The organism is Streptomyces sp. NPDC048644, from assembly GCF_043199105.1.
Classification (GTDB): domain Bacteria; phylum Actinomycetota; class Actinomycetes; order Streptomycetales; family Streptomycetaceae; genus Streptomyces.
The window spans coordinates 173,015-230,136 of sequence record NZ_JBICVO010000012.1 but is presented as its reverse complement, the minus strand read 5'-3'; the positions used below and the strand labels follow the sequence as shown (position 1 = coordinate 230,136).

48 protein-coding genes and 3 pseudogenes (1 of these 51 cut by a window edge) are annotated in these 57,122 nt (G+C 72.9%); 35 read left to right on the top strand and 16 right to left on the bottom strand.

What is annotated here, in order from left to right; translation table 11 throughout:
- Nucleotides 1–213: the 3' portion of a hypothetical protein gene (locus tag ACGFNI_RS25975; protein ID WP_393687045.1), read on the top strand. 183 nt of this gene lie to the left of the window's left edge; 213 of the gene's 396 nt are visible here — the last part of the coding sequence; its start codon lies beyond the left edge, outside the window; the stop codon is at nt 211–213.
- On the opposite strand, the gene ACGFNI_RS25970 is transcribed toward ACGFNI_RS25975, so the two are convergent.
- The 3 genes from ACGFNI_RS25970 to ACGFNI_RS25960 all read right to left on the bottom strand — a co-directional run bounded on the left by ACGFNI_RS25970 (nt 161) and on the right by ACGFNI_RS25960 (nt 6,726).
- Nucleotides 161–937, bottom strand: coding sequence for an SDR family NAD(P)-dependent oxidoreductase (locus tag ACGFNI_RS25970; protein WP_393687044.1), 777 nt, complete (start codon nt 935–937; stop codon nt 161–163). The two genes, ACGFNI_RS25975 and ACGFNI_RS25970, sit on opposite strands and share 53 nt — an antisense overlap.
- Nucleotides 938–969: 32 nt before the next feature.
- Nucleotides 970–1,800, bottom strand: a complete 831-nt coding sequence (locus ACGFNI_RS25965) for an Fpg/Nei family DNA glycosylase (protein WP_393687043.1) — start codon at nt 1,798–1,800, stop codon at nt 970–972.
- Nucleotides 1,801–1,908: 108 nt separating this feature from the next.
- Nucleotides 1,909–6,726: an ATP-dependent helicase gene (locus ACGFNI_RS25960; protein WP_393687042.1), complete on the bottom strand. Its 4,818-nt coding sequence runs from the start codon at nt 6,724–6,726 to the stop codon at nt 1,909–1,911.
- Nucleotides 6,727–6,845: 119 nt separating this feature from the next.
- Between ACGFNI_RS25960 and ACGFNI_RS25955 the strand changes: the two genes are divergently transcribed.
- The 4 genes and pseudogenes from ACGFNI_RS25955 to ACGFNI_RS25940 form a co-directional block, all read left to right on the top strand.
- A complete protein-coding gene (locus ACGFNI_RS25955; protein ID WP_393687041.1) occupies nt 6,846–6,989 on the top strand; it encodes a hypothetical protein in 144 nt (47 codons plus the stop codon).
- Between the two features lie 62 nt (nt 6,990–7,051).
- Nucleotides 7,052–7,285: pseudogene (locus ACGFNI_RS25950) on the top strand (AraC family ligand binding domain-containing protein); the annotation flags it as partial.
- Nucleotides 7,286–7,457: 172 nt separating this feature from the next.
- Nucleotides 7,458–8,091, top strand: a pseudogene (locus ACGFNI_RS25945) (AzlC family ABC transporter permease).
- A pseudogene (locus ACGFNI_RS25940) lies at nt 8,088–8,240 on the top strand (AzlD domain-containing protein); the annotation flags it as partial. The pseudogenes ACGFNI_RS25945 and ACGFNI_RS25940, both read left to right, overlap by 4 nt.
- Nucleotides 8,241–8,346: 106 nt before the next feature.
- Here the strand turns inward: ACGFNI_RS25940 and ACGFNI_RS25935 are convergent.
- A complete protein-coding gene (locus ACGFNI_RS25935) occupies nt 8,347–9,270 on the bottom strand; it encodes a hypothetical protein (RefSeq protein WP_393687040.1) in 924 nt (307 codons plus the stop codon).
- A 592-nt stretch (nt 9,271–9,862) separates the two neighbouring features.
- Here ACGFNI_RS25935 and ACGFNI_RS25930 point away from each other — a divergent pair.
- On the top strand, nt 9,863–10,141 hold the full coding sequence (locus tag ACGFNI_RS25930; RefSeq protein ID WP_393687039.1) for a response regulator transcription factor: 279 nt from the start codon (nt 9,863–9,865) through the stop codon (nt 10,139–10,141).
- Between the two features lie 476 nt (nt 10,142–10,617).
- Here the strand turns inward: ACGFNI_RS25930 and ACGFNI_RS25925 are convergent, their stop codons facing one another.
- The gene (locus ACGFNI_RS25925) at nt 10,618–10,848 is read right to left on the bottom strand and encodes a response regulator transcription factor (protein ID WP_393687038.1); all 231 of its coding nucleotides are present in this window, start codon (nt 10,846–10,848) and stop codon (nt 10,618–10,620) included.
- Nucleotides 10,849–11,055: 207 nt separating this feature from the next.
- On the opposite strand from ACGFNI_RS25925, the gene ACGFNI_RS25920 reads away from it, so the two are divergent.
- From ACGFNI_RS25920 to recX, 9 genes are all read left to right on the top strand, one after another.
- Entirely contained in the window at nt 11,056–11,619 is a 564-nt protein-coding gene (locus tag ACGFNI_RS25920) for a CGNR zinc finger domain-containing protein (protein WP_393687037.1), read from the top strand.
- 150 nt (nt 11,620–11,769) lie between these two features.
- Complete coding sequence (locus tag ACGFNI_RS25915; protein ID WP_393687036.1) at nt 11,770–12,096, top strand: hypothetical protein; 327 nt, start codon at nt 11,770–11,772, stop codon at nt 12,094–12,096.
- A 28-nt stretch (nt 12,097–12,124) separates the two neighbouring features.
- Nucleotides 12,125–13,561: a class II 3-deoxy-7-phosphoheptulonate synthase gene (locus ACGFNI_RS25910; RefSeq protein ID WP_393687035.1), complete on the top strand. Its 1,437-nt coding sequence runs from the start codon at nt 12,125–12,127 to the stop codon at nt 13,559–13,561.
- The gene (locus tag ACGFNI_RS25905) at nt 13,498–13,986 is read left to right on the top strand and encodes a MaoC/PaaZ C-terminal domain-containing protein (protein WP_393687034.1); all 489 of its coding nucleotides are present in this window, start codon (nt 13,498–13,500) and stop codon (nt 13,984–13,986) included. The genes ACGFNI_RS25910 and ACGFNI_RS25905 overlap by 64 nt, the downstream gene beginning before the upstream one ends.
- Nucleotides 13,983–14,933 carry a hypothetical protein gene (locus ACGFNI_RS25900; protein ID WP_393687033.1) on the top strand — a complete coding sequence of 317 codons (951 nt, stop codon included), beginning with the start codon at nt 13,983–13,985 and terminating at the stop codon, nt 14,931–14,933. Before ACGFNI_RS25905 ends, ACGFNI_RS25900 begins: the two co-directional genes overlap by 4 nt.
- 244 nt (nt 14,934–15,177) lie before the next feature.
- Nucleotides 15,178–15,372 carry a DUF3046 domain-containing protein gene (locus ACGFNI_RS25895; protein ID WP_393687032.1) on the top strand — a complete coding sequence of 65 codons (195 nt, stop codon included), beginning with the start codon at nt 15,178–15,180 and terminating at the stop codon, nt 15,370–15,372.
- A 144-nt stretch (nt 15,373–15,516) separates the two neighbouring features.
- Nucleotides 15,517–16,743, top strand: coding sequence for an AI-2E family transporter (locus ACGFNI_RS25890; RefSeq protein ID WP_393687068.1), 1,227 nt, complete (start codon nt 15,517–15,519; stop codon nt 16,741–16,743).
- 208 nt (nt 16,744–16,951) lie between these two features.
- A complete protein-coding gene (recA, locus tag ACGFNI_RS25885) occupies nt 16,952–18,070 on the top strand; it encodes a recombinase RecA (protein WP_393687031.1) in 1,119 nt (372 codons plus the stop codon).
- Nucleotides 18,071–18,076: 6 nt separating this feature from the next.
- On the top strand, nt 18,077–18,718 hold the full coding sequence (gene recX / locus ACGFNI_RS25880; protein WP_393687030.1) for a recombination regulator RecX: 642 nt from the start codon (nt 18,077–18,079) through the stop codon (nt 18,716–18,718).
- Between the two features lie 96 nt (nt 18,719–18,814).
- Here recX and ACGFNI_RS25875 read toward each other — a convergent pair whose 3' ends face one another.
- The 7 genes from ACGFNI_RS25875 to ACGFNI_RS25845 form a co-directional block, all read right to left on the bottom strand.
- Nucleotides 18,815–19,195, bottom strand: coding sequence for a rhodanese-like domain-containing protein (locus ACGFNI_RS25875; protein ID WP_393687029.1), 381 nt, complete (start codon nt 19,193–19,195; stop codon nt 18,815–18,817).
- Complete coding sequence (locus ACGFNI_RS25870) at nt 19,192–19,734, bottom strand: cysteine dioxygenase (protein ID WP_393687028.1); 543 nt, start codon at nt 19,732–19,734, stop codon at nt 19,192–19,194. Before ACGFNI_RS25870 ends, ACGFNI_RS25875 begins: the two co-directional genes overlap by 4 nt.
- Before the next feature lie 157 nt (nt 19,735–19,891).
- Nucleotides 19,892–21,748 carry an FAD-dependent monooxygenase gene (locus ACGFNI_RS25865; protein WP_393687027.1) on the bottom strand — a complete coding sequence of 619 codons (1,857 nt, stop codon included), beginning with the start codon at nt 21,746–21,748 and terminating at the stop codon, nt 19,892–19,894.
- A 204-nt stretch (nt 21,749–21,952) separates the two neighbouring features.
- A complete protein-coding gene (locus ACGFNI_RS25860; RefSeq protein WP_393687026.1) occupies nt 21,953–22,879 on the bottom strand; it encodes an amino acid ABC transporter permease in 927 nt (308 codons plus the stop codon).
- A gap of 73 nt (nt 22,880–22,952) precedes the next feature.
- A complete protein-coding gene (locus ACGFNI_RS25855; protein WP_393687025.1) occupies nt 22,953–23,600 on the bottom strand; it encodes an amino acid ABC transporter permease in 648 nt (215 codons plus the stop codon).
- 138 nt (nt 23,601–23,738) lie between these two features.
- Complete coding sequence (locus tag ACGFNI_RS25850) at nt 23,739–24,656, bottom strand: glutamate ABC transporter substrate-binding protein (RefSeq protein WP_393687024.1); 918 nt, start codon at nt 24,654–24,656, stop codon at nt 23,739–23,741.
- A 54-nt stretch (nt 24,657–24,710) separates the two neighbouring features.
- A complete protein-coding gene (locus tag ACGFNI_RS25845; protein ID WP_393687023.1) occupies nt 24,711–25,496 on the bottom strand; it encodes an amino acid ABC transporter ATP-binding protein in 786 nt (261 codons plus the stop codon).
- Nucleotides 25,497–25,787: 291 nt separating this feature from the next.
- On the opposite strand from ACGFNI_RS25845, the gene ACGFNI_RS25840 reads away from it, so the two are divergent.
- From ACGFNI_RS25840 to ACGFNI_RS25825, 4 genes are all read left to right on the top strand, one after another.
- Entirely contained in the window at nt 25,788–26,534 is a 747-nt protein-coding gene (locus tag ACGFNI_RS25840; RefSeq protein ID WP_393687022.1) for a response regulator transcription factor, read from the top strand.
- Nucleotides 26,535–26,549: 15 nt separating this feature from the next.
- The gene (locus tag ACGFNI_RS25835) at nt 26,550–27,965 is read left to right on the top strand and encodes a sensor histidine kinase (RefSeq protein ID WP_393687021.1); all 1,416 of its coding nucleotides are present in this window, start codon (nt 26,550–26,552) and stop codon (nt 27,963–27,965) included.
- 223 nt (nt 27,966–28,188) lie between these two features.
- Nucleotides 28,189–28,392, top strand: coding sequence for a cold-shock protein (locus ACGFNI_RS25830; protein WP_393687020.1), 204 nt, complete (start codon nt 28,189–28,191; stop codon nt 28,390–28,392).
- A gap of 73 nt (nt 28,393–28,465) precedes the next feature.
- The gene (locus tag ACGFNI_RS25825) at nt 28,466–29,947 is read left to right on the top strand and encodes a DEAD/DEAH box helicase (protein WP_393687067.1); all 1,482 of its coding nucleotides are present in this window, start codon (nt 28,466–28,468) and stop codon (nt 29,945–29,947) included.
- A 60-nt stretch (nt 29,948–30,007) separates the two neighbouring features.
- Here ACGFNI_RS25825 and ACGFNI_RS25820 read toward each other — a convergent pair whose 3' ends face one another.
- Nucleotides 30,008–31,006, bottom strand: coding sequence for a TAXI family TRAP transporter solute-binding subunit (locus tag ACGFNI_RS25820; RefSeq protein WP_393687019.1), 999 nt, complete (start codon nt 31,004–31,006; stop codon nt 30,008–30,010).
- A gap of 299 nt (nt 31,007–31,305) precedes the next feature.
- Between ACGFNI_RS25820 and ACGFNI_RS25815 the strand changes: the two genes are divergently transcribed.
- The 4 genes from ACGFNI_RS25815 to ACGFNI_RS25800 all read left to right on the top strand — a co-directional run bounded on the left by ACGFNI_RS25815 (nt 31,306) and on the right by ACGFNI_RS25800 (nt 35,647).
- The gene (locus ACGFNI_RS25815; RefSeq protein WP_393687018.1) at nt 31,306–31,764 is read left to right on the top strand and encodes an RrF2 family transcriptional regulator; all 459 of its coding nucleotides are present in this window, start codon (nt 31,306–31,308) and stop codon (nt 31,762–31,764) included.
- A gap of 132 nt (nt 31,765–31,896) precedes the next feature.
- Nucleotides 31,897–33,237 (top strand): acyl-CoA dehydrogenase family protein, encoded by a 1,341-nt coding sequence (locus ACGFNI_RS25810; RefSeq protein ID WP_393687017.1) that lies wholly within the window; start codon nt 31,897–31,899, stop codon nt 33,235–33,237.
- 100 nt (nt 33,238–33,337) lie between these two features.
- Complete coding sequence (gene miaB, locus ACGFNI_RS25805) at nt 33,338–34,855, top strand: tRNA (N6-isopentenyl adenosine(37)-C2)-methylthiotransferase MiaB (RefSeq protein ID WP_393687016.1); 1,518 nt, start codon at nt 33,338–33,340, stop codon at nt 34,853–34,855.
- 78 nt (nt 34,856–34,933) lie between these two features.
- Nucleotides 34,934–35,647 carry a class III extradiol dioxygenase subunit B-like domain-containing protein gene (locus ACGFNI_RS25800; RefSeq protein WP_393687015.1) on the top strand — a complete coding sequence of 238 codons (714 nt, stop codon included), beginning with the start codon at nt 34,934–34,936 and terminating at the stop codon, nt 35,645–35,647.
- Between the two features lie 269 nt (nt 35,648–35,916).
- Here the strand turns inward: ACGFNI_RS25800 and ACGFNI_RS25795 are convergent, their stop codons facing one another.
- On the bottom strand, nt 35,917–36,321 hold the full coding sequence (locus tag ACGFNI_RS25795) for a hypothetical protein (RefSeq protein ID WP_393687014.1): 405 nt from the start codon (nt 36,319–36,321) through the stop codon (nt 35,917–35,919).
- A 260-nt stretch (nt 36,322–36,581) separates the two neighbouring features.
- On the opposite strand from ACGFNI_RS25795, the gene miaA reads away from it, so the two are divergent.
- The 6 genes from miaA to hflX all read left to right on the top strand — a co-directional run bounded on the left by miaA (nt 36,582) and on the right by hflX (nt 45,127).
- Entirely contained in the window at nt 36,582–37,520 is a 939-nt protein-coding gene (gene miaA / locus ACGFNI_RS25790) for a tRNA (adenosine(37)-N6)-dimethylallyltransferase MiaA (protein WP_393687013.1), read from the top strand.
- A 107-nt stretch (nt 37,521–37,627) separates the two neighbouring features.
- Nucleotides 37,628–38,197, top strand: a complete 570-nt coding sequence (locus ACGFNI_RS25785; protein WP_393687066.1) for a hypothetical protein — start codon at nt 37,628–37,630, stop codon at nt 38,195–38,197.
- Between the two features lie 54 nt (nt 38,198–38,251).
- Nucleotides 38,252–39,127, top strand: a complete 876-nt coding sequence (dapF, locus tag ACGFNI_RS25780) for a diaminopimelate epimerase (protein ID WP_393687012.1) — start codon at nt 38,252–38,254, stop codon at nt 39,125–39,127.
- Between the two features lie 185 nt (nt 39,128–39,312).
- On the top strand, nt 39,313–41,664 hold the full coding sequence (locus ACGFNI_RS25775; RefSeq protein WP_393687011.1) for a RelA/SpoT family protein: 2,352 nt from the start codon (nt 39,313–39,315) through the stop codon (nt 41,662–41,664).
- A 186-nt stretch (nt 41,665–41,850) separates the two neighbouring features.
- Nucleotides 41,851–43,353, top strand: a complete 1,503-nt coding sequence (locus ACGFNI_RS25770) for a M1 family metallopeptidase (RefSeq protein WP_393687010.1) — start codon at nt 41,851–41,853, stop codon at nt 43,351–43,353.
- Nucleotides 43,354–43,636: 283 nt separating this feature from the next.
- Entirely contained in the window at nt 43,637–45,127 is a 1,491-nt protein-coding gene (hflX, locus tag ACGFNI_RS25765; protein WP_393687009.1) for a GTPase HflX, read from the top strand.
- A gap of 104 nt (nt 45,128–45,231) precedes the next feature.
- Here the strand turns inward: hflX and ACGFNI_RS25760 are convergent, their stop codons facing one another.
- A complete protein-coding gene (locus ACGFNI_RS25760) occupies nt 45,232–46,422 on the bottom strand; it encodes a trypsin-like serine peptidase (RefSeq protein ID WP_393687008.1) in 1,191 nt (396 codons plus the stop codon).
- Nucleotides 46,423–46,698: 276 nt separating this feature from the next.
- On the opposite strand from ACGFNI_RS25760, the gene ACGFNI_RS25755 reads away from it, so the two are divergent.
- From ACGFNI_RS25755 to ACGFNI_RS25735, 5 genes are all read left to right on the top strand, one after another.
- Complete coding sequence (locus ACGFNI_RS25755) at nt 46,699–48,081, top strand: diaminobutyrate--2-oxoglutarate transaminase family protein (RefSeq protein WP_393687007.1); 1,383 nt, start codon at nt 46,699–46,701, stop codon at nt 48,079–48,081.
- Entirely contained in the window at nt 48,078–50,015 is a 1,938-nt protein-coding gene (locus ACGFNI_RS25750) for an IucA/IucC family protein (protein WP_393687006.1), read from the top strand. Before ACGFNI_RS25755 ends, ACGFNI_RS25750 begins: the two co-directional genes overlap by 4 nt.
- 204 nt (nt 50,016–50,219) lie before the next feature.
- Nucleotides 50,220–50,921, top strand: coding sequence for a GNAT family N-acetyltransferase (locus ACGFNI_RS25745; RefSeq protein ID WP_393687005.1), 702 nt, complete (start codon nt 50,220–50,222; stop codon nt 50,919–50,921).
- A 267-nt stretch (nt 50,922–51,188) separates the two neighbouring features.
- Nucleotides 51,189–52,997: an IucA/IucC family protein gene (locus ACGFNI_RS25740; RefSeq protein ID WP_393687004.1), complete on the top strand. Its 1,809-nt coding sequence runs from the start codon at nt 51,189–51,191 to the stop codon at nt 52,995–52,997.
- A gap of 41 nt (nt 52,998–53,038) precedes the next feature.
- Nucleotides 53,039–55,009 (top strand): ATP-dependent DNA helicase, encoded by a 1,971-nt coding sequence (locus ACGFNI_RS25735; protein WP_393687003.1) that lies wholly within the window; start codon nt 53,039–53,041, stop codon nt 55,007–55,009.
- A gap of 107 nt (nt 55,010–55,116) precedes the next feature.
- On the opposite strand, the gene lexA is transcribed toward ACGFNI_RS25735, so the two are convergent.
- Complete coding sequence (gene lexA, locus ACGFNI_RS25730) at nt 55,117–55,917, bottom strand: transcriptional repressor LexA (protein ID WP_227044253.1); 801 nt, start codon at nt 55,915–55,917, stop codon at nt 55,117–55,119.
- Nucleotides 55,918–56,466: 549 nt separating this feature from the next.
- On the opposite strand from lexA, the gene nrdR reads away from it, so the two are divergent.
- Entirely contained in the window at nt 56,467–57,003 is a 537-nt protein-coding gene (gene nrdR / locus ACGFNI_RS25725; RefSeq protein WP_393687002.1) for a transcriptional regulator NrdR, read from the top strand.
- The last annotated feature ends 119 nt before the right edge of the window (nt 57,004–57,122 follow it).

Here is a 57,122-nt window from a genome sequence, read left to right as displayed (position 1 = left end):
GAGGGCGCGGTGGCGGCGGGCGGCTGGGGGCTGAGCCTGCTGCCGGTGCACTGCGTGCCGTGGACGGGGCGGCGGTCCCGGGCAGGGCCCCGCGCGCCCGGAGCGGGGCCGCCGGAACGGAGCGGCGGCGGGACATGGGAGGGCGCGGTGCGAACGGCTCTCACCAGGGCATGGCGACGCCACCGTTCGGGCGGAGGATCTGGCCGGTGGTGAAGGCGGCGGCGTCCGACGCCAGATGCAGCACGGCCTGCGCGACGTCCGCCGCCTCGCCCACCCGGCCCAGGGGAGACATACGGGCCATGGGGCGCTCGGCCTGCTGCTGCGCGTCGGCGGTGTGCCGGGCGGTCATCGGTGTGCGGATCCAGCCGGGCGCCACGGCGTTGACCCGGATGCCGTGGCGGCCGACCTCGGTGGCGAGCGTCTTGGTGAGCTGGATGACGGCGGCCTTCGACGCGCCGTAACTGAGCAGGCCGGGTGCGCCGGTGTCGACCGCGCCGGAGGCCATGGTGACGATGCTGCCGCCGGTGCCGGTGGCGATCATGACGCGGGCGGCCTCCTGGCAACTGTGCAGCACACCCTTGAAGTTGATGTTCCAGACCCGGTCCAGGTCCGCTTCCTCGGTCTCCAGGACGGCCGCGCTGTGCATGACCCCGGCGATCGCGGCGAGCACATCGAGCCGCCCGGTGGTGCGAACGGCCGCGTCGACGACGGCGGCGACCTGGACGCGCGAGGTGACATCGACGTGGTGTGCGCGGGCGATGGCGCCGGTCGCGGTGAGGGCCGCCGCGGTGGCGCGGACGCCCCGCTCGTCGAGATCCGCGCAGTGCACGGCGGCGCCGGCTTCGGCGAGCAGGGTGGCCGTGGCGCGTCCGATGCCGCTCGCCGCTCCGGTGACGAGCGCGGTGCGGCCGGTGAGGTCGTACGCCGTGACGGGCATGAGGTGAGGGTAGGGAAATGGCTGACGGGGCGTCAATTGGTGGGCGGGGGCGGATCGGTGGCGTGTGGGGCGGTGTCGGGGGCCGGCTGGCAGGACGGGCACCAGTACGTGACGCGGGCCTCGGCCGCCGGGCCCTGCTCCGCGCTGCGCACGGTCCTCCCACAGCGGGCGCACGGCCGGCCGGCCCGCCCGTAGACCCACAGGCGCCGGTCGGGGCGGGCGCCGGCGGTCGTGACGCGTGCCGTGCGGTTCTTGTTGGCCTCCAGGAGCTTCTTGGCCAGCTCGGGGGCGCGCCATGGATCGGGGAGGCGGCCGGCGGGCAGCCAGGGCGAGGCGCGCAGCAGGAAGCACAGCTCGGATACGTAGACATTGCCGAGGCCCGCGAGGGTGCACTGGTCGCGCAGCGCCTCGCCGAGCGGGCGGTCCGGCGTGGCGAGCAGTCTGCGCAGTGCTTCGGCCGCGTCCCAGTCGGGGCCGAGGAGGTCGGGGCCGAGATGGCCGACGACCCGGGACTCGTCCGAGGTGCGCAGCAGGTCGAGGACGGGCAGGCGGTAGCCGACCGCGGTGCACTCCGCGGTGCCCAGCACCGCCCTGATCTGGTGGGCGGGGCCGCCGCGCCAGCGCTCACCGGCGGCGTAGACCTGCCAGGCGCCGTCCATCCGCAGGTGCGAGTGCAGGGTGAGGCCGCCCTCGACACGGGTCAGGAGGTGTTTGCCGCGCGAGCGCACCTCCTGGACGGTGCGGCCCGACAGGTCGGCCGTCGCGAGGCGGGGCACCCGCAGGTCGCACCGGGTCAGTGTCCGGCCCGCCAGGGCGTCGTGCAGTCGCCGGGCGGTGCGCCAGACCGTGTCACCTTCGGGCATGACACCCATGATGCCGGGATGCCGGGACTCAGGGATGCCGGGAGGAGGCGCGGTCGGCCGTGGGATGCGGCGGGCGGCCCTTGGCGTGCGGGGCCGCCCGCCGCTCGGTCAGCCGCGCAGGCGCAGGCCGCGCGGGGTGGGGTGGAAGCCGGCGTTCTCCAGCAGGGGGGCGAAGGGGGAGGACAGGGCGGAGGTGCCGTTGATCCGCTCGGTGGTGATCGTGCCGACGGCGCCCGCGTGGGCGGCGGTGGTCAGCGCTTCCACCGCCTGCCGCAGCCGTATGTCGGAGGGCGGGGTCGCTTCCTGGGACAGGGGCCACAGCAGCAGGGTCTTGCCGCCGCGCTCCATGTAGAGGGCCAGTTCGCCGTCCACCAGGACGACGAGGGAGCCCGCCTTGCGGCCCGGTTTGTGGGTCGACCCCTCGGGCGGATCGGGCCACGGGAGCGCGGCGCCGTAGGCGTTGGCCGGGTCGGCGGCGGCCAGCACGACGGCCCGCTGCGGGTCGTCGGGGCGGGTGCCGCGGCCGGCATCGGGCGCCGGGGCGGCATCGCCCGCCGTACGGTCGCGCCGGGCGCTCACCGCGCGCAGCCGGTCGACCGCGCCGTCCATCGCGAACTGGGCGGCGCCCAGGCCCTCGACGACGTACCCGCGGCGGGCCTGGCCGGTTTCTTCGAACACCGCCAGCACGCGGTAGGCGGCCGAGAAACCGCCCTCGACACCCTCGGCGGCGACCGCGCCCCGGGTGACGATGCCGTGCCGGTCCAGGAGCGCGCGGGCCAGGGCGTGGGCGCGGTGGGTGGGGTCCGTCTCGGGCGCGGGCAGCAGGGACCACCGGCCGCCGACCGTCGGCGGGCCGGAGCGCGAGGCGGTGGGGCGGCCGGTACGGCCGGTGGCCGCGGTCAGCGAGCCGTACCGGCCGCGCGGGACGGCGCGGCGGGCGCGGTGGGCGGTGGCACCGGCCGTACGGCCCGAACCCAGGAGCGAGCGCAGGGGGGCGAGCGTGTCGTTGGTGAGGCGGCCCGACCAGGCCAGCTCCCACAGGGCGTCGGCGAGCTGCGGGTCGGTGGCTTCGGGGTGGGTGGTGGCGCGCACCTGGTCGGCGAGCTGGCGGAAGAACAGGCCGTAACCGGGTGCGAGCGCGGTCAGCACGGACGCGTGCAGCGCCGAGAGTTCGAGGGGGAGGGGCGGCGGGAGCAACAGGGGCGCGGTGTCGGCGAGATGGAGCGAGAGCCAGCCGTCCTTGCCGGGCAGCGCGCCCGCTCCGGCCCACAACACCTCGCCGGTGGAGGTGAGTTCGTCCAGCATCGCGGGGGTGTAGTCGGCGACGCGGGACGGCAGGACGAGCTTCTCCAGGGCCGACGCGGGCACCGGCGCGCCCTGGAGCTGTTCGACGGCGCGCACCAGGCCGTCGATCCCGCGCAGGCCGGGCGCCGGGGCGCCGGGAGCCGGCCTGCCGCTCACGGACGGGGCGGGGCGCGGGGCGCCGACATGCTGCCATTGGGGGAGGAAGGCGGCCAGCGCGGCGGGCGGTACCGGCTCCAGTTCCTCGCGCAGGGCGGCGAGCGAACGGCGGCGCAGTCGGCGCAGCACCTGGGCGTCGCACCACTCCTGGCCGGTGCCGTACACGGGCGCGGCGTCCTGCGCCTCCGGCGACGAGGGATGGGCCACCGGAGGGCGGAACTCGCCCTGGACGAGGCGGCCGGCCGCGGCCAGGCGGTGCAGGGCGCCGTCGGTGACGGCGGTGCCAAGGCCGAAGCGGGCGGCGGCCTGTTCGGAGGTGAACGGGCCGTGGGTGCGGGCGTACCGGGAGAGGAGATCGCCGAGCGGGTCCTTGACCGGTTCGGTGAACGACTCGGGGATGCCCACCGGGAGCGCGGTGCCCAGGGCGTCCCGCAGGCGTCCGGAGTCCTCGACGGCCGCCCAGTGGTCGGCGCCCGCGATACGCACCGAGATCGCGCGGCGGGCCGCGGCCAGCTCCCGGGGCCAGGCGGGATCGGCGCCCCGCGCGGCGAGTTCGGCGTCCGTCAGCGGGCCGAGCAGGCGCAGCAGGTCGGCGACCGACTCGGGGTCCTTGGCGCGCCGGTCGTCCGTGAGCCACTGCAGCTCCCGTTCGAGCCCGGCCAGCACCTCGGGATCCAGCAGCTCCCGCAGCTCGGCCTGGCCGAGGAGTTCGGCGAGCAGCCGGGAATCCAGGGAGAGCGCGGCGGCGCGGCGCTCGGCCAGCGGGGAGTCGCCTTCGTAGAGGAACTGGGCGACGTAGCCGAACAGCAACGAGCGGGCGAACGGGGACGGTTCGGGGGTGGTGACCTCCACCAGGCGGACCCGGCGGGCTTCGATGTCGCCCATCAGCTCCGTCAGGCCCGGTACGTCGAAGACGTCCTGGAGGCATTCGCGGACCGCCTCCAGGACGATCGGGAACGACCCGAACTCGCTCGCCACCTGGAGGAGTTGGGCGGCACGCTGACGCTGCTGCCACAGCGGGGTGCGCTTGCCGGGGCTGCGCCGCGGCAGCAGCAGGGCACGCGCCGCGCACTCCCGGAACCGGGAGGCGAACAGCGCCGAGCCGCCCACCTGGTCGGTGACCAGCTGATCGATCTCGCCGTGCTCGAAGACGGTGTCGGCGGCGCCCACCGGGGACTGCTCGGGGTCGAACTCCGCGCCCACAGCGGCCGGTCGGGCGCCGTCCGTGCCGGGCCCGTCGATGAGGTCGAGGCCCATCAGGTCGGCGTCGGGCAGCCGCAGCACGATGCCGTCGTCGGCGTGCATCACCTGGGCGTCCATGCCGTAGCGCTCGGACAGCCGGGCGCCGAGGGCGAGCGCCCAGGGGGCGTGCACCTGGGCGCCGAAGGGGGAGTGCACCACGATCCGCCAGTCGCCCAGCTCGTCACGGAACCGCTCCACGACGATCGTGCGGTCGTCCGGGACGTGGCCGCAGGCCAGCTTCTGCTCGGCGAGGTAGCCCAGGACATTGCCGGCCGCCCAGTCGTCCAGGCCGGCGGCCTGCAACCGGGCGCGCGCGTCGTCCGGAGCCAGCGAGCCGATCTCGCGGAGGAACGCGCCGAGCGCACGGCCCAGTTCGAGCGGGCGGCCCAGCTGGTCGCCCTTCCAGAACGGCAGGCGGCCCGGCACTCCCGGGGCGGGGGTGACCAGCACCCGGTCGCGGGTGATGTCCTCGATCCGCCAGGAGGTCGTGCCGAGCGTGAAGACGTCGCCGACGCGGGACTCGTAGACCATCTCCTCGTCCAGCTCGCCCACGCGTCGCCCGCCACCGCCCCCTTTCCCGGAGTCGCCGCCCGCCAGGAAGACGCCGAACAGGCCGCGGTCGGGGATCGTGCCACCGGAGGTGACGGCGAGGCGCTGCGCCCCGGGGCGGCCGGTCACGGTTTGTGCGATGCGGTCCCACACCAGGCGTGGCCGCAGCTCGGCGAAGGCGTCCGACGGGTAGCGCCCGGCCAGCATGTCGAGCACCGAGGTGAACGCCGACTCCGGGAGCGCGGCGAACGGGGCGGCGCGGCGCACCACCGCCAGCAGTTCCTCGACGTCCCAGGTGTCCATCGCCGTCATCGCGACGATCTGCTGGGCGAGGACGTCCAGCGGATTGGCCGGTACCCGCAGCGCCTCGATCGCACCGGCACGCATCCGCTCGGTGACCACGGCGGCCTGCACCAGATCGCCGCGGTACTTCGGGAAGACGATGCCCGTCGACACCGCGCCCACCTGGTGGCCGGCCCGGCCCACCCGCTGGAGGCCGGACGCCACCGACGGCGGCGACTCCACCTGGACCACCAGGTCGACCGCGCCCATGTCGATGCCGAGCTCCAGGCTGGAGGTGGCGACGACGGCCGGCAGCCGGCCCGCCTTCAGGTCCTCCTCCACCTGGGCGCGCTGCTCCTTGGAGACCGAGCCGTGATGGGCGCGGGCCAGCACCGCGGGAGCGCCCTTGGCGGCGCCGGACTCCGCCATCAGCTCGGCGGGGGAGTGGTGCTCGGGCAGCGGCTCGCCCGTCGCGCGTTCGTAGGCGATTTCGTTGAGCCTGTTGCACAGACGCTCGGCCAGGCGGCGGGAGTTGGCGAAGACGATCGTGGAGCGGTGCGCCTGGACCAGATCGGCGATCTTCTCCTCGACCTGCGGCCAGATGGACGGCTTCTGCCCGCTCTCCCCCTCCTGGACCGGCGAGCCGCCCAGCTCGCCCATGTCCTCCACCGGGACGACCACCGACAGGTCGAATCGCTTCCCCGACGGCGGCTGCACGATCTCCACCCGGCGCCGCGGCGACAGATAGCGGGCCACCTCCTCCACCGGCCGTACCGTCGCCGACAGGCCGATCCGGCGGGCCGGACGCGGCAGCAGCTCGTCAAGACGCTCCAGGGACAGCGCCAGGTGCGCGCCGCGCTTCGTGCCCGCCACGGCGTGCACCTCGTCCAGGATCACCGTCTCGACACCAGCCAGCGCCTCCCGGGCGGACGACGTCAGCATCAGGAACAGCGACTCGGGCGTCGTGATCAGGATGTCCGGCGGGCGGTTGGCGAGCGAACGGCGTTCGGCGGGCGGGGTGTCCCCGGAGCGGATGCCCACGGTGAGGTCGGGTTCGGGCAGCCCGAGCCGGACCGCCTCCTGGCGGATGCCGGTCAGCGGGCTGCGCAGATTGCGCTCGACGTCGACGGCCAGCGCCTTCATCGGGGAGACGTACAGCACCCGGCAGCGCTTCTTCGGCTCGGCGGGCGGCGGCTCGCTCGCCAGCGCGTCCAGCGAGGCGAGGAAGGCGGCGAGCGTCTTGCCCGAGCCCGTCGGCGCCACCACCAGGACATCCGACCCCTCGCCGATCGCACGCCAGGCGCCCTCCTGCGCCGCGGTGGGCGCGCTGAAGGCTCCCGTGAACCAGCCGCGGGTCGCGGGGGAGAACGAGTCGAGCGCTGCCTTCGCCATGTCCCCCATCGTGCACCGCACCACTGACAACGCGGCCCGCGGCGCCCGCCGCACCGCCCCGCCCGCGCCGCGTCCACGGTACGGACGCGCAGGCCACCGGCCGGACGGGCGGACGCAGAATGGCGTCATGGGTCACCTGCGGCGGACACGGCACGGCCGCGGACGGCGGGCCCCAGGACGCCGCGCCGCGGGCGCACGGCGAATGGTCACGGCACTGGCGGTGCGCCGGGCTCCCCGGCCTCGACCTGCTGCGCGCCCGCTAGGTGGGGCACGCCTTCCCCGCCACTCCCATGAAGGCTTCGTCATCGCCGTCGTCACCGGAGGGATCGAAGAGGTCGGGCTGTCCGGTGGCGCCGTACGGGCCGGGCACGGCGGCGTCATCATGCTCAACCCGGAGGTGCCGCACAGCGCACGCGCAGGGCAGCGCGAGGGCTGGTCGTACGACACGCTCTACCCCTCCGCGCGGCTCGTCGCCGAGGTCGCCCGGGAGACCACCGGACTGCGCGGCACCCCCGGGTTCGCCGAGACCGTCGCCGACGTGCCCCGGACCGGCCGGCTGATCACCGAGGTGCACCGGGCGGCCGAAGCGGGCGACGTGCTCACCGCCGACAGCCTGCTGAGGGTGGTGCTCGCCCGGCTGCTGCGCCGCTACGGAGGCCCGCTGCCGGTCCGCGCGCCCCGTTCCCGCCCCCGCAGACCCCGACGGCCCTGCCAAGCCGGACTCCGCCGTCATGAGGGACGCCCCGGTGTCGGCGTCGCCGTCGGGCTCTCCGGCTTCGCCTTCGGCGTCACCTCCGCGTGCGCCGGCATCGGCCTGTTGCAGACCTGCGCGCTGAGCCTGCTGGTCTTCACCGGAGCCTCGTAGTTCGCCCTGGTCGGCGCGCTCGCCGCGCACTGGATCATCGACGAGACCGAGACCGAGACCGAGACCGAGACCGAGACCGAGACCGAGACCGAGACCGCGGCCGTCGCCCTCGCCCAGCCCGACCGGCGCAGCGCCAGGCTCGGCTTCACGGTCACCGGTCTCACGCTCCACCTGCTGTGGAACGTCACCACGCTGGTCGGTGCCCTGGGCGCGGGGGCGCTCGGCGACACCGGGGCCCGGGGCCTGGACGTGGCTGCCCCGCCGTCTTCCTGGCGCTGCTCGCCCCGATGCTCAAGAGCGGCGCGGAGCGGGCCACGGCGGGCCTCGCCGTGCTGCTCGTGATGGTGGCCCTGCCGCTGCTGCCCACGGGCGTGCCGGTGCTCCTGTCGGCGCTCGCCGCCCCGGCGGTCCTGAGGGTCCAAGGGCGGCGGGAGCGCACCCGGGGACGCGCCCACGACAACGGGGACGGCCGGACGGCCCCGGAGGAGGACCGGACATGAACACCTGGATCGCGATCGGCGCCACCGCCGTCGGCTGCTACCTGGTCAAGTACCTCGGCCTGCTGGCACCTTCAGGGCTGCTGGAGCGCCCCCGGGTCAAGCGGCTGGCGGCGCTGCTCCCGGTGGCCGTCACGGCCGGGGTGCGTGCCCTGGGCGGCTGACGGCGGGGAGGCGACGGGCGGCCGACGGGGCCCTGGTGCCCACCGGGGGTGCCGCTCCCTCCGGGGCCGGGTGGCCGGGCCCCGGCCCGCCTCGTCAGCCGATGTCCCGCCCGTAGGCGCGCAGGGTCAGCAGTGCCCGGAGAGTGACCATCGGGCGGCACTCCAGGGCCGTTCCCGGCGCCCAGAGGCGCCAGTTGACCGGCCAGCCGCCGTCCTCCTGCTGGAGCGAGGCGAGATGGCCGAGCGCGCGGTCGAGTTCCGTGTCCGTGAACCAACTGCGGGCCCACGAGCCCGGTGTGGCCGCGTAGTCGTACGCGAAATGGTGCTCCCCGGGGGCGTACCCCTCGGGTACCGCGGTCCGGTCCGCCCGCGCCGGATCCAGCACGACCAGGCCGCGGTCCCGTACCAGCGTGCCCAGACGGCGGGCCGCGGCGGCGGCCCGCGGGCGGTCGGGGGCGCCGTCCAGGAAGGCCACCGCCGCCCTGACCTCGTACGGGTGGGTCTCCTCCAGCGATTCCACCGCCGCCCAGCAGTAGTCGGTGGCCCGGAACAGCCAGGCGTGCCAGGCGTCGTTGCGGTGCAGCGTGCCCACCACGGGGCCGGTGGCCAGCAGGGAGCTGGGCGGGTCGTCGACCACCGGGATCCAGGGGGCGGCCGGATAGCCGCGCAGCGAGGGGTGCAGCGCGGGCAGTGCGCCCTCCGGTGTCGAAATGTGCGTCAGATAGCGGCAGATGCGCTCGATGTGCCTGCTGTCGCAGCGCCCGATGCGGTCCAGGACGTCCAGCGCGTGTGCGGTGTGCAGCGGCTGGCTGACCGGGCCGCGCAGATCGGGCTCCAGCGCGTGGCCGTAGCCGTCGTCGTCGTTGCGGTACGCGGCGAGCGCGGTCTCGACCGGCCCGGCGTCGCCGTTGAGGAAGTGGTAGGCGAAGAGCCGCTGTTCGAGCACCCGGGCGGTGAGCCAGACGAAGCGCTCCGCTCGGGCCAGAGGGGTCGGCGATGGGCTTACATTTTCGGCCATGGCCCGACGGTAAGGCCGGTTCACGGTGGTGACACCGGCTCCGGTGCCGGTGCCCTCCCAGGGCGGGACACGGAAGGCTTGTGGTTGACGTCCGGGGGGGCCGGACCGTGTGCGCGGGAGGAAGCGCGGGGACGGGCGTCGGCCCGATGGCCGTAATGCGGCCCTGTGCGGCAGGCTGTGGTATGCGGAGGGCGGGGCTGCGGGCTGCGCGCCGGGGCATGGCAGGGCATGTGGTGCGGGAACTGGACGATGACGCTTCGCCGATCCGCGTCTGCGCAGCGGGTGCCCGGGAGGCGGTGATGACTCGGTACTGTGCCTAAGCGGGGTGTGGTCCTTACGGGCCCGGGTAATTTCGGCCCTTTCGGCGCAATGGCGATGACGTACTCGGCGGCCCGGAACAGCACATGAAAAAGTCCCGCCGGTTTTTTTAATGGCGCTTTGCCTACGCCAAAAACAAGACAAAAACGTTGACACTCGAACTGCGGCTTCGTACCGTTTTCCCTCGTACGGGGGCGTATCTTCATGCATGCGCGGCATGCCCTGTGCAGTCGGCGATTACGACGCACGGACGGATCGGTCAATGGATTCTCGTATGTCACGCTCGCCGCGGCTGCCCGAGAACGGTGGTGGCGTCGGCCAGGAAGCGGCCGGGCCCCAATTGACCCGACGTGAGATCGAGGTTACTCAGGCGGTCGCGGCCGGTCTTTCGAATCGAAGAATAGGGCGGCAGCTCGGGATTTCCGAGTGCACCGTGAAAGTCCACATCCGGTCGATTTTCATCAAGCTGGACGTGTCCACGCGTACCGAAGCGGCGGTGCTCGCGCTGCGCGACGGGCACATCGCGATGCAGGGTCCTGCGGGCGACGCGTAGCGCCGGGCGGCCGTCCCGAGGGGTCGCCCACGGGCGCAGCGGGGCGAGGGTGCCGAGCGCGCCCCGCGCCGTCCGCACGCCGGGAACCGGCTCGGGGGCGCGGCGGCGGCGTACACGCGACGGGCCACGCGGTGTCGGCGGACCGCCCGAACCCCCGCCCCACGCCGACGAGTTGCACGCCCCTCTTGCGGCATACCGCCCGGTCTGCCGTTCCCGGGCGCTGATCCGGTGCCCAGCATTTAGCCGAGCTAATACCTCGGGGCACTTTCGTCGCTGGACTCATCCCTGCGGACCGCCGAGCATGGATCCATGACGTCAACTCCGTCCCCTCGCGCCCCGGCCCGAGCTGCCGCCGAAGGCCCGGCCGGGGCCTGGGGTGTCGGTGACCGCGCGGACAAAGGGGCCGGCTCCCCACGTGCGGGAGCCGGCCCCTGGGTTGCCGTGAAGGCGTGCGGGTGGCGTGGGCGGTTGATGACTCAGACGGGCGGTATGACACCCGCCTGTAGCGCGGTGATGGCGGCCTGGGTGCGCGAGGCCACCCGAAGCTTGGTGAAGATGGACCGGATGTGGGCTTTGACGGTGTGCTCGGAAATCCGCAACTCGCGGCCTATCCTGCGGTTTGACATTCCTTTTACAATCGCCGTCAGAACTTGGACTTCGCGATCCGTCAACTTTGTGTGGGGGGTGCGCTGCTGGCTGAGTGTCATGCTCTGCGCACCAACGAGGGCCGGGTTAATGCATGGGATATTCCATTGGGTGACATATTCCCTGCGACCTTCTGGTGTCAGGTCAACGAGTGGCTCAATGGCTATCAAAACTATACAACATTGGAACCGGCTATGATGGTTCACGTGTCGAATATGTCGACTCCGTGCGGAAACGTATCGTGCGAACCCGCCCGCCACGCACACCGGTTGCCGTTCCTCTTCTTCTCCGGGCGGCCGTGCCTGGACTTCGCGGCGACGAGAGGCGGATGCGGAGACCGTGACACCGAACGCATCGGCACCGCGGACCGCCTGACGCGGTGGGGGATCGAAGCGGGGCTGCTCCCGGACGACGGCGGGGCAAGGGGGGCCACGGAGCGCATCGCGCAGGAGGCGCGCGGTCTGCGCGAGTGCCTCTACCGCGCCGTGTGGGCCAAGATGGACGGCGGCATCCCGCGCCGCGCGGACGTCGCGGAGGTCAACGGCTGGGCGCGGTCCACGCCGCTGCCGCTGGCGCTGAGCGCCGACGGGCGGAGCCGGGCGTGGGCGGGCACGGAGACGGTGACCGGCATGCTCGCCTCGCTGGCCCGGGACGCGGTCGAGCTGCTCACCGACGTCGACCCCGCCCGGCTGCGCGAATGCGCGGGGGAGACCTGCATGGTCGTCTTCCTCGACCAGTCCCGTACGAACAGCCGGCGGTGGTGCTCGATGGACCTGTGCGGCAACAGAGAGAAGAAGTCGAGCCTCAAGCGGCGCCACTCCGGCGTGCGTTGACGGTCGCTCGCGGCTCCCAGGGCGTGTCCGACGGGTCGCCGTGACGCCACGGCGACCCGTCGGTCACGCCCGGAGGCTGTCCCTAGTACTCGCGATCTACGACGAGGAGGCGACTGTCGCGGCCGGTCCCGGCAGCCCACTCTTGAGTGCGTGATCGCTACGGAAGCACGGAGATTTTCCTGTCTGGGCCCCGGAGGGGCGTTCACCGGGCTTGCGCTGCGCGGCCTCCTGGCGTCCTCCGGCACACCGCCCACACCGCCCACACCGCCGGCACCTGCCACGACGGCCGCGGCTGAGGCGCCCGTGCCGGACGCCGCCGCCGGACGCCGCGGCCTGACCGGACCCGCCCGCGGGACACCGGGACGCAGGGCCGCCACCCGCTCCGCCGCCACCCGCTCCGTACCGGTCACCCGCATCACCGGCACCGACGGTTCCCCGCGCAGCGCCTCCGCACACCTTCGAACCACCTCTGAATGAGGGGCCCGAAACGTCTATGGACACCTGGATGAACCACCGGCCCACCGCCGCCCCGTGGCGCGCTCTGCCGGCCGCCCAGCAGCCCGAATGGCCCGACCGGGAGGCACTCGACGCGGTTCTCGACCGGCTGGCAGGGCAGCCCCCGCTGGTCTTCGCCGCGGAGTGCGACGCGCTCCGCCACCGGCTCGCGGACGTTGCCCGCGGCGAGGCGTTCCTGCTCCAAGGGGGCGACTGCGCCGAGGTGTTCGACGGCGCGGGCTCCCGGGCCGTACCGGGAAAGGTCGAGACGCTGCTCCAGATGGCGGTCGTGCTCACCTACGCCGCGTCGACGCCCGTCGTCCCCGTCGGCCGGATCGCCGGCCAGTACGCCAAGCCGCGCTCCAGCCCGACCGAGACCCGCGACGGCGTGACGCTGCCCTCGTACCGCGGCGACTGCATCAACGGACACGAGTTCACCGCCGAGGCGCGCACCCCCGACCCGCAGCGGCTGGGGAGGATGTACGAGAGCTCGGCGGCGACCTTGAACCTGATCCGCGCGCTGACCGCGAGCGGCCACGCCGGCCTGCACCAAGCGCACGCCTGGAACCGCGAGTTCGTGCTCCGCTCACCGGTCGGCGAACGCTACGAGCGTCTGCTCGGCGAGATCGAGACCGCGCTCGGCTTCATCCGCGCCTACGGCCTCGACCGGTCCGCGGGCAGCCGTCCGCCGGAGTTCTACGCCAGCCACGAAGCGCTGCTCCTGGACTACGAATCGGCTCTGGTGCGGACCGATACGCGAACCGGAAGGCCGTACGCCGGATCCGGCCACCTGTTGTGGATCGGGGAGCGCACCCGCCAACTGGACGGCGCGCACATCGCCTTCGCCGCGGGCATCGGCAACCCCATCGCCGTCAAGCTCGGCCCGACCGCCCTCCCCGAGGACGCGCTGGCCCTCGTCGAACGGCTCGACCCGTACCGAGAGCCGGGACGGCTCACCTTCCTCACCCGTATGGGCAAGGACCGCATACGGGACGTCCTGCCGCCCCTCGTCGACGCGGTGACCCGCAGCGGCGCCCGCGTCGCCTGGGTCTGCGACCCGATGCACGGCAACACCTTCGAGGCGCCCACCGGGCACAAGACCCGCCACTTCGACGACATCGTCGACGAGGTGACCGGCTTCTTCGAGGTCCACCGGGGACTCGGCACCCACCCCGGCGGCATCCATGTCGAACTCACCGGCGACGCCGTCACCGAATGCCTGGGCGGCGGCGACGACGTGGCCCCCGAAGACCTGCACCTGCGCTACGAGACCTCCTGCGACCCCCGGCTCAACCGCCGCCAGTCGATGGATCTCGCCTTCCACGTCGCCCAGTTGTACCGCGAGCAGGCCCGCCCCCGGCCGCCGCACCCACAGGAGGACACATGCGATACCACTTCGAGGACTTCCCCGCCGGCCGCACTCACGACCTCGGCCGGGAGCGCCTGACCGCGGACGACATCACCGGCTACGCGCGCCGCTTCGACCCGATGCCCTTCCACCTCAGCGAGGAGACGGCCCGGCATTCCCCCTTCGGAGGGCTGGTGGCCAGCGGCTGGCACACGGGGGCCGTGGTGATGGGCCGGTTCGTCCGCACCCTGCTGGCCGACTCCGCGTGCCAGGGGTCGTACGGCATGGACGAGGTCAGGTTCATGCAACCGGTGCGCCCCGGCGACGAGTTGGCGGCTCGCGCGGAGGTCGAGGCGGCCGAACCGCACCACAAGCGGCCCGGCATCGGCGTGGTGAGCTTCCTGGTCACCGCCGCCAACCAGGACGGCGCGCAGGTCTACCGGATGCGGACGCGGCTGCTCTTCGCCCGCCGCACCGCCGCCACGGCCACCGGCTCCGCGCGCGCAGAGCAGGGCGCGACGTGACCGGGCCGCTGCGCGCGGCCGACGTGCCGGAGGTCAGGGCCGAGCTGACCGCCTGGCTGGCGGATGCCGGCGGCGCCCACTGGGGGCGCGAGTTCGCCCTCCGGAGCGCCGCCGAACTGCCGCAGGAGTACCGGTCCGACCCCTACGGGGCCGCTGCCGCCCTCGCGCACCGCGCCGCCGCGGGACTGCGGGACGCCGAGATGTACTACGTGGCGGGCGAGATGGCGCAGCTGGCCGCGGCGGCCGGCGAGCGGCTGCCCGCCTACCGGCTGCACCACGAGGAACTTCCCGCCGAGCGCGGGCTGCTGATCTGGGAAGTCCCCTGCACCGTCTACCGGATGGGCCCCCTACGGGTTCCGGTGCGTGCGGCGTCGTGGGCGCCGCACGGCAGCGGCGTCGAAGTCATCCTGTGGGGCCTGACCGACGACCGGATCGCCGAGCAGGAACGCGTCTCACGGGTGTCGGGCAACCGACTGCGCGCCCAGCTCCCGGCGCTGGACCGGATAGCCTCCAGCGTCCTGCCGTACGGGCAGCTGCCCCGCTGGCTCGGCCCGGCCGGATGGGAATCCGAGCAGGACTACGACTGGCACGCCCGCGCCGAGCGCACCGTGCTGGCCACCTGGCTGCTGATGGGACAGCAGACCCTCGTCCACGCGTCCCAGACGCAGGCACCGCGCTCCGCCGTCCGCCGCATCCGACGGCTGGACCCCGGCGTGCCGACCCGGATCACCTCCGTCCAGCTGCGCCGCGCCATGGCCGACGGGCAGCCTTCCGGGGCGCGGGGGCGGCGCGATTACCACCACCGGTGGACGGTCCGCGGACACTGGCGCAAGCAGTGGCTGCCCGCACGTGAGGCGCACCGCCCGGTATGGGTGTCGCAGCACGTCAGGGGCCCGCTGGGCGCGCCGCTGCTGGGCGCGGAGCGGGTCGACGTCCTGCGGCACTGACGGGTGCCCGGAGGAAGGCGGCGGCTGTGCCCGTACGGGGGCCGCCGCCTCCGTGCTCCTGGGAGAGGCGAAGGCTCTACTCTGCGTACGTATCCGCACCGCATGCCCGAGGAGGGCGCACGAGGTGGCGCCGCCGTGGATGCTTGATGCGGCGGGGACGGGATCCCCCGGAACGCCCTGCCGGTCGCGCAGGGGCGGAAAATACAAAAAACGTGCAGTTCAGAGCGGGTACGGAGCGGAATTCATGCGGTTGACGGTCTTCTGGGAGCGAATGGCGGATCACTTCGGAGCGGCGTACGCCGACTCGTTCGCCCGCGATCACGTGATGTCCGGGCTCGGCGGCCGGACCGTCCAGGAGGCGCTGGCCGCGGGGTGGAGCGCCAAGGACGTGTGGCGGGTGGTCTGCGCCACGATGGACGTGCCGGAGAGCAAGCGGTGAGCGCCCCGATGCGGCGCACGCCCGGCGGAGATCCGGGGTACGGCGGAGACTGCCGGACCCGTGCGCGAGACTGGCTTCGTGCCCGCGACTGAAGACACGACCAGCAACGACGACCGACGGCCTCCGGAGGCGACCGGTGCGCGGATGCCGCGCTGGCTGCCGCGCGCCATGGTGCTCGCGCTCGCCCTGGTGGCCTGCTTCCAGCTCGCCAGCTGGGGGTTCCACCAACTGATCAACCTGCTCCTGAACATCCTGATCGCGTTCTTCCTGGCGCTGGCCGTCGAGCCGGCGGTGGACTGGATGGCGCACCGCGGGGTGCGCCGCGGCCTGGCCACCGGCCTGGTCTTCTGCGGCATCCTCATCGCCGCCGCGGGCTTCTTCGCACTCCTCGGGTCGATGCTGGCCGGCCAGATCGCCAAGATGGTCGAGGAGTTCCCGCAGTACCTGGACGACGTCATCAGCTGGGTGAACGGCACCTTCCACACCCACCTCTCGCGTCTTGAGGTGCAGAACAACCTCCTCAAGTCCGACTGGCTCCAGAAGTACGTCCAGGACAGCGCCAACAACGTCCTCGCGGTGTCGGCCACGGTGCTCGGCAGCCTGTTCAACCTCCTGTCGGTGGCACTGTTCTCGTTCTACTTCGCGGCCGACGGCCCGCGGCTGCGCCGTGCCCTGTGCTCGGTGCTCCCGCCGAGCCGCCAGACGGAGGTGCTGCGCGCCTGGGAGATCGCCGTCGCCAAGACCGGCGGTTACCTCTACTCCCGCGGCCTGATGGCGCTGATCTCCGGCGTCGCGCACTACGTCCTGCTGGAGATCCTGGGGGTGCCCTACGCCCCGGCGCTGGGCATGTGGGTCGGCCTCGTCTCCCAGTTCATCCCGACCATCGGCACGTATCTGGCGGGCGCCCTGCCCATCCTGATCGCGTTCACCGTCGACCCCTGGTACGCGCTGTGGGTGTTCGGCTTCGTCGTGATCTACCAGCAGTTCGAGAACTACCTCCTGCAACCCCGGATCACCGCGCGGACGGTGGACATCCACCCCGCCGTCGCCTTCGGCTCGGTCGTCGCCGGCACCGCCCTGATGGGCGCGGTCGGCGCGCTGATCGCGATCCCGGCGACCGCGACCCTGCAGGCGTTCCTGAGCGCGTACGTCAAGCGCTACGAGGTCACCGACGATCCGCGGGTGCACGGCAGGGGCCGGCGCAGGCGCGGCGCCGCGGCCCTGGCGCGGGTGCGGCGCACCCTGCACGACCGCCATCCGTCCACGCATCCGAAGGACCGGGAGGCGGGCGCGGACGGGGGCGGGGACCGGAGCGAGGACGGCGGCGGCTCCGGTGGTGACGGCCGCTCCGGCGGGCCGGACGACCGCTGAGCGGGCGCGCGGCCGGGCGGGTGTGCCGCCCGGGGCGATGCGCTTGACACCAAAATCGAACATCCATTCTTATAGAGATCCGACCCGTGTTCTGGAGCATTGCCGCGGAGTTATCCACAGGTCGGAGCCGGGTCCGGGCGCGTTGTCAGTGGCAGGCGTTAGCGTCATGGACGTGAAGCGATCGACTCAAGCAAATCGGGTGGAACCCATGGCAGGCACTGACCGCGAGAAGGCGCTCGACGCCGCGCTCGCACAGATTGAACGGCAATTCGGCAAGGGCGCCGTGATGCGCATGGGGGAGCGGCCCAACGAACCCATCGAGGTCATCCCCACCGGATCGACCGCGCTCGACGTGGCGCTGGGCGTCGGCGGCATCCCTCGTGGCCGCGTCGTCGAGGTCTACGGCCCGGAGTCCTCCGGTAAGACGACCCTGACCCTGCACGCGGTGGCCAACGCCCAGAAGGCCGGCGGCTCGGTGGCGTTCATCGACGCCGAGCACGCGCTCGACCCCGAGTACGCCAAGAAGCTCGGCGTGGACACGGACGCCCTGATCCTGTCCCAGCCGGACAACGGCGAGCAGGCGCTGGAGATCACGGACATGCTGGTCCGTTCCGGCGCGCTCGACCTCATCGTCATCGACTCCGTCGCCGCCCTGGTGCCGCGGGCCGAGATCGAGGGCGAGATGGGCGACTCCCACGTCGGTCTCCAGGCCCGGCTGATGAGCCAGGCCCTGCGCAAGATCACCAGCGCGCTCAACCAGTCCAAGACCACCGCGATCTTCATCAACCAGCTCCGCGAGAAGATCGGCGTGATGTTCGGCTCGCCGGAGACCACGACCGGTGGCCGCGCGCTGAAGTTCTACGCCTCGGTGCGTATCGACATCCGCCGCATCGAGACCCTCAAGGACGGCACGGACGCGGTCGGCAACCGCACCCGCTGCAAGGTGGTCAAGAACAAGGTGGCCCCGCCCTTCAAGCAGGCCGAGTTCGACATCCTCTACGGCCAGGGCATCAGCCGTGAGGGCGGCCTGATCGACATGGGTGTGGAGCACGGCTTCATCCGCAAGTCCGGCGCCTGGTACACGTACGAGGGCGACCAGCTCGGCCAGGGCAAGGAGAACGCCCGCAACTTCCTCAAGGACAACCCGGACCTCGCCAACGAGGTGGAGAGGAAGATCAAGGAGAAGCTGGGCATCGGCGTCAAGCCGCAGGAACCGGGGGCGGAGCCCGGCGCGGACGCGGCAGCCGCGAGCGAGCCGGCCAAGACGGTTCCGGCGCCGACCGCCAAGGGCGCCAAGGCTTCCAAGGCCGCCGCGGCCAAGAGCTAGCCCGTCATGACGCGGCGAACGGACTGGTCCGGCAGCGAGGACGGCTACGGCCGTGCTGCGGACGACGCCGAGAACCGTAGAGGCCACAGAGGCCGTGAGGACAGCGGTGGTCCCTCCTCGTCGAGGGACGGGACGGGACCACCGCGCACACCCGAAGAGCAGGCACGGGCGATATGCCTGCGCCTGCTCACCGGCGCCGCGCGCACCCGCAGCCAGCTCGCGGACGCCCTGCGCAAACGGGACATCCCCGAGGATGTGGCGGACGCGGTGCTCTCCCGCTACGTGGAGGTCGGCCTCATCGACGACGCGGCCTTCGCCGACGCCTGGGTGGAGTCCCGCCACCACGGCCGGGGCCTGGCCCGTCGCGCGCTCGCCCGCGAGCTGCGGACCAAGGGCGTGGAATCCGAGGTGATCGACGAGGCCGTCGGCCGCCTCGATTCCGAGCAGGAGGAGGCCACCGCCCGCGAACTGGTCGAGCGCAAACTGCGCACGACCAGAGGACTCGACCGCGACAAGCGCCTGCGCCGGCTCGCCGGGATGCTGGCCCGCAAGGGGTACCCCCAGGGCCTCGCCCTGCGCGTCGTCCGGCAGGCCCTGGAGGACGAGGGCGAGGACCCGGAGCTGCTGGAGCAGTGGGCCCAGGACTAGGGCGCTTCCGACGGATCTAGGGAGCGTCCGGGGCCGGCCCGCCCGGTCGGCAACCGGGCCGGTCGTTCCGGTCCGCAGCCGGGCCGGCCGCTCGGGTCAGCCGCCGGTGACCGGCAGGCCCGCGGCGCGCCACGCCTGGAATCCGCCGATCAGATCGGTGGCCCGGTGCAGCCCCAACTGGTGCAGCGAGACCGCAGCGAGGCTCGACGCGTATCCCTCGTTGCAGACGACCACGACGTGGAGATCGTGACGGTCCGCCTCCGGCAGGCGGTGGTCGCCCGTCGGGTCGAGCCGCCACTCCAGCTCGTTGCGCTCCACGATCAGCGCCCCGGGGATGGTGCCGTCGCGCTCCCGCAGGGCGGCGTAACGGATGTCCACGAGAAGCCCGCCGGCCTCCCGGGCCGCGGCGGCCTGTTCCGGCTCCAGACGGTCCAGCGTCCCGCGGGCCCGCTCCAGCAGTTGATCGATGGCGCTCATCCCCACACCTCCGGCTGTTCGACCTCTTCCAGACGGAACACCGGGCCGGTGCGGCTGTAGCGCCGGATCAGGGGAAGCGGCGGGTAGTAGGCGTGCACGGACACCGCGTGGGTGTCCTGCGAGGCGTTGAGCACGTCGTGCACGTGGTGCGGGCCGAAGGCGCGACCGCGGCCGTCACTCAGGGTGCGCTCCCGGTCGACGCCGTCGGAGAGTTCCAGGGTCTTCCAGCCCTCGGTGGGTAGCCGGACCGCCAGTGAGTGCTCGGTCAGCTCGCCGCTCGCGGTGGCGAAGGCGCCGCGCGAGCCGCCGTGGTCGTGCCAGCCGGTGCCCGTACCGGGCGGCCAGCCGATCAGCCACACCTCACTGCCGCCCGGCCCGTTCAGCCGGAGCCAGGTGCGGCCTTCGGGGTCGAGCGGGAGGGAGGCGACGAGCGCGCGGTCCGCGGCGGTGCGGCGGACGAATGCGAGGAGTTCGGTCGCGCCGGGACCGCCGGAACTCTTGGCGGTCTGCGGGCGCGCAGGGACATGGACATCGGGCACGGGAACCGTCCTGAATGATCGCGAAGAGGCGCGGCCACCACGGCGGGAAGCCGGGGCCGCGCGGGGAGGAAGAGCGGATCAGCAGAACGGACGACACGTGCAGCCCGCGTAGCGGACCAGGTCCAGATGGACCCTCCGCCACAATCGCGAGCCGTGATCAGTCACCTTCGGAGTGAAACACGGACGTTCCCACAGGGTCAACCGGCGAGCCGGCCCCAGGACCTGCCGCGGCTGCCTCACCGGCTCCCGCGGGACCTGGCACCCCGGCGCCCTCGCCGGCCTCCGAACTCCCGGACGGCGCACCGCCGTTACCCGCCCCGCCCGCCGGATGCCGTGCCGCCCGCCCGAACGGACCGCCGCGCACCGCCGTCGCGCAGGCGTGCAGCTCGGCCGGGCGGACACCGGACATGGCGGTGACGAGATGGCCGTCGGGCCGCACCAGCAGGACGGTGTGCGCGGCGGCTCCCGGATACTCCTCGGCGACCAGCACCTCGGCCTGCATCGGCAGTGCGGCGACCGCGTCGGTCAGCCGCGGCATCAGCCCGGCGGACTGCCAGTGCCTGCGGTCCCAGACCCCGGTGCCCGGCGCGATCAGTATCACCAGCAGCCCCTGGCCCAGCCGGTCGCGCAGCGGCACCACCGAACCGTCGGCCGCGGTCACCGGGACGTCGGCGACCGGCGCCCCCGGCAGGGTGCCCACCGGCGTCCCCGTGGTGTGCGCGGCGGGCGGCGCGAGCGGGGAGCGGGCGTAGACCGGGGGCGCGCCCAGCGGGCCGCGCCCGAGGTGGCCGTCCGTCAGGAGGGCGCAGTGGCCGCGGACGGCGCCAGGCAGCGCCCGCCGCAGGCCGGCCGTGCCGCCCTCACGCAGCAGCGGCAGCGCCTGGTCGGCGGCGCGCAGCCGCGCGGCGACCGCACCCCTGCGCTCGGCCTGATAGCTGTCGAGCAGCGTCTCCGACGCACCGTGGTGCCAGGCGAGGCCCAGCTTCCAGGCGAGGTTCTCGGCGTCCCGCAGCCCCTCGTCCAGGCCCTGGGTGCCGAGCGCGCCCAGCAGGTGCGCGGCGTCCCCCGCCAGGAAGGCGCGGCCCAGCCGCCAGCGCCTGGCCAGCCGGTGGTGGACGGTGTGCACCCCGGTGTCGAGCAGTTCGTACGGCGGCACCGGGCGGACGCTTCCGCGGCCCCGGGAGGGCCCGCCGGTTTCGGGGGTGGCCGCTTCGGCGGCCCAGCCGGCCAGCGAGTCACGGATCCGCGCCACCAGGGCATCGGGGGTGACCAGCTCGCGTCCCGGCGGCAGCAGCCAGTCCAGCCGCCAGACGCCGTCCGGCAGCGGCCGTGCGCAGACCTCGGCGCCAAGACCGCCGCCCTGCCGCCCGGGTGAGCGGTGCAGCAGCGCCTCGCCAGGCCAGGGCAGTTCGGCGCGGACCGCGGCCACCGCATGGCGTTCGACGGCGGTGCGGCCGGGGAAACGGATCTCCAGGAGTTTGCGGACCGTCGAGCGTGGGCCGTCGCAGCCGACGAGGTAACTCCCGCGCCACCACGTGCCGTTGGTGCCCCGGGTGTGCGCGCTGACACCGTCCGCGTCCTGCTCCAGGCCGGCCAGCCGGCCGCCGGTGATGATCTGGGCCAGCTCCTCACGCGCCAGCGCGGCGCGCAGGGCACGGGTCAGCGCGTGCTGGGGGAGGTGGACCGGAGAGCCGGCGCCCGGCGTGCCGCCGGGGTGCCCGCCGTCCTCGGGTCCTTCCTGTCCGGGGCCGAGGACGACGTGCTCCATCAGCCGCCTGCGGCGTACCGTGCGCCAGCCCGACCAGCGGGTGCCCGCCGACTCCACCGCGTCCGCGCAGCCCAGCCGGCCGACGAAGTGCGCGGTGTCCTCGCGCAGCACGGCCGTACGGGCGGGACGGACGGCCTCCTGCTCGGTGGTGTCGTCGAGCACGAGGGAGGGGACGCCCATCCGGGCCAGGGAGAGTGCGAGGGAGAGGCCGACCGGCCCCGCCCCGACGACGATCACCGGGTCCACGGCATGGCTCCCCGGCCCCGGTGGTGCGACGTGTCGGTACGGGAACTGGCAGTTGGAGCCCGGTGCGTGATCACACAGCGTATGCAACCCACTGCGACGGCCCGCGTCAAGTGACGGAGGCGGCGGTACCCGCACCGCCGCCTCCGTACACACCTGAATGCCGCCGTTCCCGACGGCCGGGCCGTTCGCCCGGGGCCGCCCCGCCTACCGGGCGGACGCGCCGGTAGGGGCACCCGGGCCGTCCAGGGCATCGGTCGCGGTCACCGGCTCGCCGGCCTCGGCCACGCCGATGCCGGTCTTGGTGCGCCGGCCGCGCCGCTCGATCCAGGTGGCGAGGCCGGACAGGGCCAGGCACATCGCGACGTAGATCGTGCCGGTGACGATGATGACCGGAACGTAGGTGTCCGAGCCGTTGACGATGATGTTGGTGCTCATCTGGCGTGCGGTGAAGAGGAGTTCCTCGAACGTGATGATGTAGCCGAGCGAGGTGTCCTTCAGCGTCACCACGAGCTGGCTGATGATCGTCGGCAGCATGGCCCGCACCGCCTGCGGGATCAGCACCGTCACCATGACCTGCGTCTTGCGCATGCCCAGCGCGTAGGCGGCCTCACGCTGGCCCTTGGGCACGGAGTTGATGCCCGCCCGCAACACCTCGGCCTGCACCGATCCGTTGTAGACGGTCAGGCCGACGACCAGCGCCCAGAACTGCGGGTCGTTGCCCGACAGGCCGAGCGCGTCACGGTTGGCGAGCAGGATCACCCACAGCACGTAGATGGTGATCAGCAGCGGGATGGCGCGGAACAGTTCGATGAATCCGGTCGCCAGCAGGCGCACCGGCTTGTGGTCGGACAGCCGGGCCACGGCCAGCAGCACGCCGAACGCCAGGGAGAGCACCGCGGCGACCGCGAAGACCCCCAGCGTGGTGAGCACGCCGTCGCGGATGTTGGTCCGCACACCGGCGTTGTTGAAGATGTTCCAGACCTCGGGTTCGAACTGCCCCTTGGCGTACAGCCGTTGCAGGATGAACGCGATCAAGGCCACCACCGCGACCGAACCGACGACGGTGTAGACGCGGTTGCGCGCCTTCGTCTTCGGACCCGGTGCGTCGTAGAGAACGCTCGCGCCGCTCATGCCGATACCTCGCTTCGTTCCGCCCCGCCTGCGCGCGGCACCCACGTCGTACTGATCCGCCTGCTGTCCGCGCTCACCTGGCCACTCCCATCCGGTGTTCGAGGAACCGGAAGACTCCGCTGATGGCGAAGGTGATGACGAGGTAGGCCAGGGCGATCCACAGGAAGATCCAGGCGATGGCGAATCCCTGGTCGCTGAGCAGCTTGGAGACGCTGAACAGTTCGGCGACGCTGAAGGCGCCGGCGATCGCGGAGTTCTTCGTCAGCGCGATGAAGATGCTGCTCAGCGGCGGCAGCACGGTGCGGGTCGCCTGCGGGAGGATGATCATCCGCAGGGTCTGGGCGAACGTCATGCCGAGGCTGCGGGCGGCCTCCGCCTGCCCCACCGGCACCGTCGAGATGCCGGAGCGCACCGCCTCGCAGACGAACGACGAGGTGTAGAAGCCGAGCGCCAGCGTGGCCAGCACGAACGGGCTGGTGCCGGGGAAGAGGATCTGCGGCACCACGAAGAAGGCGACCAGGAAGAGCAGCGTCAGCGGCGTGTTCCGCAACACCGTGACCCAGGCCGTCCCGAAGACGCGCAGCGGCGGAATCGGGGAGACCCGGAAGCCGGCTATGAGGATGCCGAGCACCAGCGCGAGCACCGCGCTGGCCGCGGTGATCGCCAGGGTTCCGAGGAACCCGTCACGGAACTCGGGAAGATGATCGAGGAGTACGTTCATGGGGTCTCCGCGGTAGCGGTCGGGTCGGCGGCGGGAAGGGGCGGGGGGCCGGAGCGCACGGGCCGGAAGACAGCACGCCCCGTACACCCGACCCGGCGGGCGTACGGGGCGGCGCGGCCTGTGACGTGCGCGGGCGCCTCAGTACCGCGGAAGCGGCAGGTCGGGCGCGGTGTCCTTGGTGAAGGGCGAACCCGACTTGCCGAGCGTGCCGTTGTACGCCTTCTCGTAGTCGCCGTTCTTGATGTGGTTCTCCAGCGCCTTGCTGATCGCGTCGCGCAGCGCCTTGTCGTCCTTCTTCATGCCGACGCCGTACGGCTCCTTGGTGAAGGGCTTCTCGACGACCCGGAGCTTCTCGTGCCGCTGGGCGGCGTAGCCCTTGAGGATCGCGTCGTCGGTGGTGACGGCGTCGACCTGGCCGTCGAGCAGCGACTTGACGCAGTCCGAGTACTTCGACAGCTGGACGGTGTCGGCGCCGTACTTCGGCTTCTTGATCTCCTGGAGCGGCGTGGAGCCGACGATCGAGCAGACCTTCTTGCCCTTGAGGGAGGTCGGCCCGGTGATGGACTTGTCCTCCTTGCGCACCAGGAGGTCGGCGCCCGCCGTGTAGTACGGGCCCGCGAAGCCGACCTGCTTCTTGCGCTCGTCGTTGATCGTGTAGGTACCGACGTAGTAGTCGACCTGCCCCTTGGAGATGGTCGTCTCGCGCACGTTGGAGTCGATCGTGTCGAACTTGATCTGCTTCTCGGAGAATCCGAGGTCGGCGGCGACCATCTTGGCGATCTCGATGTCGAAGCCGGAGTACGTGCCCGCCGTGTCCTTGAAGCCGAGGAACGGCTGGTCGGCCTTGACGCCGATGACGATCTTCTTCGCCGCCTGCGCCTTCTTCAGCACCGGGGAGTCGACGGTGACCCCCGACGCGACCTTGTAGTCGCCGCTGTAGACATCGCCGCCGGCCGGCTTGTCGCCCGCCGTACCCGACTCGCCGCCGCACGCGGTCGCCGTCGCTGCCAGCGCGAGCACCACCGCACCCGCCGCAGCCGTCTTACGCATCCTCATGGTGAACATCCTTTGGTTCCACAGGTGTGGGCAATCAGGGGGCCTGGCCGGTTCTCAGTGATGCAGGATCTTCGACAGGAAGTCCTTCGCCCGGTCGCTGCGCGGGTTGTTGAAGAACTGGTTCGGCTCGGCCTCTTCGACGATGCGTCCGTCGGCCATGAAGACGACCCGGTTCGCGGCGGAACGGGCGAAGCCCATCTCGTGCGTGACGACGACCATCGTCATGCCGTCCCGGGCGAGCTGCTGCATGACCTCAAGGACCTCGTTGATCATCTCCGGGTCCAGCGCCGACGTCGGCTCGTCGAACAGCATCACCTTCGGATCCATCGCCAGCGCACGGGCGATGGCCACCCGCTGCTGCTGGCCGCCGGACAGCTGCGCCGGGTACTTGTCCGCCTGGGTTCCCACTCCCACCCGGTCCAGCAGGGCGCGGGCCTTCTCCTCCGCGGCTGCCTTGCCGGCCTTGCGGACCTTGGTCTGGCCCAGCACGACGTTCTCCAGCACCGTCTTGTGCGCGAAGAGGTTGAAGGACTGGAAAACCATCCCCACGTCGGCGCGCAGCCGCGCCAACTCCCGTCCCTCCTGCGGCAACGGCTTGCCGTCGATGCTGATGCTGCCGGTGTCGACGGTCTCCAGGCGGTTGATCGTGCGGCACAGCGTCGACTTGCCGGAGCCCGAAGGCCCGATCACCACGACGACCTCGCCGCGGTGGATCGTCAGGTCGATGTCCTGTAGCACGTGCAAGGCGCCGAAGTGCTTGTTGACGTTGTCCAGCACGACCAACTGGTCCCCGGCCGGTGCGGGGCCCTGGTCGTTCTTGGTCACCGATACTTCGCTCATCGGCGGGTAGCTCCGTCCTCCTCGGTTGGGGAGGACCCTAGGACGGCCTGCGACCAGCGTCATTACATCTGAGGGGAAATTGAGGATAACGATCCGGCCGCGGAGCGTAACGATCCGGCCGCGCCAGGACCGGTGCCGCGGGCCGCGGAGGTTGCCGGAACCGGGGCATCCGGGCGCGGGCGTACCGGCTGGATAACGGATGGCGTCGGTGAGGTGACCGCCCCTTGACGCGCGCACCTTCCATCGCGGTAGATGCCCTGTGGCCCGTGCACGCTGTGGAGAGGGAGGCCGATGAGACTGCTGCTCGTCGAGGACGACGACCATGTCGCAGCGGCCCTGTCCGCGGTGCTGGCCAGGCACGGATTCGCCGTCGTCCACGCCCGCAACGGCGACGAGGCACTCCAGGCCCTGCTCCCGGACGCCGCGGAACCGTTCTCCGTGGTGCTGCTCGACCTCGGCCTGCCCGACCAGGACGGATTCGAGGTGTGCGGCCGGATCCGCAAGATCTGCGCCACCCCCGTCATCATGGTCACCGCGCGCTCCGACGTGCGCTCGCGCATCCACGGCCTCAACCTCGGCGCCGACGACTACGTCGTCAAGCCGTACGACACCGGTGAACTGCTCGCCCGCATCCACGCCGTGAGCCGCCGCAACCCGGTCGGCGGCGCCGAGCCGCACCCCGAGGAGAGCGGCCCCGAAGAACCGCTGCGGCTCGGCGCCGTCACCGTCGAACTGCCCACCCGCCAGGTGTCGGTGGGCGGGGTGGCGGTGCCGCTGACCCGCAAGGAGTTCGACCTGCTGGCGCTGCTCGCCCAGCGGCCCGGCGTGGTCTTCCGGCGGGAGCAGATCATCAGCGAGGTGTGGCGCACCAGTTGGGAGGGGACCGGCCGGACCCTTGAGGTGCACATCGCCTCGCTGCGCGCCAAGCTGCGGATGCCCGCGCTGATCGAGACGGTCAGGGGGGTCGGCTACCGCCTGGTGGCCCCCGGTTCCGGCACCGTGCCGGCCACCCGGCCGCCCGCGTCGCCGGCCCGCTGACGGCCCCGCCCGGTCATGCGCACCCGACTCCTCCCGCTGCTCATCGTCCTGCTCGCCGGGGTGCTGCTCGCCCTCGGCATCCCGCTCGGGGTGATCACCGCGGGAGTGGAGCAGCAGAAGGTGGTCGTCGACCGCATCGACGACGCCGCACGGTTCGCGTCCCTCGCCCAGTTCGTCACCGCGCGCCCCGGTGCGGACGGCACCGCGGGCGGCGCCGACGAGGACGAACGGCGGGCCACCCTCGCCGGCGAACTGGCCCGCTACCACGACCTGTACGGCATACGGGCCGGCGTCTTCCACCGCGACCGCTCGCCGATGGCCGCGGCCCCCGGCGGCTGGCGGATACCGCAGGAGGGCGAGGGCGACCAGGCGTTCAAGGAGGCGCTGGCCGGTCACCGCAGCCACGATCCCGGACAGGTCTGGCCCTGGGACGACGGCGGACGCATCCCGGTCGCCTCGCCCGTCGTGCGGGACGGCGACGTGGTGGCGGTGGTCTTCACCGACTCACCCACCGGGCAGATGCGCGCCCACACTCTGCACGGCTGGCTGCTGATCGCCGCGGGCGAGTGCGCGGCCATGCTCGTCGCGGTCGCCGCCGCGTTCCGGCTCACCAGCTGGGTCCTGCGCCCGGTACGTGTCCTGGACGCGGCCAGCCACGACATCGCCACCGACCGGATGAAATCCCGCGTCGCCGCCACCGCGGGCCCGCCCGAACTGCGGCGCCTGGCCCGCTCGTTCAACGAAATGGCCGACCACGTCGAAGAGGTACTGGAACAGCAGCGCGCCTTCGTCGCCGACGCCTCCCACCAACTGCGCAACCCGCTCTCCGCGCTGCTGCTGCGCATCGAGCTGCTGGCGCTCGAACTCCCCGAGGGGAACGAGGAGATCGCCGCGGTCCGCACCGAGGGCAAGCGGCTGGCCCGCGTCCTGGACGACCTGCTCGGCCTCGCGCTCGCCGAGCACACCGCGGCCGACCTCCAGCTCACCGACGTCGCCGCGCTGGCCGCCGAGCGGGTGGACTCCTGGCGCCCGCTGGCCGACGACAGGGAGGTGCGCCTGACGTACGAGGGGCACAGCGCCGTCACCGGGTGGGCCGATCCGATAGCGCTCTCCAGCGCCCTGGACGCCGTAGTCGACAACGCCCTGAAGTTCACCCCGCCCGGAGGACCGGTCACGGTGCGGGTCGCGCCGGACGGGGACGCCGTACGGATCACCGTCGCGGACGGCGGCCCCGGGCTCACCGAGGACGAACTCGCCCGTATCGGCGACCGGTTCTGGCGCAGCGGCCGGCACCAGAACGTCTCGGGCTCCGGTCTCGGCCTGTCCATCACCCGGGCCCTGCTCGCGTCCGGCGGCGCCGGCATCGACTACGCCCCGCACGAGCCGCAGGGGCTGCGGGTCACCGTCACCGTGCCGCGGCACGGGCCGTGAGGTGCCCTGTGGCGCTGACCACGTTCCCTGGGGGCGCGCCGGAGACCTGTGCTAGTGTGAATGCCGTTGCAGTTGTGGTACCCATGAACTTTGTGTGCGCCCGGAGGCTGGAAGCCCCGGGCGTTCATTGTTTTCCGGACCTTTATCCGGTGTGGGGCAATCATCTCGGCGACGTGGAGTCCGCGAAGTGCGGCCTCCGGTTTGCCCCATGAAGGAGAAAATTATGGCTTCCGGCACCGTGAAGTGGTTCAACTCGGAAAAGGGCTTCGGCTTCATCGAGCAGGACGGCGGCGGCCCCGACGTCTTCGCCCACTACTCGAACATCAACTCGCAGGGCTTCCGTGAGCTCCTCGAGGGCCAGAAGGTCACCTTCGACGTGACCCAGGGCCCCAAGGGCCCGCAGGCGGAGAACATCAGCGCCGCCTGACACTCACGTGTCTCGCGGACGGGGCCCGCACCGGCCAGCCCGGTGCGGGCCCCGTCCCGTATGCGCAGGGCACCTGCCCGCGAGCAGTACCGCGTCCCCCCGTACACCTCGGTCCCCGAGCGCTGTCACACGGGTGAGTGCGCGGCCGGCACGACCACGCCTCACCTCCCCAGAAGGGTCTTCAGTGACACGAGCGACCGCACCGCGACAGAGTGCCGCACCCCGCACGTCCCCCCGGACACCGGCCCCCGCGCCGGTCGGCTCCTTCGACGAGCTTCCGCTGGCCCCGGCCCTCCTGACCGCGCTGCGTGCGCAGGGCGTCACCGAGCCGTTCCCCATCCAGGCGGCCACCCTCCCCGCGACGCTGGCCGGCCGTGACGTGCTCGGCCGCGGGCGCACCGGGTCGGGCAAGACCCTCGCCTTCGGCCTCGCGATGCTCAGCCGCACGGCGGGCCGCCGGGCCGAGAGCAAGCGCCCGCTCGCCCTCGTCCTCGTTCCCACCCGCGAACTCGCGGGGCAGGTCGCCGACGCGCTCACGCCCTACGCCAAGGAACTCGGCCTGCGGATCACCACCGTCGTCGGTGGCACCTCGATCAACCGCCAGGTCGACGCGCTGCGCCGCGGCGCCGAGGTCCTGGTCGCCACCCCCGGCCGGCTCGCCGACCTCCTCGACCGCCGGGCCTGCGCCCTCGACAAGGTCACCGTCACGGTCCTCGACGAGGCCGACCAGATGACCGACATGGGCTTCCTGCCGCAGGTCACCCGCCTGATGGAGAAGGTCGACCCGGACGGGCAGCGGATGCTGTTCTCGGCGACCCTCGACCGCAACGTCGACAAGCTGGTGCGCCGCTTCCTGACCGACCCGGTCACCCACTCCGTGGACCCGTCGGCCGCCACCGTCACGACCATGGACCACCACGTCCTGTACGTCGACGACACCGACAAGCGCGCCACCACCACCGAGATCGCCGCCCGCGAAGGCCGCGTGATCATGTTCGTGGACACCAAGCGCGGCGCCGACCGGCTCACCAAGCACCTGCTCGCCCAGGGCGTACGCGCCGCCGCGCTGCACGGCGGCAAGTCCCAGCCGCAGCGCACCCGCACGCTGGAGCAGTTCCGCACCGGCCACGCCTCCGCGCTGATCGCCACCAACGTCGCGGCCCGCGGCATCCACATCGACGGCCTCGACCTCGTCGTGAACGTGGACCCGCCGACCGAGGCCAAGGACTACCTGCACCGCGGCGGCCGTACCGCCCGCGCGGGCGAGTCCGGCACCGTCGTCACGCTCGTCACGCCGGGCCAGCGCCGCGACATGACCCGGCTGATGCGCCAGGCGAAGATCACCCCGGACACCGCCAAGGTCCGCCCGGGGGACGCCGACCTCATACGGATCACCGGCGCCAGGACGCCGAGCGGCGAACCCGTCGTGCTCACCGCGCCCGCGGCGGCACCGTCCGCGGGCTCGCGCCCCGGTGGCGGCGGCGCAGCAGGCGGACGGCGGCGCCCGCGCCGCAGCAGGCCGGCCCGCCGCCCTTCCCGGGCACCCCGGGCCTGACGCCGCGCACACGGAGCGGGCCCGCCGGTCTCACCGGCGGGCCCGCTCCGTCGTCCGTGCTCAGGGCTTCTCCGACACGTAGTAGCGCCTGGCCCCCTCGTGCAGCGGCAGCGGATCGGTGAACACCGCCGTCCGCAGGTCCACTTTCTGGGCGGCGTGCACCTGCCGCCCTATCGCGTCCCGGCTGTTGATGACGGTCCGGGTGATGCCCTCCGTGCGAGCGGCGTCCTCCCGGTCCGTCGTCACCAGCAGGTTCGCCACCGCGATCGTCTTCACCGCCTGCCCGTCCTGGGCCTGCGGATAGGCGTCGGCCGGCATCACGGCGGAGCGGTAGTAACGGTTCGGCGGGCCCTGCCGGTGCAGCGCGCCGAGCAGGTCGCCGAGCTGGACGAGCCGCACAGGGAAGCGCTCCTCCAGGTGCTGCACCGCGGCGGTGGGCAGCCCGCCCGACCAGAAGAAGGCGTCCAGCTTCCCCTTCCGCAGCAGCTCGGGCATCCGGTCGATACCGACCCGCACCGGCACGATGTCCTTGCCGAAGTCCAGGCCCGCGGCCTTCACGAGCCGCCGGGTGATCAACTGGACCCCCGAACCGTCGGCGCCCACCCCCACCCGCAGCCCGCCCAGTTCCTTCGCCGAGCGCAGCCGCGACGCCTTGGGCACCACCAGCTGCATGTAGTCGTCGTACAGCCGCGCGCAGGCCCGCAGCGCGTCCGCGCCCTTCTCGCCACGGGCCTGGTAGGCGGCGACCGCGTCGGCGGTCGCGATGGTGAACCCGGCGCTCCCGGAGGCCAGTTGGCGCAGATTGTCGATCGAGCCCTCGCTGCGCTTCAGCCGCAGGTCGAGCTCCGGCATGTCGTGCGCCAGATCCTGCCGGAGCAGCTCCCCGTAGCGCGCGTACACGCCGGTCGGCACCCCGGTCGCCAGCGTCACCTCGCCGCCGCGCGACGGGGCGCCGCCCGGGGACAGCAGCCACCACAGGAACAGTCCGAGCACGGCCAGGGCAGCGGTCGCGACGCGGAGCGTGCGGCGGCCGGCGGGGCGGGCGATTGCGGTGACCATGAGCGGATCCTGCCAGCACCCGCGGGGCCCCGGAAGCCTTCCGTGTGAGCCGTGTACCGCCACCCGCGCCGCCGGCCTCGGTCTCGGGCGGCTGCTGCCGGCACAGGGCGAGCCCGTGCGGGTGCGGAGCGTCGCGCTGGGCCACTGGAACACCGACCCGCGTCGAGGCGTTCGATGTCCGGTACGCCGGGGAGCAGGCCGGGCGGTCGGGGCGGGAGTGACGGACGGTGCGCGGGCGGCCCCTTCGGTGTGCGGGCCCGGACGGCGGCCCGGTCCGCCCGCTGCGCGATAATGCCGGTATGCGGATCTCAGCCAGGGCGGACTATGCGGTGCGGGCCGCGCTGCAGCTCGCGGCGGCCGGGGACGCGGGTCCGCTCAAGGCCGAGGCCATCGCCGAGGCCCAGGACATCCCGCGCAAGTTCCTGGAAGGCATCCTCAACGACATGCGCCGCGGCGGTCTCGTCGTCAGCAGGCGTGGTGGCAGCGGCGGTTACCGGCTGGCCAGGGACGCGCGGGAGATCAGCATCGCGGACGTCATCCGGGTCATGGAGGGCCCGCTGGTGTCGGTGCGCGGCGTGCGCCCGCCCGAGCTGGCGTACTCAGGTCCCGCGCGGTCGCTGCTGCCGCTGTGGATCGCGCTGCGGGCCAACGTGCGGCAGATCCTGGAAGGGGTCTCGCTGGCCGACGTGGCGGCGTCCGAACTGCCCGGCGATGTGTCCGAACTGGCCGACGACCCCGAGGCGTGGACCAACCCGTAAGGCGTCCGGATGGCAAGACGGCGCTGTCCATCCCTTGAACTCCTCTTGCCCTCACGGGATTCGGCACCGCATTCTCTGATTCCCTACTAACTCGGTGGGGAAACTGGGAAAAGCATCCGGGAGGAGGCGACCGTGCCCCGCACGCGCCGCGCCACGGCCATCCGTCACACCCCGGCCACCCCCACCGAGGTGACGGGCACCCTGCCGCCGGAGCCCGCCCCGCGCCCCGCGGCACACCGCCCCAACACCCCACCGGACGGCGGCACTTGGGGCCGCGTCGTCCGTGAGGTCGCCGACGACCTCGCCGTCGACGCGCTCGCCCGCGACCGGGCGGGCAAGCCCCCGCACGACGAGGCGGGACGGCTGCGCGAGGCCGGGCTGCCCGCCCTGCTGACCCCGCCCGCCACCGGCACCGGAGCCGACTGGCGGACGGCCTGCGCGGCCCTCCGCGAGATCGCGGCGGCCGACGGTTCCATCGGCGAACTGCTGGCCCGCCACTACGTCCTGTCCTGGAGCCCCCGCCTCTTCGGCACCCAGGAAAGCGCCAGGAGCGTGGAGCGCCGGGCGCTCGACGGACGCTGGCTGTGGGCCGGCGACGTGACCCTGCCGGACGCCGACCGCGCACCGGCGACGGACCCCGGCCTGACGCTCACCCCGGCCGGCGAAGGCTACGTACTCGACGGACAGAAGTCCTTCGCCGCCGGCGTCACCGTCGCCGACCGGCTGCTCATCGGCGCACCTGACACCCGCACCGGCGAGCCGGTCGTCGTGACCGTGGACCCCGGCCACCCCGCGGTGACGGCCGACCCGGCCCACGACCGGCTGGGCCAGCGGCTCACCGGCGCCGGCGCCGTCCGCTTCGACGGCGTCCCCGTCGCCCCGCACGACGTGGTGGCCACCGTGCCGCGCGAGGAGCACGACGTACCGCCCTGCGCCACGCTCGCCCCCCTGGCGCTGCGGCTCGCCCTCGTCCACGTCGCCCTGGGCATCGCCGAAGGGGCGCTGGCCGAGGCGCGCGACGTCATCCGCCGTGGCGCGCCGCCCGCCTGGACCGCCTTCGAGCCGGACGGGAGCGGCTACGAGACCCGGCCGGACAGCGACCCCTACCTGCTGCTCCACTACGGCGAGCTGGTCACCGCCGCCCACGCCGCCGCGTCCGTCGCCGAACCCGCCACCCGGGCCCTGGCCGGCGGCCTGCTCGCGGGCCAGGGGCTCGGCGTCGAGGAGCGCGCCGAGATCGCCGTGCTGGTCGCCGCCGCCGAAGCCGTCACCCACCGCTCCGCGCTGCACGTCACCACCCGCCTCCTGGAACTCACCGAAGGCGCAGCCGCCTTCGCCGACGACCCGGGACTCGACAGGTTCTGGCGCAACGCCCGCGTCCTGACGGCACGGGAGGCGTCCCCCCGCAGGTTCCGCGACATCGGCGACCACTACTTGAACGGCGCCCAGCTGCCGCTCACGCTGCGGGGCTGACGCCGTGAGGCGGCGCGTCACTCCCGGCTCGGGCCGCCCCGGACGCCGGGGCCCGGCCGCCCGGGACAGTGCGCTCCCCGCGCCCCCTTACCCTTGAGGAATGACCAGCAGCAGTGACCGGAGCCATGGCGTGGGCGTTCAGAGAAGTTATGAGATCCGCACCTACGGGTGCCAGATGAACGTTCACGACTCCGAGCGGCTGTCGGGCCTCCTGGAGGACGCCGGATACGTTCCCGCGCCCAAGGACGCCGACGGCGCCGACGTCGTCGTCTTCAACACCTGCGCGGTGCGGGAGAACGCCGACAACCGGCTCTACGGCAACCTCGGCCAGCTCGCCCCGAAGAAGGCCAGACGGCCCGGCATGCAGATCGCCGTCGGCGGCTGCCTCGCCCAGAAGGACCGCGACACCATCGTCAAGAAGGCCCCCTGGGTCGACGTGGTCTTCGGGACGCACAACATCGGGAAGCTGCCGGTCCTCCTGGAGCGCGCCCGCGTCCAGGAAGAGGCGCAGGTCGAGATCGCCGAATCCCTCGAAGCGTTCCCCTCGACCCTCCCCACCCGCCGCGAGAGCGCCTACGCGGCCTGGGTCTCCATCTCCGTCGGCTGCAACAACACCTGCACCTTCTGCATCGTCCCCGCGCTGCGCGGCAAGGAGAAGGACCGGCGGCCCGGCGACATCCTCGCCGAGGTCGAGGCGCTGGTCGCCGAGGGCGTCAGCGAGATCACCCTGCTCGGCCAGAACGTCAACGCCTACGGCTCCGACATCGGCGACCGTGAGGCGTTCAGCAAGCTGCTGCGCGCCTGCGGAAAGATCGAGGGCCTGCAGCGGGTCCGCTTCACCTCCCCGCACCCCCGCGACTTCACCGACGACGTCATCGCCGCCATGGCCGAGACCCCCAACGTCATGCCGCAGCTGCACATGCCGCTCCAGTCGGGATCCGACCGGGTGCTCAAGGCCATGCGCCGCTCCTACCGCCAGGAGCGCTACCTCGGCATCATCGAGAAGGTGCGCGCCGCGATGCCGGACGCCGCCCTGTCGACGGACATCATCGTCGGCTTCCCCGGCGAGAGCGACGAGGACTTCGAGCAGACCCTGCACACGGTCCGCGAGTCCCGCTTCGCCCAGGCGTTCACCTTCCAGTACTCCAAGCGCCCCGGAACCCCGGCCGCCGACATGGAGGGCCAGATCCCGAAGGCCGTCGTCCAGGAACGCTACGAACGCCTCGTGGCCCTCCAGGAGGAGATCTCCTGGGAGGAGAACAAGAAGCAGGTCGGCCGCACACTGGAGGTCCTGGTCGCGGAGGGCGAGGGCCGCAAGGACGACGCGACCCGACGGCTGTCAGGACGCGCGCCCGACAACCGCCTCGTCCACTTCACCCGCCCCGACGGGCCGGTGCGCCCCGGCGACATGGTGACCGTGGACATCACCTACGCCGCCCCGCACCACCTCCTCGCCGAGGGCCCCACCACCTCCGTACGCCGCACCCGCGCGGGCGACGCCTGGGAGAAGCGCAACGCCGCACCCGCGCCGCAGCCCACGGGCGTGATGCTGGGCCTGCCGACGATCGGTGCCCCGGCGCCCACCCCGGCAGCGGCACCGGGCTGCGCCTGCAGCTGACCCCTCCCGGGCCGCTCCGTCCCGTGGGGCGGCCCCGGGCGGACCGGCGCGAGGGGCGCGGGAGTTACGCTGCGTGGCATGCTCGTTGCCGCCGCCCTGTGCCCGTGCCCGCCCCTGCTCGTCCCCGAGGTCGCCTCCGGCGCCGCCGCCGAGCTGGACGGCCTGCGCGCCGCCTGCTTCGACGCGCTGGGCGTGCTCGCCGCCGCCAGGCCCGACCGGCTGGTCGTCATCGGCCCCGCCGAACAGGCCGGCCGCGGCCCGCACCCGCAGGGCGCCACCGGCTCCTTCCGCGACTTCGGCGTGGCCACCGAGGTGAGCCTGGGCGCGGCGGAGCGGACCCCGGAACGCCCGCTGCCGCCTTCGCTCGCCGTCGGCGCCTGGCTGCTCTCCCGTACCGACTGGGCCGACGCACCCGTCGAAGGGCTGGGGGTGGGGGAGCCGCTGTCCCCGGGCCGCTGCCTGTCGGTCGGCCGCGAGATCGCCGCCTCCTCGGCCCGGGTGGCGCTGCTCGTGATGGGCGACGGCAGCGCCTGCCGCACGGTGAAGGCACCCGGCTACCTCGACGAACGGGCCGAGCCCTTCGACGCCGAGGTGGCCCGCGCCCTGGGCGCCGCCGACACCGACGCGCTGGCCGCGCTGGACGAGGAGCTGGCCGCCGATCTCAAGGCGTCGGGCCGGGCCTGCTGGCAGGTCCTCGCCGGCGCCGCCCAAGAGGGCGCCCCGCTCGGCGGCGAGCTGCTGTACGACCAGGCGCCGTACGGGGTGGGGTACTTCGTCGCGGCGTGGTCGTAGGCCGTGTCGTCGACGTCCCACCCGGCTCGCGGCGCCGCCTGAGCCCGCGGGGCCGGAGAGCCCCGGCCTGCGGGACGGGAACAACAGCGGGAACGGCCGCGAGCGCGGTGCTCGCGGCCGTTCCCGCTGTCCTGGGGCCTTCCGTCGGCCGCCGTGCCGCCGGGCCGTTCGGGGCGCGCTCAGCGGCGCGGCACCTCGCGGAGCCCGACGCCGGGGGTGACGGACGCCGCCGGCCCCGTGGGCGTCGCCGTTCACCGTCGCCGCGCCGTCTACTTGCGGGCGCCGTCACCGGCCTCGCGCTCGGCCGCCGCGGCGGACTGCTGCCGGGGGATCCCGGCGCCCTCGGCCCCGTCGTCGACGGCCTCGGCTTTCGCGGTCTTCCCGGACTTTGTGCCCTTCGTGGCCTTCGCGGGTCCGGCCTCGGCGGCTGGGCTCTTTCCGCTCGCGGCCTCGGGGGCACCGTCCTTCCCGTCCGCCTCCTCCGTGGCGCCGCTCTCTCCGGCCCCGCCTTCCGCAGCTGTCTCCTGCGGCGCTGCCGCCTCCTCCTTCGCAGCCGGCTCCTCGGTCGCTTCGGGCGCGACCTCCTGGGTGCCTCCGGAATCCTTGGTGCTTCCCTGGCTCTCGGTGTCCGCCGCGGCCCCGGTGTCGTCACCGGCTCCCTCCGTGGCGGTCACGGCCGGGGCGACCGTTTCCTCCGGTGAGGACCCGGACGGACGCCGACCGAACCAGGGAAAACGCGAAAAAACACCCATACTTGCTCCAACCCCTACCGATGTGAGGGATCTCCCGCGCCGCCCGGGGCGTGCCCTTCCGCCGCCCACGGGGCGCCGGCCGCACGCCGATGCCCGGGATCCCGCAACAGGCAACGACCCCGGGGGTGCCCCGTCACGTCGCTCGTTCGGGGTCGGTGTCCGATGTTTGCGAGACTGGCGCCGTGAACACCGCAGTTCCCGCTCCGCGGGTCATCGCCGTCGTCGGCCCCACCGCGGCCGGAAAGTCCGATCTGGGCGTCGCGCTCGCCCGGCACCTGGGCGGCGAGGTGATCAACGCCGACTCCATGCAGCTCTACCGCGGCATGGACATCGGCACGGCCAAGCTCACCCCTGAGGAACAGCAGGGCGTACCGCACCGCCTCCTGGACGTCTGGGACGTCACCCGGGCCGCCAACGTCGCCGAGTACCAGCGGCTGGCCCGCGCCGAGATCGACCGGCTGCTCGCCGACGGCCGCACCCCCGTCCTGGTGGGCGGCTCCGGCCTCTACGTGCGCGGCGCCATCGACGCTCTCGAATTCCCCGGCACCGACCCGGCCGTCCGCGCCCGCCTGGAGGACGAACTCGCCGAGCACGGCAGCGGCGCGCTGCACGCCAGGCTCGCCGCCGCCGACCCCGAGGCCGCCGCCGCGATCCTGCCGGGCAACGGCCGCCGCATCGTGCGCGCCCTGGAGGTCATCGAGATCACCGGCCGCCCCTTCACCGCGAACCTCCCCGGTCACGAAGCCGTCTACGACACCGTGCAGATCGGCGTCGGCGTCGACCGGCCCGAACTCGCCGAACGGATCGCCCGGCGGGTGGACCTGATGTGGGAGGCGGGACTGGTCGACGAGGTGCGGGCCCTGGAGGCCGCCGGGCTGCGCGAAGGGCGGACCGCGTCCCGGGCGCTCGGCTATCAGCAGGTGCTCGCGCAGCTGGCGGGGGAGTGCACCGACCAGGAGGCACGCGAGGAGACCGTGCGCGCCACCAAACGGTTCGCCCGGCGCCAGGACTCCTGGTTCCGGCGCGATCCCCGGGTCCACTGGCTCAGCGGCGCGGCCGACGACAGGGCGGAACTTCCCCGCCGCGCGCTGGCGTTGCTCGAACGACCGGTCACAGCCTGATCACGTCATGGCATCGGGACGCTCCGGCCGTCATCCGGGCCGCTGAGGGCGTGTCATCATCGACCTTCGATCGAGCGTGCAGTCTGCGGCAGGGAGGGCGCGTGGCAATGGAGGCCGGCCCTCGCAACAGAGCGCAGCAACCGGACCGGGACGGCACCGGCACGGCGTCGCACGACGACATCGTGGCGCCGCACCGTACGGACACCGCCGACGAGCACCCGGCTCCCGGCACCCGTCCCCCGGCGCTCGGCGACCCCACCACCCTGGACGCACCGGACACCGCGGCCCTGGACGACTCCGACAGTCCCGACGCGGACCAGCCCGCCCCCGAGGGCGGCGAGTCCTTCCGTGAGCTGCGCCCGCCCCGGCGGCTGCGCCTGTGGCAGCTCGCGCCGGTCGTGGCGCTCGGCACCCTCGGTTCGCTGATGTTCGCCTTCCCCCTCGCCTTCGAGTTCGGCGGGGACGGCGGCGCGGTGATCGCGATGCTCGGCCTGCTGCTGTGCTGCTGCGCCGCCGGCTGGGGCATGATGGCCGCCCGCCGCGTCGGCCAGAGCTGGCCGGGACTGCCCGACCGGGGCTCGGGCCGCCGCGCGAACTGGCGCGTGGTGCTGCTCTACGCCGCCGTGGTGGGCGTCCTGGCGGCCCTCGCCATCTGGCGCGTGGCCCGGCTGCGCTGACCCGCGAGGGCACCGCCCGCGCCGTCCGTCCCGCGGGGCCCGTACGATTCAAGGGTGAGCACCGCAGCGCGTATCGACTTCCTCAAGGGCCACGGCACCGAGAACGACTTCGTGATCGTTCCCGACCCGGACGGCCTCCTGGAGCTGACCCCGGCAGCCGTCGCCCGGATCTGCGACCGGCGGGCCGGCATCGGCGGCGACGGCGTGCTGCGGGTCGTACGGTCCGCGGCGCACCCCGAGGCGCGCGCGATGGCCGACGAGGCCGATTGGTTCATGGACTACCGCAACGGCGACGGCTCGATCGCCGAGATGTGCGGCAACGGCGTCCGCGTCTTCGCCCGCTACCTCCTGCACGCCGGACTGGTCGAGGCCGGCGACCTCACCCTCGCCACCCGGGCCGGCCTGCGCCGGGTCCACCTCGACAAGACCGGGGACGTCACGGTCGCCATGGGCCGCGCCGAGCTGCCCGACGAGGGCGTCGTGGTCACGCTCGACGGCCGCAGCTGGCCGGCCCGCAACGTGAACATGGGCAACCCGCACGCCGTCGCCTTCGTCGACGACCTCGGCCACGCGGGCACCCTGTACGAGGCGCCGCCGTTCAGCCCGGCGGCGGTTTATCCCGAGGGCGTCAACATCGAGTTCGTCGTGGACCGCGGCCCGCGCCATGTGGCGATGCGGGTGCACGAGCGCGGCTCAGGCGAGACCCGCTCCTGCGGCACGGGCGCCTGCGCGGTCGCCGTCGCCACCGCCCGCAGGGACGGCGCCGACCCCGCGCGCAGCGGGACGCCCGTCACGTACACCGTCGACGTGCTCGGCGGCAGCCTGTCGATCACCGAACTGCCGGACGGCACCGTCGAGATGACAGGCCCCGCCGTGATCGTCGCCGATGGCACCTTCGACCCGGACTGGCTGGACTCCGCGCTCGCCTGACGCACGCCGCGGCGGGCGCCCGGGGGAGATGCGGGCGCGCTCGGGAGGTTCCCTCGAACGGGTGATCCGTTTCCTGCCGGGGGAGAGGTGGACAGAGCTGCGTGGTGGGCTCGGTAGCATCAAGCACCGGCCCGGCCGCCCAACTGGTGGCGCGCCACCGCCGGTCGACGCTGCCGGAGGTGCCCATGAGCGCAGAGGCCACGAACCCAGGTAACCCTGGAGCGGCGAGCCGCAAGCGCGGCCGTGCACGACTTGAGCTGCACGGACTGCGCCGGATCGGCCGCGCCGCGCTGCTGGGCACGGCCCCGCGCGACGGCCTCCCCGACGCCCTGGAACACGTCGCCAAGGTGCACCGCGGCCACCATCCGGACGCCGACCTCGGCATCCTCAGCAAGGCGTACGTCCTCGCCGAGTCCTCGCACCGCGGCCAGATGCGCAAGAGCGGCGAGCCGTACATCACGCACCCGCTCGCCGTCACCCTCATCCTGGCCGAACTGGGCGCCGAAACCACGACGTTGACCGCGTCCCTGCTCCACGACACCGTCGAGGACACGGATGTGACGCTCGATCAGGTACGGGCGGAGTTCGGCGACGAGGTCTGCTTTCTCGTCGACGGCGTGACCAAACTGGAGAAGGTCGAGTACGGCGCGGCGGCCGAGCCTGAGACCTTCCGCAAGATGCTGGTCGCCACCGGCAACGACGTCCGCGTGATGTCCATCAAGCTCGCCGACCGGCTGCACAACATGCGCACCCTCGGGGTGATGCGCCCCGAGAAGCAGGCCAGGATCGCCAAGGTCACCCACGACGTACTGATCCCGCTCGCCGAACGCCTCGGCGTCCAGGCGCTCAAGACCGAGCTCGAGGACCTGGTCTTCGCGATCCTGCGCCCCGATGACTACGCCGTCACCCGCCGCCTGGTCGCGGAGTGCGCGCAGCGGCCCGACCCGCTCGCCGCGCTCGCCACCCGGGTGCGCACCACCCTCGCCGAGGCCGGTATCGACGCCGAAGTGCTCGTGAGGCCACGGCACTTCGTCTCCGCGCACCGCGTCCGGCTGAGCCGCGGCGAGCTGACCGGCGCGAACCTCGGCCGGCTGCTCGTCCTGGTCACCGAGGACGCCGACTGCTACGCCGTGCTGGGCGAGCTGCACACCTGCTTCACGCCCGTGATCTCCGAGTTCAAGGACTTCATCGCGGCCCCCAAGTTCAACCTCTACCAGTCGCTGCACACCGCGGTGGCGGGCGAGACGGGCGAGATCGCCGAGACGCTGATCCGCACCCACCAGATGCACCGCGTCGCCGAGGCCGGGGTGATCGCCCTGGGGAACCCGTACACCCCCACCGACGGCGCCGAAACCCCCGACGGCGAGCGCGCCGACCCGACCCGCCCCGGGTGGCTCTCCCGGCTGCTGGAGTGGCAGAGCGCCACCCCCGACCCCGACACCTTCTGGACCTCGCTGCGCGCCGACCTCGCCCAGGACCGGGAGATCACGGTCTTCTGCGCCGGCGACCCGGCCGCGGGCCCCGGCGGCGCCATCGGGCTGCCCGCCGGGGCGAGTTGTGTGGACGCCGCGTACGCGCTGCACGGCGAGGCGGCGCACTGCTGCATCGGCGCCCGGGTCAACGGCCGACTCGCGACGCTCTCCACGATCCTGCGCGACGGCGACAGCCTGCACCTGCTGATGGCCCCTGACTCCGCCGCCGGCCCCTCGCCCGAGTGGCTGGAACACGCCCGCACCCCCGCGGCCCGGCTCGCCATCTCCCGGTGGCTGGCGGAGCGCCCAGGCGACGCCGCTGCCGTCCCTGGGGAGGCCGACGGCGCCGGCCCGGAAGTGGGGCAGCAGCCGCCCGGCACCGGCCAGGAGGACGACGGGCCCACCGCCCGGCCCCGCCCCGCCGTCCCGCCCCCCGCCGCCGCGGGCCGCACCTCGCCACCGGCGGCCACAGCCGGGGAGCACACCGACCCCACGGACCTCTCCGACCCCACGGACCGGCCCGGCTCCGACGACCGTGCGGGCCTGCTGCCGCCCGGCCCGCCCTCCGACCCGCTGTCCGGACCCGCGTCCGTCGTCGCGGTGGCCGACCTGCCGGGCGCCGCCGTCCGGCTCGCCGGCTGCTGTACGCCGGTGCCGCCCGACTCCGTCACCGGGTTCGCGGTGCGCGGCGGCAACGTCACCGTGCACCGCGCGCTGTGCCCCGCGGTCGCCCGGATGGCAGCCATGGGCCGGCAGACCGTCGACGTGAGCTGGCGGGGCGCGGGACACACCGGCCACGGCTGCCGGGTCACCCTGCTCGCCGAGGCGTTCAGCCGCCCGCACCTCCTGGCCGACCTCACCGAAGTCATCGCCGTCCAGGGCGCCGCCGTGGTCTCCGCCGCCGTGGAACCGCCGCACGAACAGCGGGTCCGGCACACCTACACGCTCCGCCTGTCCGACGCCGCCGAACTGCCCTCCCTGATGCGCGCGATGCGCCAGGTCCCCGGTGTCTTCGACGTCATCCGGGCGGGCCGCGCCGCCCCGGCGCCCGTCGGGCGCCCGTAGCCCGCGCCGCCGTACCGCCCGCACCCGGAGAAACGTCACCGCGGTGGCCGCCGGAGCGACGCGCCACCGAACGGACGCCCGGCGATACGGCCGCGCATACGGGCCGCAGGCCGCCGCCCCGCCCGTTCGGGTGCCGTGCTGCCGCGCCGTCCCCCGGGCCGTCGGCCGCGCTGATAGCGGTAGCCCATGCCGCATTCCTCGCGCCGCGCGTCCGGCGAAGCCCACCACCCCGCCCGCCGCCCGTCCCGGGCCGCCCGCCGCACCCTCGCCCTCGCGCTGGCCGCCGCCGCGGCGATCGGCGCCGCGGCACCCGCAGCCCCCGGGGCACGCGGTATCGGCGACCGGCTCTTCCCCACGCTCGGCAACCCCGGCTACGACGTCACGTCCTACGACGTCTCGCTCGACTACCCGGGCCGCAACGACCGGCCGCTGACCGCCGTCACCGAGATCACCGCACGCGTCACCACCGAGCTGGAGCGCGTCAACCTCGACTTCGCCCGCGGCGCCGTCGGCTCCGTCACCGTCGACGGCCTGCCCGCCCGGCACGCGCAGCACGGCGAGGACCTGGTGGTCACCCCGGCGTACCACCTCGTGCCGGGCCAGAAGGTGCGCATCGTCGTCCGGCACACCAGCGACCCGCGCGGCACCGGCGACGGCGGCTGGATCCGGACCACCGACGGGCTGGCGATGGCCAACCAGGCCGACGCCGCCCACCGCGTCTTCCCCTGCAACGACCACCCGTCGGACAAGGCGTTCTTCACGTTCCACATCACCGCGCCCCGGATGCTGACCGTCGTCGCCAACGGCCTGCCCGCCGGGCGCGGCGACCACGGACCGCGCCGCACCTGGACGTACCGCACCGCCCACCCCATGGCGACCGAGCTGGCGCAGGTCTCCATCGGGAGGTCCGCCGTGCTCGTCCGCCGCGGGCCGCACGGCATGCCCGTCCGCGACGTGGTGCCCGCGGCCGACCGCAAGGCACTCGCGCCCTGGCTCGCCAGGACACCGGCCCAGATCGCCTGGATGGAACGGAAGGTCGGCCGCTACCCGTTCCCGCTGTACGGGGTGCTGATCGCCGACGCGCGGACCGGATTCGAGCTGGAGACACAGACCCTCTCGCTCTTCGAGAAGGACCTGTTCACCTCCGGGCGGCTGCCCGCCTGGTACGTCGAGTCGGTGATGGTGCACGAGCTGTCCCACCAGTGGTTCGGCGACAGCGTCAGCCCGCACCGCTGGTCCGACCTCTGGCTCAACGAAGCCCACGCCACCTGGTACGAGGCGCTCTACGCCCAGGAGAAGGGCGGCATGAAGCGGGCCTCCCTGGAGACCCGGATGCACCGCGCATACCAGTTGTCCGACGGCTGGCGCGCCGACGGCGGACCGCCTGCCGCGCCGAAGCCCCCCGTCCCGGGCAAGAAGATCAGCATCTTCCGGCCGGTCGTCTACGACGGCAGCGCGCTGGTCCTGTACGCACTGCGCCGGCGGATCGGCCCGGTGGCCTTCGACCGCCTGGAGCGCAGCTGGGTGGCCCGGCACCGCGACGGCGCCGCCCGCACCGCCGACTTCGTCGCCCTGGCATCGGAGATCTCCGGGCAGGACCAGTCCGGCTTCCTGCACGCCTGGCTGTACGGCAGGAAGACGCCGCCGATGCCGGGCCACCCGGAGTGGACGTCCGGGCGCGCCAAGTGAGCGACGGCCGTCGCGCCCCCCGGGGACGGTGGCCCGCGGCGGCCGTCCGCACGGTCCGCGCGGCCGTCAGCGGGACGGGGCGCCGCCGTCCGTGGCCACCGGGCCCGTCCGCCGGGGAAACGCCGGGAAACCCGCGTGACGGCCTTCACCGGCCGTGCGACCATCATCGGGTCGACTCCGACGGCCGGGGAATCTCCCGCGCGCGCCGGACGTTGTCATCACCGACAGTCCCAGCGGGGCCGGCCGGCCTCCCCGAGGACTTACCGACGACACAAAGGATCAAATGACCTCCTCTTCTTCCCTTCCGCAGGACCGACAGCGCCTCCCCGAGAGCCTTCGGGCCGACGCCCTGATGGAAGAGGACGTCGCCTGGAGCCACGAGATCGACGGGGAGCGTGACGGCGACCAGTACGACCGATCGGCGCGCGCCGCGCTGCGCCGCGTCGCAGGTCTGTCCACCGAGCTGGAGGACGTCACCGAGGTCGAGTACCGCCAGCTCCGCCTGGAGCGCGTGGTGCTCATCGGCGTCTGGACCTCGGGGACGGTGCACGACGCGGAGAACTCCCTCGCCGAGCTGGCCGCCCTCGCCGAAACGGCGGGCGCCATGGTGCTCGACGGCGTCATCCAGCGCCGCGACAAGCCGGACCCGGCCACGTACATCGGCTCGGGCAAGGCTCTGGAGCTGCGCGACATCGTGCTCGAATCCGGCGCCGACACCGTGGTGTGCGACGGCGAGCTGTCCCCGGGCCAGCTGATCCACCTGGAGGACGTCGTCAAGGTCAAGGTGGTCGACAGGACCGCCCTGATCCTCGACATCTTCGCCCAGCACGCCAAGTCCCGTGAGGGCAAGGCGCAGGTCTCCCTGGCGCAGATGCAGTACATGCTGCCCAGGCTGCGCGGCTGGGGCCAGTCGCTGTCCCGTCAGATGGGCGGCGGCGGATCCAGCAGCAGCGGCGGCGGTGGCATGGCCACCCGTGGCCCCGGTGAGACCAAGATCGAGACGGACCGGCGGCGGATCCGCGAGAAGATGGCGAAGATGCGCCGGGAAATCGCGGAGATGAAGACCGGCCGGGACATCAAGCGCCAGGAACGCCGGCGCAACAAGGTCCCCTCGGTCGCCATCGCCGGCTACACCAACGCCGGCAAGTCCTCCCTGCTCAACCGCCTCACCGGCGCCGGAGTGCTGGTGGAGAACGCCCTGTTCGCCACCCTGGACCCGACCGTCCGGCGGGCCGAGACGCCCAGCGGGCGGCTCTACACCCTCGCCGACACCGTCGGATTCGTCCGGCACCTGCCGCACCACCTCGTCGAGGCGTTCCGCTCCACGATGGAGGAGGTCGGCGACTCCGACCTCATCCTGCACGTCGTCGACGGTTCGCACCCGGTGCCGGAGGAGCAGCTGGCCGCCGTGCGCGAGGTGATCCGCGACGTCGGCGCGTCGGACGTGCCCGAGATCGTGGTCGTCAACAAGGCGGACGCCGCCGATCCGCTGGTGCTGCAGCGCCTGCTGCGCCAGGAGAAGCACGCCCTCGTGGTCTCGGCCCGCACCGGCCAGGGCATGACGGAGCTGCTGGACCTGCTGGACGAGGAACTGCCGCGCCCCGAGGTCGAGATCGAGGCGCTGGTGCCCTACACCCAGGGCGCCCTGGTCTCGCGGGCGCACGCCGAGGGCGAGGTCATCTCCGAGGAGCACACCGCGGACGGCACGGTCCTCAAGGCGCGGGTCCATCAGGAACTCGCCGCCGAATTCCAGCCGTTCGTCCCGGCCGCGTAACGCCGGGCGCCCACGGCGCCGTACGACGCGAAGGCCCGCACCCGGTCTCCCCGGGTGCGGGCCTTCGCGCAGGTGCGGCGCCGCGTCACGGCATCAGGGCGTCATCAGCCCTTGGCCGCCCACTTCTTGCTCATGGTGTCGAACATCGTCTTGGCCTCCGGGCCGAGGTGCGGCCCTGCCGACCAACGGGCCGGGCGCGGGCCCATCGACATGTTGGAGATCAGCTCAGGCTGTCCGTCGGCACCCTTGGCGAACCAGGGACCGCCGGACGAACCACCGGTCATGGTGCAGCCGATCCGGTACATGGTCGGCTTCTGCGCCTCCATCGACAGGCGGGTCGGCTTGTCGGTGCACTGCTGCTGCACCGCGCCGTCGAACGGCGCCTCGGCCGGGTAGCCCTGGGCGGTCAGGCTCGGGATCTTGGCCATCGCGGGCGCGTTGAAGTCGACCTTGTACGCGCCGCCGGCCACCTCCTCCAGCGACTTGCCGCCGGTGCTCTCCTCCGGCTTCACGTGCATCAGCGCGAAGTCGTACGGGGCCATCGGCACGCCGGGCACCGCGCCGCCGCCCTTGATCCACTGGTCGGACGTCGCCATGTCATCGGCCCACCACTTGCCCGACGGGACGCGGTCCTCGAACGGAGTGGTCTTCATCTTGGTGGCCGGCGCGCCGTTCCGGTTGAAGTTCGGCACGAACATCATGTTGCGGTACCAGCCGCCGTGCTCGCCCGCGTGCACGCAGTGCGCAGCGGTCCACACGAGGTTGGACTTGCCCGGGTGCGCCGGGTCCTTGACGACCGTCGCCGAACAGCGCGAATCGCCCTTGGGAGTGCTGAACAGCAGCAGACCGACACCGGGAGCGGTGGAGGTGTACGGGGTCTTGACCGGCTGCGCCTGCACCGCGGCGGGCTCGGGGTCGGTCTTGCCCTGGTCCTCGGAGATGTCCTCGGGCTTGCTGGGATCCCGCGGCGGCTCGACCTTGTCGATCTTGTCAGGGTTCCAGAAGTTCTTGATGATCGGGTTGATGAACTCCCCGGCCTCCCGGAGCCACTTGTCCTTGTCCCAGTTCTTCCACTCGCCGTTCTTCCACTTGTCGAGATCGACGCCGTGCGCCTTCAGCTTGTCCTGGATGTCCTGGGGAATCTTGATCTCACCCCCGCCCGTGGTGTCCTGCGCCGCGGACTCGCTGGGCTTGGCGTCCGCGTTGTCGCTCTCGGGGCCGCAGCCGGTCGCGGTGAGCGCCACGACGGCGGTGAGAGCGGCGGCGGCCAGAACTGGCCGACGTATGGATCGCATGGGTGAACTCCCCCTGAGGACATCGATCTGAGCTTGTGTGGATTGACGCCGATTTCGGTGCTTGTCATGCACCTCAAGATCCTGGCGCAGGACCCCACTATGCCGGTGTCCGTGCGGACAGCGGAACTCGGGCCCCTGGTTCCGGCCTGCAAGGATCTTGCCGGTGACCGTGATCCTCTGAGGGAATCGTCGTTGGTACGTATGGGGGACACCCGGGCCGCTCCCCAGGGCCCGCACGCATCCGAACAGCACACCAGCAGGGGGGACACAACTGCCGTGGCGTTGACCGAAACCGTGCCGACGGCCCCGCCGCCGTTCCACGAAGGGATCCTGCGCCGGCAGGCCCTGCGTGAGTCCGCCGCCCGCACCTACGCGCGCTCCCTGCCGATCGTCCCGGTGCGCGCCCGCGGGCTGACGATCGAGGGCGCCGACGGACGGCGCTACCTCGACTGTCTCTCCGGCGCAGGCACCCTCGCCCTCGGGCACAACCACCCGGTGGTGCTCGAAGCCATCCGCACGGTCCTGGACTCCGGGGCGCCGCTGCACGACCTCGACCTGGCCACCCCCGTCAAGGACGCCTTCACCACCGAGCTGTTCGCCACCCTGCCCGGCGAGTTGGCCGAAAAAGCGCGGATCCGGTTCTGCGGACCGGCCGCCACCGACGCCGTCGGAGCCGCCGCCGCCCTCGTCCGCACCGCCACCGGCAGGGACGGCCTGCTGGCCTTCTCCGGGGCCCGCCACGGCCCGGCCACCGAAGCGCCCGCGGCAGCCGGCGGCGTCGGAGTGACCCGGCTGCTGCCCTACCCCGACGACCACCGCAGCCCCTCGGGCACCGGCGAACCCGGCGCCGGCCTCACCGCGCACCACCCCGAGAACCCCGTCGACGACCCGGACAGCGGCATCCCGCACCCCGCCGGACTGCTCGTCGAACCGGTCCAGGGCGAGGGCGGCGTCGTCCCCGCACCGGACGGCTGGCTGCGCCGCGTGCGCGACGCCACCGCGGCCCGCGGCATCCCGCTGATCGTGGACGAGACCCAGACCGGCGTCGGCCGCACCGGCACCTTCTGGGCCGTCGAACACAGCGGCATCGTCCCCGACGTCCTCGTCCTGTCGAAGGCGATCGGCGGCAGCCTGCCGCTCGCGGCCATCGTCCACCGCGAGGAACTGGACTGCCGGCCGCCCGACGCGCACGCCGGTGCCTTCCGCGGCAACCAACTCGCCATGGCAGCGGGCAGCGCCACCCTCGCCTACGTCCGCGCGAACGGCCTCGCCCGGCGCGCCGCCGACCTCGGCGCCCGGATGCTCGCCCGGCTCGGCACGCTCGCCGCCGCCCACCCCTGCATCGGCGGCATCCGTGGCCGCGGACTCCTGATCGGCGTCGAACTGACCGACCCAGAAGCCGAACCGGACGCCACCGGAGCCCGCCCCGCCCCGCACATCGCCGCCGCCGTCCAGCGCGCCTGCCTGGACCGCGGCCTGATCGTCGGACCCGGTGGCCGGCACGGCGCCGCCGTCCGGCTGCTGCCACCCCTGACCCTCACCGACGAACAGGCGGACGCGATCCTCGACCGCCTGGCCGACGCCATCGCGGCGGCGGTCCGCATGACCCCCGGGCCGACGGGCTCGTCCCCCACGACACTGCGAGGCACTTCCCGATGAACGAACGCCCCGGCACCGACGGAATCCCGGCCACCGAACGGGCCGCCGCCCACCACCAGGGCGCGGACACGATCGAACCGGCCGTACCGCGCCAGCAGCGCCGCGCCGCGGACGCCGCCTGCCACACCCCGGCGGATGACGGGCCGCCGCACACCGCGTGCGCCGCCCACCACACGGCCACCGATCCGCTGGACCACCCCGACCCCGCCGTCGCCGCCGACATCGCCGGCATCGAGAACCTGCTGCGCTGCTGGATCCGCGAGAGCGGCGGGCACCGCCCGTCCGGCGGCCGGCTGCGCATCCCCCTGCACGCCAGCGCCACCGCCCTGCACGTACCCGTCCACTACTGGTCGCCCACCGGCTGGCACCGTCTCGGCGCCCCCACCCTGGAGGGCACCCCCGCCGACGCCGCGCCTCTGGACGCCGTCACCCTCGCCGCCCTGCTCCGGCGCGAAGCCGCGCACGGCGCCCCCGGGGCCCGCGCCGAAGGCGACGGTGCCGAACTGGTCGGCCGGGTCGCCAACTCCGTCCGCAGCACCGCCGTCTTCCTCGCCGACCGGCGCGCCCACCCCGCCGACGACCAGAGCGCGCTCTTCCTCGAAGGGGAACAGTCCCTGCTCCTCGGCCACCCGCTGCACCCCACCCCCAAGAGCCGCGAGGGCCTCACCGACGCCGAGACCCGCGCCTACTCACCCGAACTGCGCGGCGCCTTCCCCCTCCACTGGATGGCCGTGCACCGCTCGGTCCTCGCCGCCGACTCCGCCTGGACCGAACGCGGCAAGCCCGTCACGGCCGAACAACTCGCCATCGGACTCGCAGGCGGCTGCCACCCGCTCCCCGACGACACCGTCCCGTTGCCGCTGCACCCCTGGCAGGCCAGGGAACTCACCGCACGCCCCGACGTCGCCGCCCTCATCGACCGGGGACAGCTGCACGACCTCGGTCCCGGCGGACCGCTGTGGCACCCCACCTCATCCGTCCGCACCGTCTACCGCCTCGGCGCCGACGCCATGCTCAAGCTCTCCCTCGGCCTGCGCATCACCAACTCCCGCCGGGAGAACCTCCGCAAGGAACTCCAGCGCGGCGTGGAGGTGCACCGCCTGCTGCGCACCGGCCTCGCCGAGCGCTGGCAGGCCGCCCACCCTGGCTTCGACATCGTCCGCGACCCCGCCTACCTCGCCGTCGACGGCCCCGACGGCGAACCCGTGCGGGGTCTGGACGTCGTCGTCCGCCACAACCCCTTCACCACCGCCGACGACGCGGTCTGCGTCGCCGGGCTCACCTCACCCCGCCCCTGGCCCGGCAGGACCGGCATGCGCTCCCGGCTCGCGGTCCTCGTCACCGCACTCAGCGCCCGCACCGGCCGCACACCGGGCGCCGTCGCCACCGAATGGTTCCTCCGCTACCTCGAAGCGGTCGTACGCCCCGTCCTGTGGCTGGACGGCACGGCAGGCGTCGCGCTGGAGGCCCACCAGCAGAACACCCTCGTGCTGCTCGACCCGGACGGCTGGCCCGCCGGCGGCCGATACCGCGACAACCAGGGCTACTACTTCCGCGAATCCCGGCGAGCGGCCCTCACCGCGCGGCTGCCCGGCATCGGCGAGGTCAGTGACACCTTCGTCCCCGACGATGTCACCGACGAGCGTTTCGCCTACTACCTCGGCATCAACAACGTCCTCGGCCTCATCGGGGCGTTCGGCGCGGAGGGGCTGATCCGCGAGGAAATCCTGCTCGCCGCCTTCCGCCGGTTCCTCGCCGAGGCCGCTGCCGCACCTGCCGAGCACCGTTCCCCCCTGGCCGAACACCTGCTCACAGCCCCTACCCTGCGCTGCAAGGCCAACCTCGCGACCCGGCTACAGGGCCTGGACGAACTCGTCGGCCCCGTGGACACCCAATCCGTCTACCTCGCACTGCCCAACCCCCTGGTCTCCTAGAGGTCTTCACTCCCTCCCGCCTCGCGGAAGCCAGGGTTGCGGACTCACTCGTACAGGTGGAATCGGCGAACTTCCGCCCGGCTTCCGGGCGGACGGGGAGAACCTGACGACTCCTGGAGGACACCCCAGGTCTCCGTCCGCCCTGGCCCGGCCCCGGACCGCGCCGACCCGCGTACCCCGGGGCCACGAGAGGAGAGCGTCGCCGTGCCACCCACCCGATCCGGCACCGGATCCGACTCCGATGACACCCTCGACCTGCAACTCCCGCCCGAGCCCGGAGCGTTGTCCGCCGAGGACATCAGGTCGCGGCGGGCCGCCGGCACCCCCGCCGCCGGCCCACTCCTCGACGGACTGGCAGGCTGGGCACCCGCGGACACCCCGGCCGGGCCGTTCGCCCTCGTCCCCGTCGACCTCGAACGTGACCTCGCGCGGATCGCGGACTGGATGAACGATCCGGCGGTCGCCGCCTTCTGGGAACTGGCGGGGCCCAGCGCGACGACCGCGGCCCACCTGCGCGCCCAACTCGAAGGCGACGGGCGCAGCGTCCCCTGCCTCGGTGTCCTGGCCGGCGTCCCGATGAGCTACTGGGAGATCTACCGCGCCGACCTCGACCCGCTCGCCCGGCACTATCCGGCCCGTCCGCACGACACCGGTATCCACCTCCTCATCGGCGGGGCAGCCGACCGGGGACGCGGCCTCGGCACGACCCTGCTGCGCGCCACCGCCGATCTCGTCCTCGATCACCGGCCGCGGTGCGGACGTGTCGTCGCCGAACCCGACCTGCGCAACACCGCCTCCGTCGCCGCCTTCCTGACCGCCGGGTTCCGTTACGCGGACGAGGTCGAACTGCCGGACAAACGGGCGGCCTTGATGATCCGCGACCGCGTCCATCGCCATCTGCTCTGATCCCGGGGCCGTCCATCGACGGCCCCGTTCCCCTTCCCGGACCCTGCCCTTCACTCCCGTTCATCCGCTTCGTCCCCCGCCCCCGCCGCGCCGTGCCTGACGTGTTCCGCCCTCCGAAATCGGCCACTTCCCGTGTGTGATCCGGCACCGCGGGTCACACTCGTCACATCCATCCGTCCAGCCACGCATCCAACCGCCCATCCACCACCCGGGATCCCCGGCTGTCCCCCGCCCGTGCCGGTGCGGTCCCGCTTCGAGGAGTCCCCCTTGCCTCCTGAGCCCCAGCCCCAGCCCCAGCCCTCGCACAGCGCCTGGCAGCACGCCGCGCGACGCCTGCTCGCCAAAACCCTGGCGGAGTTCGCGTACGAAGAGATCATCAGCCCCGAGCCCGACGGCACGGCCCCCGACGGCACCACCCCGGACGGCCCGGAACCCGACGGCGCCCAGTGCTACCGGCTGCCCGTCACCGACGACCTCGTCTACCGCTTCACGGCCCGCCGCGGCGCCTACGGGCACTGGCGCGTCGACCCCGCATCGCTCACCCCCGACGGCGACCCCCTGCACTTCCTCGCCCGCGCCCACGACACGATCCTGGAGCTGTCCGGCGACACCACCGGCCACCTCATCCGCGAGGTGACCGCCACCCTCGCCGCCGACACCCGGCTCGACACCACGGCGCTGAACGCCGCCGATCTGGCGGACCTCGACTACGCCGCACTCGAAGGCCGCCAGACGGGCCATCCCTGGCTCGTGGCCAACAAGGGCCGGCTCGGATTCTCCGCAGCCGACGCCGCGCAGTGGGCCCCCGAGGCCCGCACCCCGCACCGCCTGCCCTGGATCGCCGCACACCGCGACCTCGCCCACTACCGCGGCATCCCCGCACTGGCCACCCCCGATCATCTCTACAAAGAAGAGCTCACCCCCGCCCTTCTCGACAGCTTCGCCCGCACCGTCACCGCCGAAGGCCGCGACCCCGCCGACTACCTCTACCTCCCCGTCCATCCCTGGCAGTGGGACGAGACCATCGCCCCGCTCTTCGCGCCGCAGCTCGCCGACAGATCCATCATCGCGCTGCCCACTGACAACGACCTCAGACTCCCGCAGCAGTCGATCCGCACCTTCCTCAACCTCAGCCGCCCGCAGGCCCGTACGGTCAAACTGCCGCTGTCCATCCTCAACACCCTCGTCTGGCGCGGCCTGCCGACCGAACGCACCCTCGCGGCCCCCGCCGTCACCGCCTGGGTCCAGGAACTCCGCGACAGCGACCCGTACCTGCGCGATGAGACCCGGGTGATCCTCCTCGGCGAAACCGCTTCGGTCACCGTCGAACACCCCCTCTACGACCGGACTCCCGGCGTCCCGTACCAGTTCAAGGAACTCCTCGGCTGCATCTGGCGCGAGCCGCTCACCCGCCACCTCGACCCCGGTGAACGCGCCCGCACCCTGGCCGCGTTGCTCCAGACCGATCCCCAGGGCCGTTCCCTGACCGCCGAGTTGGTACGGCGTTCCGGCCTGTCACCGCAGGCCTGGCTGGGCCGCCTGTTCGCCGCCCTGCTGCCGCCGCTGCTGCACTTCCTCTACCGCTACGGCACGGTCTTCTCCCCGCACGGCGAGAACGCCATCGTCGTCTTCGACGCGCACGACGTCCCCGTCCGCCTCGCGGTCAAGGACTTCGTCGACGACGTCAACACCAGCGCGACGCCCCTCCCGGAGCACGCATCGATGCCGGACGACGTCCGGGAGGTGCTGCTCACCGAACCGCCCTCGTTCCTCACCCAGTTCATCCACTCCGGCCTGTTCATCGGCGTCTTCCGCTACCTCGCGCCGCTCTGCGAAGATCAACTCGGCGTCCCGGAGGGCGAATTCTGGTCACTCGTGCGAGCGGAGATCCTGCGCCACCACCGCCGCTTCCCGGAGCTCAAGGAGCGCCACGCGGCCTTCGACCTGCTCACCCCCCGCATCGACCGGCTGTGTCTGAACCGCAACCGTCTGCACACCGACGGCTACCGTGACCGCGCCGCGCGCCCGCACGCCACGGTGCACGGGACCGTGCCGAACCCCCTGCACGCGCCATGACGGGGCGGGCTGTCAGTGGTCCCGCGTAGGCTTGCCACGCTATGACGAAGCCCTCCCTCCCCGATCTGCTCCATGCCGCCGTCACCGCCGTCGGCGGCACCGAGCGCCCAGGCCAGGTGGCGATGGCCGAGGCCGTCGCCGAGGCCGTGGACAACCAGGCCCATCTGCTCGTGCAGGCCGGCACCGGCACCGGAAAGTCCCTCGGCTATCTGGTGCCGGCGCTGGCCCACGGCGAGCGCGTGGTGGTCGCCACGGCCACCCTCGCGCTGCAACGCCAGCTCGTCGAGCGCGATCTTCCGCGCACGGTCGACGCCCTGCACCCGCAGCTGCGCCGCCGCCCCGAGTTCGCCATGCTCAAGGGCCGCTCCAACTACCTCTGCCTGCACCGCCTGCGCGAAGGCGTGCCGCAGGAAGAGGAGGAGGCGCTCTTCGACCCGTTCGAATCGGCGACCCCGACCAGCAAGCTCGGCACGGACCTGCTGCGGTTGCGCGACTGGGCCGACGAGACCGAGACCGGCGACCGCGACGCTCTCACCCCCGGGGTCTCCGACCGTGCCTGGGGCCAGGTGTCGGTCTCCTCGCGGGAGTGCCTGGGTGCGTCGAAGTGCGCGTACGGCGCGGAGTGCTTCGCCGAGGCGGCCAGGGAGCGCGCCAAGCTCGCCGATGTCGTCGTCACCAATCACGCGCTGCTCGCGATCGACGCCATCGAAGGCGCCCCGGTCCTGCCGCAGCACGAAGTCCTGATCATCGACGAGGCCCACGAACTGGTCTCCCGGGTCACCGGTGTGGCCACCGGCGAGCTCACTCCCGGCCAGGTCAACCGCGCCGTCCGCCGGGCCGCGAAGCTCGTCAACGAAAAGGCCGCCGACCAGCTGCAGACCGCGTCGGAGACCTTCGAGCGGCTGATGGAGCTGGCCCTGCCCGGCCGCCTCGAAGAGATCCCCGAGGAGCTCGGCTACTGCCTCATGGCGCTGCGGGACGCGGCCCGTACGGTCATCGCCGCCCTCGGCTCCACCCGCGACAAGAACGTCCAGGACGAGGACGCGGTCCGCAAGCAGGCACTCGCCTCGGTGGAGAGTGTCCACGCCGTCGCCGAGCGGATCGCGAACGGCTCCGAGTGGGACGTGGTCTGGTACGAACGCCACGACCGCTTCGGGGCGTCCCTGCGCGTTGCGCCCCTCTCGGTCTCCGGGCTGCTGCGCGAGAAGCTGTTCACCGACCGGTCGGTGGTGCTGACCTCCGCCACCCTCAAGCTGGGCGGCGACTTCAACGGCGTCGGCGCGTCCCTGGGACTGTCACCCGAGGGCACCGAGGGCGAGGACGTCCCGGTCTGGAAGGGCCTGGACGTCGGATCGCCGTTCGACTACGGCAAGCAGGGCATCCTCTACGTCGCCAAGCACCTCGCCCAGCCCGGCAGGGAGGGCAGCCGGGACGACATGCTCGACGAGCTGGCGGAGCTGATCGAGGCGGCCGGCGGCCGGACGCTGGGGCTGTTCTCCTCGATGCGCGGCGCGCAGGCCGCGGCGCAGGCGATGCGCGGCCGTCTCGACATGCCGGTTCTCCTCCAGGGCGAGGAGACCTTGGGCGAGCTGATCCGCACGTTCGCCGAGGACGCCAGGACCTGCCTGTTCGGCACGCTGTCCCTCTGGCAGGGCGTGGACGTGCCGGGCCCGAACTGCCAGCTGGTGGTCATGGACCGGGTGCCGTTCCCGCGTCCGGACGATCCGCTGATGAGTGCCCGGCAGAAGGCGGTGGAGGAGGCCGGCGGCAACGGCTTCATGGCGGTCGCCGCCACCCATGCGGCGCTGCTGATGGCCCAGGGAGCGGGCCGCCTGGTGCGCGCCACGGGCGACCGCGGTGTGGTCGCCGTCCTGGACCCCCGTCTGGAGCGGGCCCGCTACGGCTCGTTCCTCCGCAAGTCGATGCCGGAGTTCTGGTACACCACCGACCGCAATCAGGTCCGCAGGTCGCTGGCGGCCATCGACGCCGTGGCGCAGCAGGAAGGGAAGTAGCGGGGCGCAGCCGGGCGGGCCGGGGGGAGCGGCCCGGCCCGGATGAGGACGGCGCAGAGCCCCGGAACCGGCGCAGTGGTCCCGGGGCTCGGTCGTGAGGGCGTGGTTCAGACCCGCCGCAGCACCGCCACCACCTTGCCGAGGATGGTGGCCTCATCGCCGGGAATCGGCTGGTAGGCGGAGTTGTGGGGGAGCAGCCACACATGGCCGTCCTCGCGCTTGAAGCGCTTGACGGTGGCCTCGCCGTCCAGCATCGCCGCGACGATGTCGCCGTTCTCGGCGACGGGCTGGCGGCGGACGGTGACCCAGTCGCCGTCGCAGATCGCGGCCTCGATCATGGAGTCGCCGACGACCTTGAGCACGAACAGCTCGCCGTCACCGACCAGTTGGCGGGGGAGCGGGAAGACGTCCTCGACCGATTCCTCGGCCAGGATCGGACCACCGGCGGCGATCCGGCCGACGAGCGGGACATAGGAGGCCGCGGGCTTGCCCGCCGTCTCCGTGGCCGCGCTGGTGGTCTGGTCCGAGCCGCGGACCTCGTACGCCCGGGGGCGGTGCGGGTCGCGGCGCAGGAAGCCCTTGCGCTCCAGGGCCATCAGCTGATGGGCCACGGACGAGGTGCTGGAAAGCCCCACGGCCTGGCCGATCTCACGCATCGACGGCGGGTAGCCGCGACGCTGGACCGAGTCCCTGATCACCTCGATCACCCGGCGCTGGCGGTCCGTGAGCCCGGAGCTGTCGGCCCGGATCCCTGGCGGGCGTCCCGGCAGCGACCGCGTGGGCTTCTGCTCGTCGGAGTCCAACGTGGCGTCGTCCATCGGCCTGCTCCGTGCCGTCTGAGGATTCTCGAACCGGCTCTGGGAGTGGCTCTGTGCGGTGATGGTCGCGCTGTCTGCGGTGGTGGTCACGTCGGCCCCTCTCGGAATGTGCTCCCTAGTTAGCCAACGGTAGTTGCTTTCGAAAGGTTGCGCCAAACACACGTTCGAGTGAAAATTTGCTGATTAGCTGACTCGATCGAGTGGCTGGGTGTATGGCCGATGTGTTCGAACGGCGTCCCGACCCTGCGCGGGTCGCCCTCCGCCCGACTCTTCGTTCCGGCCGGGGGTTCCGTGGCTGCGCGATCGACGCGCCGGGGGCCCGGTCGCGCCATGGCCGATTCTGTCATCTCCGCCCCTGTGCCCCGCCGTCCGGGTGGCTTCCCGTACCCTCGTGAGCGACCTCCACGGCCCGCCCCCACCGCGACACGCGGTAGGCGGTTATAAGCGGCCCGACACCACATCTAGTGCTTTGATGGCGACAACCGCCTACAAGTTGTGGTGCCTGGTCCTTCCGGGCCTCGGGGATCGCCTATGCTGGTGGCTGCGCCGAAGGGCCCGTACGGGCCGTCCGGAGGCCATTCAGCCGTACGTGGATTCCAGTGGCGTACGTCCGTTTCCGAGGGTGAGGAGGGTGGAGCCATGCACTGCCCCTTCTGCAGGCACCCTGACAGCCGGGTCGTCGACAGCCGCACCACCGACGACGGCACATCGATCCGGCGACGGCGCCAGTGCCCCGACTGCTCCCGTCGTTTCACCACCATCGAAACGGCGTCCCTGACGGTGATCAAGCGCAGCGGGGTCACCGAACCCTTCAGCCGCAGCAAGGTCATCGCGGGAGTGCGCAAGGCGTGCCAGGGCCGTCCGGTCACCGAGGATGCGCTCGCCAAGCTCGGCCAACGGGTCGAGGAGGCGGTGCGCGCCACCGGCAGCGCCGAGCTGTCCACCCACGACGTCGGGCTCGCCATACTGGGCCCGCTGCGGGAACTCGACCTCGTCGCGTACCTGCGCTTCGCGTCCGTGTACCGGGCCTTCGATTCGCTTGAGGACTTCGAGGCGGCCATCGCCGAGCTGCGGGAGCAGCGCGAGCAGGGACCGCCCGAGCGGGACTGCGGGACGGACGGTGCGGCCGACGGCCAAGCCGTCCCGGTGCCCGGACCCGCCATCGCCGCCGGCTGAGCCCGGCGCGCATCCAGAACCTGACCGGGGCACGTGCAGGCGCCCCGGGATCAGTCAGACATACACCGTGCCACGGGAAGAAGTGCGCACATATGGGCGTTTTCGCCCGTACAGGGAGG

Excerpts from the sequence above, each read along its gene's own strand:
- ACGFNI_RS25970 (WP_393687044.1), bottom strand. The coding sequence starts at position 937 with ATGCCCGTCACGGCGTACGACCTCACCGGCCGCACCGCGCTCGTCACC.
- ACGFNI_RS25965 (WP_393687043.1), bottom strand. The coding sequence starts at position 1,800 with ATGCCCGAAGGTGACACGGTCTGGCGCACCGCCCGGCGACTGCACGAC.
- ACGFNI_RS25960 (WP_393687042.1), bottom strand. The coding sequence starts at position 6,726 with ATGGCGAAGGCAGCGCTCGACTCGTTCTCCCCCGCGACCCGCGGCTGG.
- ACGFNI_RS25955 (WP_393687041.1), top strand. The coding sequence starts at position 6,846 with ATGGCGTCATGGGTCACCTGCGGCGGACACGGCACGGCCGCGGACGGC.
- ACGFNI_RS25935 (WP_393687040.1), bottom strand. The coding sequence starts at position 9,270 with ATGGCCGAAAATGTAAGCCCATCGCCGACCCCTCTGGCCCGAGCGGAG.
- ACGFNI_RS25930 (WP_393687039.1), top strand. The coding sequence starts at position 9,863 with ATGTCACGCTCGCCGCGGCTGCCCGAGAACGGTGGTGGCGTCGGCCAG.
- ACGFNI_RS25925 (WP_393687038.1), bottom strand. The coding sequence starts at position 10,848 with ATGACACTCAGCCAGCAGCGCACCCCCCACACAAAGTTGACGGATCGC.
- ACGFNI_RS25910 (WP_393687035.1), top strand. The coding sequence starts at position 12,125 with ATGAACCACCGGCCCACCGCCGCCCCGTGGCGCGCTCTGCCGGCCGCC.
- ACGFNI_RS25905 (WP_393687034.1), top strand. The coding sequence starts at position 13,498 with ATGCGATACCACTTCGAGGACTTCCCCGCCGGCCGCACTCACGACCTC.
- ACGFNI_RS25895 (WP_393687032.1), top strand. The coding sequence starts at position 15,178 with ATGCGGTTGACGGTCTTCTGGGAGCGAATGGCGGATCACTTCGGAGCG.
- ACGFNI_RS25890 (WP_393687068.1), top strand. The coding sequence starts at position 15,517 with ATGCCGCGCTGGCTGCCGCGCGCCATGGTGCTCGCGCTCGCCCTGGTG.
- recA (WP_393687031.1), top strand. The coding sequence starts at position 16,952 with ATGGCAGGCACTGACCGCGAGAAGGCGCTCGACGCCGCGCTCGCACAG.
- recX (WP_393687030.1), top strand. The coding sequence starts at position 18,077 with ATGACGCGGCGAACGGACTGGTCCGGCAGCGAGGACGGCTACGGCCGT.
- ACGFNI_RS25875 (WP_393687029.1), bottom strand. The coding sequence starts at position 19,195 with ATGAGCGCCATCGATCAACTGCTGGAGCGGGCCCGCGGGACGCTGGAC.
- ACGFNI_RS25860 (WP_393687026.1), bottom strand. The coding sequence starts at position 22,879 with ATGAGCGGCGCGAGCGTTCTCTACGACGCACCGGGTCCGAAGACGAAG.
- ACGFNI_RS25855 (WP_393687025.1), bottom strand. The coding sequence starts at position 23,600 with ATGAACGTACTCCTCGATCATCTTCCCGAGTTCCGTGACGGGTTCCTC.
- ACGFNI_RS25850 (WP_393687024.1), bottom strand. The coding sequence starts at position 24,656 with ATGAGGATGCGTAAGACGGCTGCGGCGGGTGCGGTGGTGCTCGCGCTG.
- ACGFNI_RS25845 (WP_393687023.1), bottom strand. The coding sequence starts at position 25,496 with ATGAGCGAAGTATCGGTGACCAAGAACGACCAGGGCCCCGCACCGGCC.
- ACGFNI_RS25840 (WP_393687022.1), top strand. The coding sequence starts at position 25,788 with ATGAGACTGCTGCTCGTCGAGGACGACGACCATGTCGCAGCGGCCCTG.
- ACGFNI_RS25835 (WP_393687021.1), top strand. The coding sequence starts at position 26,550 with ATGCGCACCCGACTCCTCCCGCTGCTCATCGTCCTGCTCGCCGGGGTG.
- ACGFNI_RS25830 (WP_393687020.1), top strand. The coding sequence starts at position 28,189 with ATGGCTTCCGGCACCGTGAAGTGGTTCAACTCGGAAAAGGGCTTCGGC.
- ACGFNI_RS25820 (WP_393687019.1), bottom strand. The coding sequence starts at position 31,006 with ATGGTCACCGCAATCGCCCGCCCCGCCGGCCGCCGCACGCTCCGCGTC.
- ACGFNI_RS25815 (WP_393687018.1), top strand. The coding sequence starts at position 31,306 with ATGCGGATCTCAGCCAGGGCGGACTATGCGGTGCGGGCCGCGCTGCAG.
- miaB (WP_393687016.1), top strand. The coding sequence starts at position 33,338 with ATGACCAGCAGCAGTGACCGGAGCCATGGCGTGGGCGTTCAGAGAAGT.
- ACGFNI_RS25800 (WP_393687015.1), top strand. The coding sequence starts at position 34,934 with ATGCTCGTTGCCGCCGCCCTGTGCCCGTGCCCGCCCCTGCTCGTCCCC.
- ACGFNI_RS25785 (WP_393687066.1), top strand. The coding sequence starts at position 37,628 with ATGGAGGCCGGCCCTCGCAACAGAGCGCAGCAACCGGACCGGGACGGC.
- ACGFNI_RS25775 (WP_393687011.1), top strand. The coding sequence starts at position 39,313 with ATGAGCGCAGAGGCCACGAACCCAGGTAACCCTGGAGCGGCGAGCCGC.
- ACGFNI_RS25770 (WP_393687010.1), top strand. The coding sequence starts at position 41,851 with ATGCCGCATTCCTCGCGCCGCGCGTCCGGCGAAGCCCACCACCCCGCC.
- hflX (WP_393687009.1), top strand. The coding sequence starts at position 43,637 with ATGACCTCCTCTTCTTCCCTTCCGCAGGACCGACAGCGCCTCCCCGAG.
- ACGFNI_RS25760 (WP_393687008.1), bottom strand. The coding sequence starts at position 46,422 with ATGCGATCCATACGTCGGCCAGTTCTGGCCGCCGCCGCTCTCACCGCC.
- ACGFNI_RS25750 (WP_393687006.1), top strand. The coding sequence starts at position 48,078 with ATGAACGAACGCCCCGGCACCGACGGAATCCCGGCCACCGAACGGGCC.
- ACGFNI_RS25735 (WP_393687003.1), top strand. The coding sequence starts at position 53,039 with ATGACGAAGCCCTCCCTCCCCGATCTGCTCCATGCCGCCGTCACCGCC.
- nrdR (WP_393687002.1), top strand. The coding sequence starts at position 56,467 with ATGCACTGCCCCTTCTGCAGGCACCCTGACAGCCGGGTCGTCGACAGC.